Annotated in this window: 47 protein-coding genes, 5 tRNA genes and 1 pseudogene (1 of these 53 running past the window's edge); 35 read left to right on the forward strand and 18 right to left on the reverse strand. The window is 59.5% G+C overall.

Going from position 1 to position 57,671, the window contains the following annotated elements; all coding sequences use genetic code 11:
• On the forward strand, positions 1–1,454 hold the 3' portion of the coding sequence (locus tag DXD39_RS01405) for an aminoacyl-histidine dipeptidase (protein WP_117802915.1). It extends 4 nt beyond the left edge of the window; only the last 1,454 of its 1,458 coding nucleotides appear in the window; the start codon falls outside the window, past its left edge; the stop codon is at positions 1,452–1,454.
• A 127-nt stretch (positions 1,455–1,581) separates the two neighbouring features.
• Here DXD39_RS01405 and DXD39_RS01410 read toward each other — a convergent pair whose 3' ends face one another.
• The 3 genes from DXD39_RS01410 to DXD39_RS01420 all read right to left on the reverse strand — a co-directional run bounded on the left by DXD39_RS01410 (position 1,582) and on the right by DXD39_RS01420 (position 4,020).
• Positions 1,582–2,886, reverse strand: a complete 1,305-nt coding sequence (locus DXD39_RS01410; protein ID WP_117802916.1) for a type II toxin-antitoxin system HipA family toxin — start codon at positions 2,884–2,886, stop codon at positions 1,582–1,584.
• Positions 2,887–3,318: a helix-turn-helix transcriptional regulator gene (locus tag DXD39_RS01415; RefSeq protein WP_158565389.1), complete on the reverse strand. Its 432-nt coding sequence runs from the start codon at positions 3,316–3,318 to the stop codon at positions 2,887–2,889.
• 123 nt (positions 3,319–3,441) lie between these two features.
• The gene (locus tag DXD39_RS01420) at positions 3,442–4,020 is read right to left on the reverse strand and encodes a manganese efflux pump MntP family protein (protein WP_117802918.1); all 579 of its coding nucleotides are present in this window, start codon (positions 4,018–4,020) and stop codon (positions 3,442–3,444) included.
• Between the two features lie 220 nt (positions 4,021–4,240).
• Between DXD39_RS01420 and disA the strand changes: the two genes are divergently transcribed.
• From disA to DXD39_RS01455, 7 genes are all read left to right on the forward strand, one after another.
• The gene (gene disA, locus DXD39_RS01425) at positions 4,241–5,308 is read left to right on the forward strand and encodes a DNA integrity scanning diadenylate cyclase DisA (RefSeq protein WP_022093923.1); all 1,068 of its coding nucleotides are present in this window, start codon (positions 4,241–4,243) and stop codon (positions 5,306–5,308) included.
• Positions 5,308–6,036, forward strand: a complete 729-nt coding sequence (gene ispD / locus DXD39_RS01430; RefSeq protein WP_117802919.1) for a 2-C-methyl-D-erythritol 4-phosphate cytidylyltransferase — start codon at positions 5,308–5,310, stop codon at positions 6,034–6,036. Before disA ends, ispD begins: the two co-directional genes overlap by 1 nt.
• Positions 6,026–6,520 (forward strand): 2-C-methyl-D-erythritol 2,4-cyclodiphosphate synthase, encoded by a 495-nt coding sequence (gene ispF / locus DXD39_RS01435; protein ID WP_006234975.1) that lies wholly within the window; start codon positions 6,026–6,028, stop codon positions 6,518–6,520. The genes ispD and ispF overlap by 11 nt, the downstream gene beginning before the upstream one ends.
• A gap of 3 nt (positions 6,521–6,523) precedes the next feature.
• Positions 6,524–7,990 (forward strand): cysteine--tRNA ligase, encoded by a 1,467-nt coding sequence (cysS, locus tag DXD39_RS01440; RefSeq protein WP_117799684.1) that lies wholly within the window; start codon positions 6,524–6,526, stop codon positions 7,988–7,990.
• Between the two features lie 186 nt (positions 7,991–8,176).
• Positions 8,177–9,091, forward strand: a complete 915-nt coding sequence (gene rlmB, locus DXD39_RS01445) for a 23S rRNA (guanosine(2251)-2'-O)-methyltransferase RlmB (protein ID WP_117802920.1) — start codon at positions 8,177–8,179, stop codon at positions 9,089–9,091.
• Positions 9,092–9,094: 3 nt separating this feature from the next.
• A complete protein-coding gene (locus DXD39_RS01450) occupies positions 9,095–9,772 on the forward strand; it encodes an NYN domain-containing protein (RefSeq protein WP_055309418.1) in 678 nt (225 codons plus the stop codon).
• Between the two features lie 223 nt (positions 9,773–9,995).
• A tRNA-Thr gene (locus DXD39_RS01455) sits at positions 9,996–10,070 on the forward strand.
• Between the two features lie 533 nt (positions 10,071–10,603).
• On the opposite strand, the gene DXD39_RS01460 is transcribed toward DXD39_RS01455, so the two are convergent.
• Both DXD39_RS01460 and DXD39_RS01465 read right to left on the reverse strand, forming a co-directional pair.
• Positions 10,604–12,004, reverse strand: a complete 1,401-nt coding sequence (locus tag DXD39_RS01460; RefSeq protein ID WP_117646058.1) for a PTS transporter subunit EIIC — start codon at positions 12,002–12,004, stop codon at positions 10,604–10,606.
• Positions 12,005–12,013: 9 nt separating this feature from the next.
• Positions 12,014–13,432: a glycoside hydrolase family 1 protein gene (locus DXD39_RS01465; RefSeq protein WP_117646059.1), complete on the reverse strand. Its 1,419-nt coding sequence runs from the start codon at positions 13,430–13,432 to the stop codon at positions 12,014–12,016.
• A 151-nt stretch (positions 13,433–13,583) separates the two neighbouring features.
• On the opposite strand from DXD39_RS01465, the gene DXD39_RS01470 reads away from it, so the two are divergent.
• From DXD39_RS01470 to DXD39_RS01530, 13 genes and pseudogenes are all read left to right on the forward strand, one after another.
• A complete protein-coding gene (locus DXD39_RS01470; protein WP_158550121.1) occupies positions 13,584–14,417 on the forward strand; it encodes a MurR/RpiR family transcriptional regulator in 834 nt (277 codons plus the stop codon).
• Between the two features lie 431 nt (positions 14,418–14,848).
• Positions 14,849–14,930 (forward strand) — tRNA-Tyr (locus DXD39_RS01475).
• Positions 14,931–14,940: 10 nt separating this feature from the next.
• Positions 14,941–15,016: transfer RNA gene (locus DXD39_RS01480), tRNA-Thr, on the forward strand.
• 3 nt (positions 15,017–15,019) lie between these two features.
• Positions 15,020–15,096 (forward strand) — tRNA-Met (locus DXD39_RS01485).
• Positions 15,097–15,192: 96 nt separating this feature from the next.
• On the forward strand, positions 15,193–16,383 hold the full coding sequence (gene tuf, locus DXD39_RS01490; RefSeq protein ID WP_117563790.1) for an elongation factor Tu: 1,191 nt from the start codon (positions 15,193–15,195) through the stop codon (positions 16,381–16,383).
• Between the two features lie 278 nt (positions 16,384–16,661).
• Positions 16,662–16,811, forward strand: coding sequence for a 50S ribosomal protein L33 (gene rpmG / locus DXD39_RS01495; protein WP_022093895.1), 150 nt, complete (start codon positions 16,662–16,664; stop codon positions 16,809–16,811).
• Between the two features lie 13 nt (positions 16,812–16,824).
• A tRNA-Trp gene (locus DXD39_RS01500) sits at positions 16,825–16,900 on the forward strand.
• A gap of 76 nt (positions 16,901–16,976) precedes the next feature.
• Positions 16,977–17,315 (forward strand): preprotein translocase subunit SecE, encoded by a 339-nt coding sequence (secE, locus tag DXD39_RS01505; protein ID WP_117583102.1) that lies wholly within the window; start codon positions 16,977–16,979, stop codon positions 17,313–17,315.
• 3 nt (positions 17,316–17,318) lie between these two features.
• Positions 17,319–17,855: a transcription termination/antitermination protein NusG gene (gene nusG, locus DXD39_RS01510; protein WP_006234984.1), complete on the forward strand. Its 537-nt coding sequence runs from the start codon at positions 17,319–17,321 to the stop codon at positions 17,853–17,855.
• A gap of 120 nt (positions 17,856–17,975) precedes the next feature.
• A complete protein-coding gene (gene rplK / locus DXD39_RS01515; protein WP_022093893.1) occupies positions 17,976–18,404 on the forward strand; it encodes a 50S ribosomal protein L11 in 429 nt (142 codons plus the stop codon).
• 117 nt (positions 18,405–18,521) lie between these two features.
• Positions 18,522–19,229: a 50S ribosomal protein L1 gene (gene rplA / locus DXD39_RS01520; protein ID WP_022093892.1), complete on the forward strand. Its 708-nt coding sequence runs from the start codon at positions 18,522–18,524 to the stop codon at positions 19,227–19,229.
• Positions 19,230–19,694: 465 nt separating this feature from the next.
• Positions 19,695–20,261: pseudogene (locus tag DXD39_RS01525) on the forward strand (hypothetical protein).
• Positions 20,170–20,835: an isocitrate/isopropylmalate family dehydrogenase gene (locus DXD39_RS01530; protein ID WP_226790685.1), complete on the forward strand. Its 666-nt coding sequence runs from the start codon at positions 20,170–20,172 to the stop codon at positions 20,833–20,835. Before DXD39_RS01525 ends, DXD39_RS01530 begins: the two are co-directional and overlap by 92 nt.
• A gap of 351 nt (positions 20,836–21,186) precedes the next feature.
• On the opposite strand, the gene DXD39_RS01535 is transcribed toward DXD39_RS01530, so the two are convergent.
• From DXD39_RS01535 to DXD39_RS01590, 12 genes are all read right to left on the reverse strand, one after another.
• Positions 21,187–22,317 (reverse strand): DUF4179 domain-containing protein, encoded by a 1,131-nt coding sequence (locus DXD39_RS01535; protein ID WP_117635373.1) that lies wholly within the window; start codon positions 22,315–22,317, stop codon positions 21,187–21,189.
• Positions 22,298–22,858, reverse strand: a complete 561-nt coding sequence (locus DXD39_RS01540) for an RNA polymerase sigma factor (protein ID WP_117802921.1) — start codon at positions 22,856–22,858, stop codon at positions 22,298–22,300. The genes DXD39_RS01535 and DXD39_RS01540 overlap by 20 nt, the downstream gene beginning before the upstream one ends.
• 232 nt (positions 22,859–23,090) lie before the next feature.
• Positions 23,091–23,801 carry a metallophosphoesterase gene (locus DXD39_RS01545; RefSeq protein WP_117635372.1) on the reverse strand — a complete coding sequence of 237 codons (711 nt, stop codon included), beginning with the start codon at positions 23,799–23,801 and terminating at the stop codon, positions 23,091–23,093.
• Positions 23,798–25,714, reverse strand: coding sequence for a BMP family ABC transporter substrate-binding protein (locus DXD39_RS01550; RefSeq protein WP_117635371.1), 1,917 nt, complete (start codon positions 25,712–25,714; stop codon positions 23,798–23,800). Before DXD39_RS01550 ends, DXD39_RS01545 begins: the two co-directional genes overlap by 4 nt.
• Positions 25,715–25,807: 93 nt before the next feature.
• On the reverse strand, positions 25,808–26,575 hold the full coding sequence (locus tag DXD39_RS01555) for a mechanosensitive ion channel family protein (protein WP_117802922.1): 768 nt from the start codon (positions 26,573–26,575) through the stop codon (positions 25,808–25,810).
• Positions 26,576–26,703: 128 nt separating this feature from the next.
• Positions 26,704–28,731, reverse strand: a complete 2,028-nt coding sequence (locus DXD39_RS01560; RefSeq protein ID WP_117802923.1) for a bifunctional UDP-sugar hydrolase/5'-nucleotidase — start codon at positions 28,729–28,731, stop codon at positions 26,704–26,706.
• Positions 28,732–28,888: 157 nt separating this feature from the next.
• Positions 28,889–29,683 (reverse strand): ABC transporter ATP-binding protein, encoded by a 795-nt coding sequence (locus tag DXD39_RS01565; protein ID WP_117802924.1) that lies wholly within the window; start codon positions 29,681–29,683, stop codon positions 28,889–28,891.
• Entirely contained in the window at positions 29,676–30,599 is a 924-nt protein-coding gene (locus tag DXD39_RS01570) for an ABC transporter permease (protein ID WP_117802925.1), read from the reverse strand. The genes DXD39_RS01565 and DXD39_RS01570 overlap by 8 nt, the downstream gene beginning before the upstream one ends.
• Before the next feature lie 205 nt (positions 30,600–30,804).
• Positions 30,805–31,785 carry an ABC transporter substrate-binding protein gene (locus DXD39_RS01575; RefSeq protein ID WP_117802926.1) on the reverse strand — a complete coding sequence of 327 codons (981 nt, stop codon included), beginning with the start codon at positions 31,783–31,785 and terminating at the stop codon, positions 30,805–30,807.
• A gap of 160 nt (positions 31,786–31,945) precedes the next feature.
• On the reverse strand, positions 31,946–32,731 hold the full coding sequence (locus DXD39_RS01580) for a hypothetical protein (RefSeq protein ID WP_117802927.1): 786 nt from the start codon (positions 32,729–32,731) through the stop codon (positions 31,946–31,948).
• 258 nt (positions 32,732–32,989) lie between these two features.
• Positions 32,990–34,393 carry an asparagine--tRNA ligase gene (gene asnS, locus DXD39_RS01585; RefSeq protein WP_117802928.1) on the reverse strand — a complete coding sequence of 468 codons (1,404 nt, stop codon included), beginning with the start codon at positions 34,391–34,393 and terminating at the stop codon, positions 32,990–32,992.
• A gap of 180 nt (positions 34,394–34,573) precedes the next feature.
• On the reverse strand, positions 34,574–35,164 hold the full coding sequence (locus tag DXD39_RS01590) for a PTS glucose transporter subunit IIA (protein WP_117765219.1): 591 nt from the start codon (positions 35,162–35,164) through the stop codon (positions 34,574–34,576).
• 215 nt (positions 35,165–35,379) lie between these two features.
• On the opposite strand from DXD39_RS01590, the gene DXD39_RS01595 reads away from it, so the two are divergent.
• From DXD39_RS01595 to DXD39_RS01620, 6 genes are all read left to right on the forward strand, one after another.
• Positions 35,380–36,279: an alpha/beta hydrolase gene (locus tag DXD39_RS01595; RefSeq protein WP_117802929.1), complete on the forward strand. Its 900-nt coding sequence runs from the start codon at positions 35,380–35,382 to the stop codon at positions 36,277–36,279.
• Between the two features lie 47 nt (positions 36,280–36,326).
• Positions 36,327–36,647 (forward strand): hypothetical protein, encoded by a 321-nt coding sequence (locus tag DXD39_RS01600; RefSeq protein ID WP_117802930.1) that lies wholly within the window; start codon positions 36,327–36,329, stop codon positions 36,645–36,647.
• Between the two features lie 121 nt (positions 36,648–36,768).
• Positions 36,769–39,129, forward strand: a complete 2,361-nt coding sequence (gene feoB, locus DXD39_RS01605; RefSeq protein WP_117802931.1) for a ferrous iron transport protein B — start codon at positions 36,769–36,771, stop codon at positions 39,127–39,129.
• Between the two features lie 124 nt (positions 39,130–39,253).
• On the forward strand, positions 39,254–40,450 hold the full coding sequence (locus DXD39_RS01610) for an MFS transporter (protein ID WP_117802932.1): 1,197 nt from the start codon (positions 39,254–39,256) through the stop codon (positions 40,448–40,450).
• A gap of 153 nt (positions 40,451–40,603) precedes the next feature.
• Positions 40,604–41,980 (forward strand): alpha-amylase family glycosyl hydrolase, encoded by a 1,377-nt coding sequence (locus DXD39_RS01615; RefSeq protein ID WP_117802933.1) that lies wholly within the window; start codon positions 40,604–40,606, stop codon positions 41,978–41,980.
• A gap of 3 nt (positions 41,981–41,983) precedes the next feature.
• Positions 41,984–42,547, forward strand: coding sequence for a uracil-DNA glycosylase family protein (locus DXD39_RS01620; protein WP_117802934.1), 564 nt, complete (start codon positions 41,984–41,986; stop codon positions 42,545–42,547).
• A 1-nt stretch (position 42,548) separates the two neighbouring features.
• On the opposite strand, the gene DXD39_RS01625 is transcribed toward DXD39_RS01620, so the two are convergent.
• On the reverse strand, positions 42,549–43,211 hold the full coding sequence (locus DXD39_RS01625; protein WP_117802935.1) for a hypothetical protein: 663 nt from the start codon (positions 43,209–43,211) through the stop codon (positions 42,549–42,551).
• Between the two features lie 92 nt (positions 43,212–43,303).
• On the opposite strand from DXD39_RS01625, the gene DXD39_RS01630 reads away from it, so the two are divergent.
• The 8 genes from DXD39_RS01630 to DXD39_RS01665 all read left to right on the forward strand — a co-directional run bounded on the left by DXD39_RS01630 (position 43,304) and on the right by DXD39_RS01665 (position 57,365).
• A complete protein-coding gene (locus tag DXD39_RS01630; RefSeq protein WP_117802936.1) occupies positions 43,304–44,440 on the forward strand; it encodes a pyridoxal phosphate-dependent aminotransferase in 1,137 nt (378 codons plus the stop codon).
• A 505-nt stretch (positions 44,441–44,945) separates the two neighbouring features.
• Entirely contained in the window at positions 44,946–45,467 is a 522-nt protein-coding gene (gene rplJ, locus DXD39_RS01635) for a 50S ribosomal protein L10 (RefSeq protein ID WP_055250258.1), read from the forward strand.
• A gap of 102 nt (positions 45,468–45,569) precedes the next feature.
• Entirely contained in the window at positions 45,570–45,947 is a 378-nt protein-coding gene (gene rplL / locus DXD39_RS01640) for a 50S ribosomal protein L7/L12 (RefSeq protein ID WP_006235005.1), read from the forward strand.
• Positions 45,948–46,261: 314 nt separating this feature from the next.
• Positions 46,262–47,170 carry a UTP--glucose-1-phosphate uridylyltransferase gene (locus DXD39_RS01645; protein WP_117802937.1) on the forward strand — a complete coding sequence of 303 codons (909 nt, stop codon included), beginning with the start codon at positions 46,262–46,264 and terminating at the stop codon, positions 47,168–47,170.
• Between the two features lie 350 nt (positions 47,171–47,520).
• Complete coding sequence (locus tag DXD39_RS01650) at positions 47,521–50,949, forward strand: DNA-directed RNA polymerase subunit beta (RefSeq protein WP_229071722.1); 3,429 nt, start codon at positions 47,521–47,523, stop codon at positions 50,947–50,949.
• 6 nt (positions 50,950–50,955) lie between these two features.
• Entirely contained in the window at positions 50,956–55,434 is a 4,479-nt protein-coding gene (locus DXD39_RS01655; RefSeq protein WP_199411484.1) for a DNA-directed RNA polymerase subunit beta', read from the forward strand.
• Between the two features lie 385 nt (positions 55,435–55,819).
• Positions 55,820–56,338 carry an RNA polymerase sigma factor gene (locus tag DXD39_RS01660; RefSeq protein WP_233541074.1) on the forward strand — a complete coding sequence of 173 codons (519 nt, stop codon included), beginning with the start codon at positions 55,820–55,822 and terminating at the stop codon, positions 56,336–56,338.
• The gene (locus tag DXD39_RS01665; RefSeq protein WP_117802938.1) at positions 56,289–57,365 is read left to right on the forward strand and encodes a DUF4179 domain-containing protein; all 1,077 of its coding nucleotides are present in this window, start codon (positions 56,289–56,291) and stop codon (positions 57,363–57,365) included. Before DXD39_RS01660 ends, DXD39_RS01665 begins: the two co-directional genes overlap by 50 nt.
• The last annotated feature ends 306 nt before the right edge of the window (positions 57,366–57,671 follow it).

Here is a 57,671-nt window from a genome sequence, read left to right on the forward strand (position 1 = left end):
ATTACAAGATCACCGGCTACGAGCCCGCCCAGCTGTTCCATTTCTTTGAGGAGGTCAGCGCGATCCCCCGTGGGTCTGGCAACGAGAAGGGCATCAGCGATTTCCTGGTTGCGTTTGCCAAGGAGCGCGGCCTCGACGTGTATCAGGACGAGGTCTACAACGTCATCATTCGCAAGCCCGCATCTGCCGGTGCCGAGAATGCCCCGACCGTGATGCTGCAGGGCCACATCGATATGGTGTGCGACAAGTTGGGCTCCGTTGAGCACGACTTTACGACCGACGGTATCGACCTGGTCGTCAAGGACGGCGTCCTCACCGCTAACGGCACCACCCTGGGCGCCGACAACGGTATCGCCGTCGCGCTTATGCTTACCGTGCTCAACGATGATTCGATTGTCCATCCGGCCCTCGAGTGTGTGTTCACCACCGACGAGGAGACTGGCCTGGTCGGCGCCGAGACACTCGACAAGTCCCAGATTAGCGCCCGCACCATGATTAACCTTGACTCCGAGGAAGAGGGCGTTGCTACCGTCAGCTGCGCCGGCGGCGTCGTCGTTACCTACACCTGCCCGATCGCGCGCGAGCACAAGACCGGTAGCACCCTCACGCTCGACATCTCCGGCCTGCTGGGCGGTCACTCCGGCAGCGATATCAACCTGGAGCGCGGCAACGGCAACCTCATCATGGCCCGCATCATCGACCGCCTGATGGTCGCCGGCGAGCCCGCCATCGTCAGCTTTAACGGCGGCACTAAGGACAACGCTATCAACCGTGAGTGCAAGGCCGAGCTGGTTTACGCCGACCACGCTGCCGCCGAGGCCGCGGCCCAGATCGCAAAGGACATCATCGCCGACGTCACTGCCGAGCTCGAGGTCTTCGACCCCGGCTTTACCTGCACCGTCGAGATTGCCGACGGCGCCGAGGTCGAGGCCATGGATCAGAAGTCCGCGCTTGCCCTCATCCGCGCCCTGCGTCTTGCCCCTAATGGCGTGATTCGCCGCAACGTCGCCACCGACGGCTCCGTCGAGGTTTCCTCCAACATCGGCGTGGTCGCCACTTCCGACGACCAGGTCAAGATCATGCTGTCCCCGCGCTCCTCGATCACCTCGCTGCAGAACGAGTTCAAGGACCGCCTGCAGACGCTGGCCGATGTCTTGGGCTTCGACGCCAAGTTCGAGTTCGAGTATCCCGGCTGGAGCTATGCCGAGCATTCGCCGGTCCGCGACGTTTTTGTCGAGAGCTATCGCGAGCTCTTTGGCTCCGAGCTGCGCATCGAGTCCATTCACGCTGGCCTTGAGTGCGGCCTGTTTGCTGAGGCCCTGCACGGCCTGGACGCCATCGCCGTGGGCCCGACGCTCTCCGATGTCCACACCCCGGACGAGAGCATGGAGCTCGCTTCTGCCGAGCGTTTCTACGAGCTGCTCATCGACGTCCTCAAGCGCCTTGCCGCGTAAGGGTCGCGCTAGCAGCAGTTCGAGCCACGTGCTAGCGGATTGCAAATGACATTACGAGAGGGGGCACCCGAGCTTTTGCGACGGGTGCCCCCTCTCTTTTGTTTGATAATTGCGAAATTACGGCCACCTAGTCCATTTCTGCCCTGATGAGGTCGAGGGTGCGCTGGCAGTTTTCGCGGACAGGGCCGAGCATATGCTCGCGCAGGTCCGTCATGCCGGGCAGGTCGGCGTATTCGTCCATGACCTTTTCCATGCAAATGGGCACCTCGTAGGCGAGGTCCATCATGGTTGCAAAGCAAAACTTCTCGGATAGCCCGGCATCGGTGAGCGCCGCCTCCAGCGCGGGGTCGCCCATACCGTGGTATCGGCGGATAGCGCCTGGACCGATGCGCCCCACACGATTTTCGCCGCCAACGCTCATGGCAAGGCGCGCCCGGCGGCGCATGCGCTCGTATGCCAAGCCCGATGCGACATCGTACATGGGTGCGAGCGCTGCGTTTGTGCCTTTGCCTAGGATGAGCGAGTAGTTTTTAGCGTGTGCGTCAGGCGCTCCGATAATGGCGTTATAGAACAACATATAGGTAAAAAGCACAAGATTCATGTGGTGGGGGACTGTGTTAATCAGTCGTTCTTGGATGTCTCGTGTGGTTGGTCCTCCGTCGGCGGTGTATTTCTGGCTTGGCAATACACCGAGCGCCTGGTAAAAGTCCTCCTGATGCAGCCTTTCGATATTTCCGCTGCTATTGACCATTCTGTCGTACCGTTCAACGACGAGCGCGGCTTCGTCTTCAAATGTGCAATAGGAGACGTTGGCAGTTGGAATGCCAACACGCCGAGCCGTTTTCATGCAGACGAATTCGTTTAAGGCCTGATGTTTGAACCCAACGACACCATTTTTGAAGATATGGGTAGTGGGGGATGACCCTAGACATTCGCACCATTGGCCATCATGCCAAGCTAGTGCAAATTTGCCTTGGTTGCCGCCCAGGGACCAGCTTTCGTTGGGGCCCATCCATGTCTCTCTTTCGTCATCGCGAATTGCTTTGAGCTTGTGAGCGATTTGAGAATTGGTAAGCGGGCGGTATGCCGAGACCCTGCCGCGGGCGGCGCCTAATTGATCGGTTCGACAAAACTGAACGGCCCCTGCGCAGTCAAGACCGATATGGCACAAGAGGGCGACGGGGTTGTTGGATGCAACGTCATACTCGGCGGCAATAGCGCGACGCTGCTCTTGACTGTCGGGCAAAAGGCCAAATAGGAACGGGCGGACGATGTTATGGCCATACGTGCGATTGGAAAGCGGCATTGTTAGCGATAGCGGTGCCCCGCGATAGGTTGGGGCGTATACAAAGCTGCAGAGTCCATGCTCGTCTTGCCGGAGAGTGCCTGCGATTTCGCCACAAATGAGGGTCGCAAGCTCCATCTCTGCCATTTATTTCACAACCTTACAGCCAAAGGAGAGGTCTGAAGTGTCGGAAAGGCCTTGCTCGGCTGCGATTTGGGCCAGCAAGGCACCATAGGAAGATGGCGTTCCTTGTCGGGCGGGTCGTCTGCCTACACTTGGCTTGGGCAGGGCATTCGAGTTCGCGATAGGGAGGTCCGCTATCGTCGTCGGATGTTTAAAGGGTGATGCGATTGGGTCGTTATCGCTTTGCACAAAGAGACTTATGCCGAGTGCGTTAAAGACGGTCAGCAGCTTGTCGAGTCGAATGCCAGTGGCGTCTCCTAGCTCGAGCGATGCGAGCAGGCGCTCCGAAACACCGGCCTTTTTGGCGAGGGCGGCACGGGTGAGATCCTGAGTCTCGCGTGCCTGGCGCACGTAGATGCCAGCTTGGCGCGGTGTGGTGATGGGAAGGGTATCCACGGCGATCTCCTAACGTGCAGACTTTTGCATATCAGTATGACATGCAAAAGTCTGCACGAATAGGCATTATGCAAAACTCTGCATGAGACCCCTACATTGACGTTGGCTTATGAGAGGCGTTTTTTATATCGCGAGGATCCCCAGATGCTCAAGTAAGATCTTAAGCCCGATGAGGATGAGCACGACGCCACCCACGATGGTGGCGGGTTTTTCGTAGCGCGCGCCAAAGGTGTGGCCGATCGCCACGCCGGCGATGGAGAAGATAAAGGTCGTGATGCCGATGAGCGACACGGCGGGCACGATGTCGACCGAGAGCGCGGCAAATGAGATGCCCACGGCTAGGGCGTCGATTGAGGTGGCGATGGCGAGGATCAGGTACTCGCCTAGGTCAATCTTTTCGGCATCCTTGCCGTCGCCTTCATCCTCGTCCTCGGTAAAGGCCTCCCACAACATTTTGCCGCCGATAAAGGCCAATAGGATAAAGGCGATCCAATGGTCGATGGGTCCGATGATGCCCATGAATTGACTGCCGAGCGCCCATCCGATTACGGGCATGCCGGCCTGAAAGCCGCCAAAGAACAGACCGAGCACCACGGCGACTTTAAGGTTGATTTTCTTCATGCCAAGGCCCTTGCAGATGGAAACGGCAAAGGCGTCCATCGAAAGGCCAACGGCGAGCAACACGAGCTCTGCGAGTCCCATAGTCTGGCTCCCTCTCTGCGGGCGAACCCGATTACACGACTACTCCCTCATTTATATGAGACCCGATGCTACCACATGGGTGGTCAAAAGATCCCGTCCCAAATGAGCTACCTAAGCTGTGTTCGCTCATTCTGTAAGCATCGGATTTTGCGGGCGTCACAGGGGCAAACCGTGAGAAACTTATTGACGTTTATGGAGCGTATACGATGGGAGCGATGCCTTGGATAAGAACGAGCTGCAAAAGCGTATGGAACAGGCCATTCGCCTGACGGCACCTGGTCAGCCGATCCGCACCGCCCTCGACATGATCATTGCCGGTCACCTGGGTGCCCTTATCTGCGTCGGCGACACTGAAAACGTGCTCGCTGCCGGTAACGACGGCTTCCCGCTCAACATTTCGTTTACCTCGAACCGCCTGTTCGAGCTTTCCAAGATGGACGGCGCCATCGTTATCGATGGCGACCTCACCCAGATCCTGCGCGCCAACTTCCACCTCAATCCCGATCCCTCGCTCGCCACGAGTGAGACGGGCATGCGTCACCGTACTGCCGCTCGCATGTCGGTGCTCACCGATGCCATCGTGATCTCGGTCTCGGCCCGTCGTGCCGTCGTCAACGTGTACGTCCACGGCAAGAGCTACGAGATCCAGCCCGTCACCACCATCATGAGCTCGGTCAACCAGCTCGTCGCCACGCTCCAGACTACCCGTCAGTCGCTCGACCGCTCCTTGCTGCGCCTGACGGCCCTTGAGCTCGACGACTACGTCACGCTCGCCGACATCACCGGCATCTTTTCGAGTTTCGAGATCATGCAACAGGCAAAGACCGAACTTAAGGATTGCATCGTCAAGCTGGGCAATCAGGGCAAGCTCGTGCAGATGCAGCTCGAGCAGCTCGCGGGCTCCAGCATGGATACCGAATACGACTTGATGATCCGCGACTACGCAAGTGATTCCTCTGAGGCCAACGCCGAGAAGATCCGCGCCGAGCTGAGCCGCATGACGCCTAAGGACCTGTCCGACCCGCAGCACGTGGCGGCAGTTCTGGGTTACGACGACCTGGACGAGGACTCCGTCATGACGCCGCTGGGCCTGCGCACGCTTTCGCGCGTGTCTGTTGTGCGCGACGGCGTGGCCGAGAAGATCGTCGACGAGTACGGCTCGCTGCAGGAGCTCATGGATGACATCAGCGAGGATCCGGAGCGCCTGGGCGACTTTGGCGTCAACAACCCTGCCATTCTTGCGGACTCCCTGTACCGCATGAAGGGTACCAAACAGGGGAACGCATAATGGCGCCCGTATGCGCCGTGGTCGTTGCCGGCGGCAGCGGCCAGCGCTTTGGAAATCCCGGCGGCAAGCAGCTCGTTAACGTGGCGGGCCGTCCGCTCATGAGCTGGTCCATCCGCGCGTTCGATCGTAGCAACAAGGTCGGCCACATCGTGGTGGTGTGCCCTGCCGAGCGCCGTGCCGAGATGCGCCGCCTGGCCATCGACCCGTTTGACTATGACACGCCCATCAGTTTTGCCGATGCCGGCGACACCCGCCAGGACTCCACCCGTGCCGGCGTGCATGCGGTACCGGCGGGTTTCGAATATGTCGCCATCCACGACGGCGCCCGTCCGCTCATCACGACCGAGGCCATCGATCATGCGGTCGACGTGCTCGTGAGCGACCGTGCTCTCGACGGTATCGTGTGCGGTCAGCCCGCGATCGACACGCTCAAGATCGTCGATGGCGACAACATCGTCGGGACGCCGCCGCGTGAGCTCTATTGGGCCGCGCAGACGCCGCAGATCTTTAGCGTCGACGCCATGAAGCGCGCTCACGCCGCTGCTATCGCCGAGGGCTTTATCGGTACCGACGATTCATCGCTGGTCGAGCGCATGGGCGGGCGCGTCCGCTGTGTCCAGAGCCCGCGCGATAACCTTAAGGTGACGGTACCCGAGGACCTGCGTCCCGTAACCGCGATTCTGCTTGGCCGCATGGCCGAGGGAGAGGACCTTCCCCATGTTCAGTAACCTGCGCATTGGCCACGGCTACGACGTCCACCGTTTGGTGGAGGGGCGTCGATGTATCATCGGCGGGGTTGACATTCCCTACGAGCGCGGCCTGCTGGGCCACTCGGATGCCGATGTGCTCGCGCATGCCTTGGCCGACGCCATTCTGGGCGCCTGCCGCGGGGGAGACATCGGCAAGCTATTCCCCGACACCGATCCCGCCTACGAGGGTGCCGATTCGATGGTGCTGCTCGCTCGCGTGATGGACTATGCGCGCGAGCTGGGCTTTGAGTTTGTCGATGCCGATTGCACCATTGCCTGCCAGCAACCCAAGATCACCCCGCACCGCGATGCCATGCGCGCCAACCTTGCCCATGCCCTGGGCGTCGACGTCGAAAACGTGGGCGTCGCCGCCACTACGACCGAAAAGCTCGGTTGGGAAGGCCAGGGCGAGGGAATCGGCGCCTGGGCCGTCTGCCTGCTACAGAAAACCGTTAAGGAGTAACGAATGCGTATCTACAACAGCGCTACCCATAAAAAGGAAGAGTTCCAGCCCATCGAGTCCGGCAAGGTCCGCATGTACGTGTGCGGCCCCACGGTCTACGACAACATCCACATCGGCAATGCCCGCACGTTCATCAGCTTTGACGTGATTCGCCGCTGGCTCATCGCGAGCGGCTACGAGGTCACGTTCGCCCAGAACCTCACCGACGTCGACGACAAGATCATCAAGCGCGCCAACGAGCAGGGCCGCACGGCCGCCGAGGTCGCGACGGAGTTCTCCGACAAGTTCATCGGCGTCATGCGTGCCGCCAACGTGCTCGATCCCGATGTGCGCCCCCGCGCCACCAAAGAGATCGGCCCCATGATCGCCATGATCAAGACGCTCATCGAGCAGGGCCACGCCTACGCCGCCGATAACGGCGACGTGTACTTTGCCGTGCGCAGCGATTCCAACTATGGTCAGGTCTCGGGCCGCAACATCGACGACCTTATGGTTGGCGCGCGCATCGAGGAGAACGAGGACAAGAACGACCCGCTCGACTTTGCGCTGTGGAAGGCTGCCAAGCCCGGCGAGCCCAGCTGGCCGAGCCCCTGGGGCGAGGGCCGTCCCGGTTGGCACACCGAGTGCGCCGCCATGGTGCATCGCTACCTGGGCACCCCGATCGACATCCACGGCGGCGGCTCCGACCTTGCCTTCCCGCATCACGAGAACGAGTGCGCCCAGGCCACCTGCGCCTGGCACCAGGGCTTCTCCAACACCTGGATGCACACGGGCATGCTGCTGGTAGACGGCGAGAAAATGTCCAAGTCGCTCGGCAACTTCTTTACGCTGGCCGAGGTCCTCGAGCAGCATTCCGCTGCCGCCCTGCGCCTGCTGATGCTGCAGACGAGCTATCGCTCGCCGCTCGACTTTTCTTGGGAGCGCTTGGAGGGTGCCGAGAACTCGCTCACGCGTATCGCCGGTACGGTCGAGAACCTGCGCTGGGCCGCGAACCATGCGACGGCCGATGCCGATGAGGCAGCATCCGAGGCGTTTGCCGCCAAGGCCGCCGAGACCCGTGCCACCTTTAAGGAGTGCATGGACGACGACTTTAACACCGCCGGTGCCATGGGTGCCGTCTTTGGCTTTGTGACCGAGTGCAACCAGTACCTGGAGCAGGCGGGCGACGCTGCCGACAAGGCCGCCGCGCTTGCCGCCGCCGATACGCTGGTCGAGCTGCTCGATACGTTTGGCGTTGAGCTCCCCGAGCCCAAGGTCGAGCTGCCGCTGGGTCTGCTGGGTGTTGCCGCCGGCCTGGTCGCCTACACGGGCGACGACGTGGACGAGGCCGCTGCCAAGATTCTCGAGGCCCGCGCCGAGGCCCGCGCCGCTAAGAACTGGGATCTGGCCGACGCCATCCGCGACCAGCTCAAGGACCTGGGCCTCACCATTGAGGATACCGCCGCCGGCACCCGTATCAAATCTCTCTAATCCCCGCGGGTTTCCCAAGCACCCGACCTTGCCGTTCAAACCGTCGCTCGCGTACTCAAGTACGCGTCGCTCCTCTTTCACGGCAATCTCGGGCACTTGGAAAACCCGTACCGACCGCTTGAGCTATTCGTCTTAAGCGGTCGCTTCTTTTGTCCTGTTTGAAAATTTTTTAAAGGAGGCCGTTTTATGGCCGACAATCGCAAGCGTGCGCCTCGTGGCGGCAAGCAGACTGCTTCTGGCTCGCGTCCGATTCGCCGCAACGACCGCGCTGCCGCTCCCAAGGGCCAGCGCGATCGCGCCCAGGCCGCACGTCCGCAACGCGATCGTAACCGCGACGCTATCCAGGTTCCCAAGGGCGAGTTTATCGAAGGTCGTCGTGCTGCCGCCGAGGCGCTGCGCACCGGTTTTCCCGTCAAGTGCGCGCTCATTGCCGAGGGCGGGGAGCGCGATGCCGCCTTGTCGCGTCTGGTCGACGACCTCAACGCCGCGGGCGTCCGCATTAAGTATGTGCCGCGCGCGCAGCTTGATACGCTGTCGAGCCATGGCGCTCACCAGGGCATTGCGCTCGAGGTGGGCAACTTCCCTTACGCCGATGTCGCCGACATCCTCGACCGCGCAGGCGAGGGCCCGGCGCTTGTCGTGGTGCTCGACCATGTGACCGACGACGGTAACTTTGGCGCCATCGTGCGCTCTGCCGAGGTTGTGGGCGCAGCGGGCGTCATCATCGCCAACAAGCGTGCCGCCGGCGTGACCGTGGGCAGCTACAAGACCTCCGCCGGCGCCGTCATGCATCTGCCTATCGCGCAGGTGCCCAATATCGCCCGTGCGCTCGATGACCTCAAGGCCGCCGGCTTTTGGGTGGGTGGCGCTTCCGAGCATGCCGAGGGCAGCTGCTGGGATGCTCCCTTCGAGGGTCGCGTGGCGCTCGTCATGGGCTCCGAGGGCGACGGCATCTCGCGTCTGGTGCTCGAGAAATGTGACTTTTTGACCAAGCTCCCCCAGCGCGGCATGACCGAGAGTCTCAACGTGGCCCAGGCGACCACCGCGCTGTGCTTTGAGTGGCTGCGCCGCAATGCCGGCGAGCTCATGGGGGAGGAGTAGCGCATGTCCAAGAAGAACCGCGCCAAGTCCAAGGCCAAGCGCTTTGGCGAAGGCTCGGCCAAGCCGATTGTTTCGGCCGCGACTTATGGCGTGGGCGGCAATGCGTTTGCGCAGGCCATCGCCGACCCGGTCTCGACGGTGCACTCCAATAAGCCCGAGCTGCTGGTGGTCGACGGCTACAACGTGATCCACTGCACGCCGCGCTACGAAAAGCTCGTCTACGACCATTCCGATGATCCGTATTCCAGCGACGTTCACGATATGGCGCGCACGGCACTCATCAACGATGTTGCCGCGTTTGCCCAGGGCCGCTACGAGGCTGTAATCGTGTTCGACGGCGCGGGCAATATCTCCAACGAGCGCCCCAACCTGCCGGCCCGCGGCGTGCGCATCGAGTTTTCGCCGACGGGCGTATCGGCCGATACCGTGGTGCAGAAGCTCTGCATCGAGGCACGCGAGGAAGGCCGCGCGTGCTCCGTGGTGTCGAGCGACGGCACGATCCAGGCCGTCGTCATGGGCAAGGGTGTTACGCGCATCTCGAGCCGCATGCTGGTGGACGAGATCAAACAGATCGACAACGACGTGCACGAGGCCGAGGAAGCCCCGCAGATTAAGATGACTCTGGGCAGCCGCCTGAGCCCCGATGCCCTGGCCAAGCTCAAGGCCCTGCGCGGACGGTAGGTAGACCTTCTATGGGGGCTGCTTTCTCGATTGACCAACAACCGGTTTGTAATCAATGGGTTGCGGGTCGGCATCGCCAAAACGAATAGTTTTTGGTTCTGGCGAACAGATAAAACTATTCGTTCTGACGAATAGTTTTGAGATGTGGTAGGTCGAAGGGTCTGTTGCGCCCCGTCCGTAATTCCTTTATTCTTAACAGGCTTCGCGCGAAAGCGCCAAGTGTGCCAGTGTGGCGCAACGGTAGCGCAACTGATTTGTAATCAGTGGGTTGCGGGTTCGATTCCTGTCACTGGCTCCATGAGAGTTTCGGGCTCTGTCTCTATATGGGACAGAGCCCGTTTCTATTTAGGTGGTGCGCCATCGGGTTAGCGCCCATCCCGTTTTTGGTTTGTCTCGTCCTCCAGTTTGTCTAAATCTGTAACACCAAGACCGATATTCGGCATCTAACTGTTACAGATTGAGATGAAACTTAGGGTGTTTTAGGAATATCTTGATCTGTAACATGTAGAAGCGGAATAGGCCTCTTGCTGTTACAGATCGAGACAAGGGCGGGCGCGGATCTGGATGTCCTGCTCGAGCGTGGATTTCTGGATACGCGAGCGAAGAAAATCTCCCGACCGGAGAACGAGCGTGGATAATTAACTTGGATAGGGAGCTAAGGTAAACACCGATTGTCTATCGACGGCTTTAGAAACAACGACCCCAATTTCATTGTGGAATCGGGGTCGTTTGTGCCTCAGGAATCCGAATGGATTAATCGAGCTCCTAAGGAACTTCTTGGGTTCTTGCTAATGGTCTGCCGAGGATGTCCCCAATGCAAACAGCGGGCATCTACTCAATATAGCTGGGGTTCTTCTTGATGATCACGCGTGCAGCGATGAAGGAGACGACGATGGCGATGATGGCGACAACGCATGCCAGCACGAAGTTACCCATGGACCCATCGGGAGCGATAAAGATGAGTGCCGAAAGAAGGCCGGGGCATGCTCCCGCAACATACTCTTTCAGAACAAAGATGCCTGCAGGGAGTCCAGCGCAGAGCGCGCCGATTGCCGTGCCGACAAGCAGGCGGGGACGCTCGATGAGGCAACCGTAGAACGCGGGCTCGGTTACGCCACAGAGTGCGGTGACGGCAACCGTGGTGACCATACCCCTCTTCTCTTTGTTTCCCTTCATGGCAGTTGCCAGGGCGAGGCTCGTGCCGCCAATGCAGAGGTTCGAGATGAATCCAAAGATAATGGGTGCCCAACCGAGCTGCGCCAGGCTCGTAACTTCGATTGCGATGTAAGCCTTATCGAGACCGAGCATGACGAAATAGGGGTTAAGGGCTGCCAGGATCGGAGTAGCGATAAATGCCACGTTGTCCATAAGCCACGTGACGGCATCGCTCAGCGCGTAGCCCATCATGCTGCCGGCGGGGCCAAGGATAATAAGCTCGACGGGCACGACGATGATCATGGTGAGCAGCGGCTTCAAGAACAGTTTGGTAACGTCGGGAATGATCTTCTGAAGGCCGCGGTCGACAAAGTACATGAATACAACGCCCAGTACGATGGGCACTACCGTACTCGAATAGTCGTTCGTCGGGATGGGAATACCAAGAAAGTCGAGACCCTCGGCACCGCTAATGGACGAGCTGATCATGATCGCGCCCAGCAATGCGCCCATGATGGGCTGCATCTTCATGACGGCCGCGAGCTGATAACCAAGATAAACGGGTAAGAAGCTAAACGAAGCGCTAAAGATCGCCAACAGGACCTGGGCGGTTCCGCTATCGGTGCTCAATCCGCAATAATTGACCAGGAGATTCTTGATCGAAAGAATGAGTCCGCCAACGATGAGCGCCGGGACGATGGGCATGAATACCTGTGCAGAGACGTTCCCGAATTTCTCAATCAAGCCCATGGCGGTGTTACCGCTTTTAATGCCTTCTGCAAGGTCTTTGGCGGTTTGGGCATCGTCGGCAACCGTGCCACCGCCGACTTCGATTCCCGCGAAGTCGAGGAAGTCGTTGTAAGCCTCGGTGACGTTGGGGCCGATGATCACCTGAAGCTGGCCACCGCTGACTACTGCCCCGAGCGCCTGATCGGCCGATTTGGCGAGCTGGAGATCGATGATCGAGGTGTCTCGTGCGTCGATGCGAAGGCGCGTCGCACAATGAGTTACCGATGTAATGTTCTCTTTGCCGCCAACAGCCTTTAGGACTGTTTCGGACATTGCCTGATATTTCATCTCTTTCTCCTAACCTTCCTGCTCCTGATACTTCGAGATAAGGTCTCGGTACCAATACCAGCTCTTTTTGGGGGTGCGCTCCAGATTGTTCTCGAAGTCGATATGGACAAGTCCGTATCGTTTTTCGTAGCCGTTGATCCAGCTATACAGATCCATCGTCGACCAGAGGTAGTAGCCCTCAACGCGCGCGCCGTCGCGCTTAGCCCTCATCATGTGCTCGATGAACTGGCCCAGAAGCTCGATGCGGTCATCATCGTGGATCATTCCGTCTGCGTCTGGTTGCTCATAGGCGCCATGTCCGTTTTCCGTAATAAAGATGCGGGGCGCGTCATAGCGCTCGTGGACATCCATGATGGTTGAATACATGCAACCTGGGAGTATTTCGCGGCCCCATTTATTGCGGGGAACATTGCTGTCGCGGGCGCTTTCAAACAAGGGCGCAATGCATTTTCCTTCGACCTTTTTGCTCGAACCGCCCTTATTGTTCGCCGAAACGGCAAGCTCTCCACCGTGCCAGTCGGTTACATACTCTCGGCAATACACGTTGAGTCCAATAAAATCGACTTTACCGTCTCTGAATTCTTCTACGTCATTTGGGGATCGATAGAGCGAGACGCCAAGTTTTTCAAGGATTTCGTCCATTTCTGGCGGCAGTTGACCCTGAAGCGCTGGTGCCAGAATCATGCGATTGGCGAAAAAGTCTGCGTATCGAAATACGTCATCAGGGTGCTCGGTTGCCGGGTCGAGTTCGACAACGCCGCCATCGTGGACGGCGCCGATGATGCCGTCGTAGCCCATTTGACGATATGTTCGGACTGCGAGTGCGCTCGCGCGCATCAGGTTGTACTGAAACTGCATGTACGACTGAACGTCGAGCGATCGATTGGGGGGATAGTTGCCCAACATGTTTACGCAGTAGCTGTAGAAATGCGGCTCGTTAACGGTAGCCCAGATTTTGACGCGGTCTCCAAAGCGCTCAAAGCAAATCTTGGCGTATTTGCAGAACCACTCTGCCATGTCGTTGTTCAGCCATCCGCCTTTGCAAGCAAGCGTGAATGGTAGATCGTAATGGAACAGCGTAACGTTGGGCTCTATGCCATTTTCGAGGCAACAATCAATGACCCGATTATAAAAATCGATACCCTCTTCATTCACTTCGCCGATACCCGTGGGGATGATTCGACTCCATGAAAGAGAGAAGCGATAAGTGTTTTGTCCGCCTTCTTTCATCATGCGGATATCTTCTTCATAGCGATGGTAGAAGTCGCAAGATACATCACCGTCAACATGGTTGATGTTCTTATTGCTTGTGTGGCTAAAGAAATCCCACTCGCCAAGGCCTTTGCCGTCTTCGTTCCAGGCACCCTCGCACTGATAAGACGCCGTGGCGGAACCCCAGAGAAACGGCATGTTGTTCACGTTGTCCATGAATCCCCTTTCCATCATTCAACACGGTGGATACGTGTGGCGGAATTACGATTAAGATGACGTCAACTGATTTGAATCATAGGAGAACGACCAAAGCTGTTTGATTCAATAAATGAACCATGATTTCGAGGAGAGCGGAAAGAGGGATCACGTGAATATCAATGACTTCGATGTGCTCAATCGCATTAGCTCAATCATCAACAGCGAGTTTGGGTCAAACGATGCCGCCATCGCTCGATATCTCATCGCTCACATTAGGCGTTCGAGCGAAATCAATGTTGCCGCAATAACCCGCGATGCATTCGTGACCCGTTCCGCTGTTCGTCGTTTCTGCAATCGATTGGGCTACCAGTCTCTTAGCGATTTGAAAGAATCATTTACTCAATCAGTCTTTCCAAGCGACTTAAGCCATCGAGAGGAGGAATTTGGCTACGAGGAGTACAGGGCAGAGCTCGACGTTCGCATGATCGAGATGTTCGCTGAGGTTGAAAGCGGCGTGTCCGATATCGCTATTAAGCACCTTGCCGACGAAATTGATGGCCATAAAAACGTTGAAATCTGGTGCACCAATAATGTGAGCGCCAATCTCGTACGATTTCAGCAGGAAATGTTTTATGCGGGCAAGATAGTTCGCATAGTTGCTGGGGCTAACGTCGCGGAATTGAAAAACATGGGAGACGTTTCGCAGTCATTGATAATTCTCGTATCGGTCTCCGGGCTATTTGCGTCACAGGCACGTGAGTATCTTGATTGCCGTTCGGGCAGGAAGATTCTAATTACTGCGTTTAGCAACGATGACAAATCGAGGTCTTTTGACCGTGTATATCGTCTTGGTAATGCGGGAAACGGAATTGACCGACTAGGCGTTTATTCGAAATATGCCATGACTTATTTCTTCGACTTGCTATCGTCGTGTTACTTGAGTCGCTACCCCTGCACCAAGGGGGAGCCGCTCTATGGGTCTACTTTGGCCTGGCCCGAGTAGTTCGGCTCTATAGTTCTCCCGCCTAGAGAATGAGCGTGGATAATCTGCCACTTTGGCCTCAGAAACGCGCCAAAAGTGGGAGATTATCCACGCTCGATGTCAAACGGGAGAAAATCCACGCTCGATTGTGCCGGTGAAGGCCGATCACGACCTATGTAATAAGCGCAAGGGATCCGTTATCGAGGGTCGAGACTGCAGCCATACTCCATCACGCGAAAGTGTGCCCTTGGGAAATGACGCCGGCATTGCCAAATTCATCACTCCACATAATCAAACTCAATAAAACCGCAGGTCACGGCTATATAGATACGCCCGGCACCGTGTATCTAGAGGTTTTCGTTGACAGCCCCCAAGGTTGCATCGTATTATCTTTTTCGTTCGCGGGGGCGGCGGTCCAAAAGACCAAAGAACCTGCGGATACTTGAACGATTGGGAGTTTGCCCGAGTGGTTAATGGGGACGGGCTGTAAACCCGTTGGCTCTGCCTACATAGGTTCGAATCCTATAGCTCCCACCCGTCAAGTGCCTGTATAGCTCAGTCGGTAGAGCACTTCGTTGGTAACGAAGAGGTCACCAGTTCAAGTCTGGTTGCAGGCTCCATCCGGCGGTGTAGCTCAGTTGGTTAGAGCACACGGTTCATACCCGTGGCGTCACTGGTTCGAATCCAGTCACCGCTACCATAGGTAACACGGTGGCTTCTCAATAGTATGTTGAGAGGCCACTATGGTATAAAGGCAAAGTCCCGTCCGGGGACGACCTGTTTAGAGGAGGGCTTTATGGCCAAAGAGAAGTTTGAGCGCACTAAGCCGCATGTTAACATCGGCACCATTGGTCACGTCGACCACGGCAAGACCACGCTGACCGCCGCCATCACCAAGGTTCTCTCCGAGACCGAGGGCTGCAAGGCTGACTTCACTGCGTTCGAGAACATCGACAAGGCTCCCGAGGAGCGCGAGCGCGGCATTACGATCTCCGTCTCCCACGTCGAGTACGAGACTGCTGCCCGTCACTACGCTCACGTTGACTGCCCGGGCCACGCTGACTACGTCAAGAACATGATCTCCGGTGCTGCTCAGATGGACGGCGCTATCTTGGTCATCGCCGCTACCGACGGCCCCATGGCTCAGACCCGCGAGCACATCCTGCTCGCCCGTCAGGTTGGCGTTCCTTACATCGTCGTCTTCCTGAACAAGTGCGACATGGTTGACGATGACGAGCTCATCGACCTCGTCGAGATGGAGACCCGTGAGCTCCTCTCCGAGTACGATTTCCCCGGCGACGACATCCCCGTCATCCGTGGTTCCGCTCTGGGCGCTCTCGAGGGCGACGCCAAGTGGATGGACGCTATCCGCGAGCTCATGAACGCCGTCGACGAGTACATCCCGACGCCTGCTCGTAACAACGACCTCCCGTTCCTGATGGCCGTTGAGGACGTTATGACCATCTCCGGCCGTGGTACTGTTGCTACCGGCCGTGTCGAGCGCGGTGAGCTCAAGCTCAACGAGCCCGTCGAGATCGTCGGCATCAAGGATACCCAGAACACCGTCGTTACCGGTATCGAGATGTTCCGTAAGTCCATGGACTTCTGCGAGGCTGGCGACAACGTCGGTCTGCTGCTCCGCGGCATCAAGCGCGAGGACATCGAGCGCGGCCAGGTTCTCTGCAAGCCCGGTTCGGTTACCCCGCACACCAAGTTCACCGGCGAGATCTACGTTCTGACCAAGGAGGAGGGCGGCCGTCACACCCCGTTCTTCGATGGTTATCGTCCTCAGTTCTACTTCCGTACCACCGACGTTACCGGTACGGTCAAGCTCCCCGAGGGCACCGAGATGGCTATGCCTGGTGACCACATCACCATCGAGGGCGACCTCATCCACCCGATCGCCATGGAGGAGGGCCTGCGCTTCGCTATCCGCGAGGGTGGCCACACCGTCGGTTCGGGCATCGTCTCCACGATCATTGAGTAAATTAGCTCTTTGATATAGCTGACTTAGAGAACCCGGCACTTATATGGGTGCCGGGTTCTTTTCTGCAATGGATATTGAGCCGTTGCTGGTGTCGAGAGGATCGACAATGGTCCTGGCGCACCGTCGATTAGCTCTCGTTGGCTTCATTGATGTGTTCCAAATATGAATGGATCCACCGAGAACCAATTGATTCGAGGTTTTCATTGACAGCACTTACATAGAGCTGATAAAGTACCAACTCGTGCCCGTACGGGGCGGAAATGAAAGGTTCAGGATACATGCGTACTCTAGTTACTCTTGCGTGCACTGAGTGCAAGCGCCGCAACTATACGACCACCAAGAACAAGTCGACCATGCCTGATCGTATGGAGATCAAGAAGTATTGCCCCTGGTGCCGTCACCACACGCTGCACAAAGAGACTCGCTAGTCTCTAGTCACATACGCCAGTAGTTCAATTGGTAGAGCATCGGTCTCCAAAACCGAGTGTTGAGGGTTCGAGTCCTTCCTGGCGTGCCAGTCATTATTCCGTAAGCTTCCAATTGGGGGCTTACGGTTTACTCATGTATAAGCGCATTGCGCGGAGGTAACCCAAATGGCCAACAAGAAGAACAAGAAGAAGGCTCAGCAGCCGGCACCTGCCAACAACGCTGCCGCCAACTCCAAGGTTGAGGCCAAAAAGGCCGTTGCCAAGAAGAACGAGAAGGCTGCGAAGTCCAAGAAGAACGAGAAGCCTGGTTTCTTCGCCCGCACCAAGAAGTATTTCGCCTCGGTCAAGTCCGAGATGAAGCGTGTCACGTGGCCCGATAAGAAGGAGCTCGTGAACTACTCGGTCGTCGTTTGCGCTTCTCTGATCGTCGTCGGCGTCGTCATCGCTCTGCTCGATGCTGGCTTTGGCGAGGCTCTTGCTCTGTTCTCTGGATTGAGGGGCTAAACCATGTCTAAGCGTTGGTACGTCGTTCACACTTACTCTGGATACGAGAACCGCGTTAAGTCCGATCTCGAGCATCGCATCGAGACTATGGGCATGCAGGACCGTATCTTTGATATCGAGATTCCTATGGAGCGCGTCACCGAGATTAAAGAGGGTGGCAAGCGCGAGACCAAGGATTCCAAGATCTTCCCGGGTTATGTCCTGGTCCGCATGGAGATGGATGACGATGCTTGGACGTGCGTTCGTAACACGCCTGGCGTCACCGGTTTCTTGGGCGGCAACGGCAAGCCCGCTCCGCTTTCCCGCGACGAGTACAACAAGATGACTCGTCGTCCTGGTAAGGGCGATTCGCCCAAGCGCACCTCGGTTGATATTCAGGTCGGCACGTCCGTCCGCGTCACCGATGGTCCGCTTACCGACTTTGATGGCAAGGTCTCCGAGGTTAACACCGAGGCTGGCAAGCTCAAGGTCACGCTGATGATCTTTGGCCGCGAGACGCCGGTTGAGCTCGACTTTAACCAGGTCGCTGTCATCGCTTAAGTTTTCGTCCGTTCGCGCGAGCGTGCTTCTTCTGTGACTGCTCATCTCAGAAGTGCTTCTAACACGTGCGTGCTTACGATATAGCAAGTACTTCACACTCGTGATTCGAAAGGAATGACCATGGCTGAGAAGAAGGTTGCCAACGTCATTAAGCTCCAGATTCCTGCTGGTGCAGCTAACCCCGCTCCTCCCGTCGGCCCCGCCCTGGGCGCTGCTGGCGTGAACATCATGCAGTTCTGCCAGGCCTTTAACGCCGAGACGCAGGACAAGAAGGGTGACATCATCCCCGTTGAGATCTCTGTCTACGAGGATAAGTCCTTCTCCTTCATCACCAAGACCCCGCCGGCGGCTCACCTCATCAAGAAGGAGCTGAACCTCAAGTCTGGTTCTGCTAAGCCCCAGGCCGACAAGGTTGGTCAGCTCTCCCAGGAGCAGCTTACCAAGATCGCCGAGATCAAGATGCCGGACCTCAATGCCAACGACATTGACGCCGCCAAGAAGATCATCGCCGGTACCGCCCGTTCCATGGGCGTCACCATCGCTGAGTAGCGATTTCTTTAGGTAATGACGGGTGCCCCGACCGGGGCGCCCGTTATATGTGTGCAATAGGGCACACGATACGATGTGGGAGGGCATAAGCCCGTTTAACCACAGGAGGTAATGCACATGGCTAAGCATGGTAAGAGCTATAACGCCGCTGCCGAGAAGATCGACCGCGCCACGCTCTACACCCCCCTTCAGGCTGCCAAGCTCATCAAGGAGCTCGACACCGCCAAGTTCGACGAGACCGTCGAGGCCCACTTCCGTCTGGGCATCGATACTCGTAAGGCTGACCAGAACATCCGTGGTTCCATCTCCCTGCCCCACGGCACCGGCAAGACCGTTCGTGTTGCCGTCTTCGCCGAGGGCGAGAAGGCCCGCGAGGCCGAGGCTGCCGGCGCCGACATCATCGGTTCCGACGAGCTCGTCGCCCAGATCCAGAAGGGCGAGATCAACTTCGACGCTGCTATCGCTACGCCGAACATGATGGCCAAGGTTGGCCGCATCGGTAAGATCCTTGGTCCCCGTGGCCTCATGCCGAACCCCAAGCTCGGCACCGTGACCATGGACGTCGCCAAGATGGTCTCCGAGCTCAAGGCCGGCCGCGTTGAGTATCGCGCCGATCGTTACGGCATCTGCCACGTGCCCCTGGGCAAGAAGTCCTTCTCCGAGCAGCAGCTCGTCGAGAACTACGCTGCCCTGTACACCGAGATCCTGCGCGTCAAGCCCTCTTCTGCTAAGGGCAAGTACGTCAAGTCCATCTCCGTGTCTTCCACCATGGGCCCTGGCGTCAAGGTCGATCCCGCTGTCCAGCGTGACTTCCTGGCTGAGTAACTTTTAGTTACTGCCTGAGCAAAGCAAGCATTGCTAAAGAGACCCGGTTCTGTCTCGTGCAGGACCGGGTCTCTTGCTTTTGAGTCAACGAAACCACCACGAAGGGGACAGGCACCCTTGTGGTGGTTTTACTTGTGTTGTACTTTAGCGCGATGTAGTACTACCCGAGGCCGAAGGGAGCCCAACATGTTTAAGAACACGCAACAGCTCCTAGGCCTAGCGCTACTAGATTGGATAGCGCGCTAGGGTTGTAATCTCGCTATAACGATTTGTTGTACCCGGGTGCGCTATCGTCTGCCGCTTTCAGGCGTGATGAGCGACACGGGTATTTTTCTATCTCTAGGCCTTCTCTCTCTCCTGAAAGCCATCTGTCATAAAACGGTCAATCAGGAGGAACATATAAGCCGCAAAATCACAATCTTTGACGCCACCCTGTGCGACGGTGAGCAGTCGCCGGGCGCCAGCATGAATACCGAGGAAAAGCTCTTCATCGCCCGCCAGCTGGTGCGCATGAACGTGGACGTTATCGAGGCGGGCTTTCCCATCTCGAGTCCTGGTGACTTCCGCTCCGTACAGGAGATTGGCAAGATTGCGGGCGACCGATGCACGGTATGCGGCCTGACGCGCGCTGTCGACAGGGATATCGAAGTGGCTGCAGAGGCGCTCAAAACGGCCCAGAGGCCCCGTATCCATACAGGGCTGGGTGTGAGCACCAGTCACCTGCGCGACAAGCTCCATATGACTGAGGAAAGGGCAATTGAGTGAGCGATCCATGCCGTCAAACATGCTCGCAAGTTCGTTGACGATGTTGAGTTTTATGCCGAGGATGCCGGCCGCTCCGATCAGGAGTTTCTGGTGCGCATTATCGAGGCGGCCGTAAAGGCCGGTGCCACGGTCGTGAACATCCCCGATACGATGGGCTACAACATGCCGTGGGACTTTGGCGCCCGCATCCGTGACCTGCGCGGGCGCTGCGGGTGCGGCCGGTCAGCGTGCGGTCGACGTGATGGAGTATCGCGAGTACGAGATTGAGCGCATTGCGCGCCAGGCATTTGAGGCGGCGCGCAAACGTCGCGGCAAGGTGACGAGCGTTGATAAGCGCAACGTGCTGGAGACGAGCCGCATGTGGCGCGAGATCGTGCATCGCGTGCAAGACGAGGAGTACTCCGACGTGGAGCTTGAGGACCTGCTCGTCGACAACGCCGCCATGCAGCTCATCAGTCGACCGGCAGACTTTGACGTCGTGGTGACGGAGAACATGTTCGGCGACATCCTGTCCGATGAGGCGGCTCAGATTACCGGATCGCTCGGTATGCTTGCCTCTGCCTCGCTGGATGATGGCGTATCGCTGTTTGGGCCGAGCGCTGGCAGCGCTCCTGACATCGCGGGGCTCGGCGTGGCCAATCCGCTGGCTCAAATCTTGTCGGTGGCGATGCTGCTGACCTACGCGCTCGACATGGGCGAGCAAGCCGCGTGGATCGAGAGCGCCGTGGCGCGCGTGCTCGACGAGGGCTGGCGCACCCGTGACATCGCCGATGTCAACACCCCGGCAGATAAGATCCTCGGCACCACGACGATGGGCGACAAGGTCGTCGCCGCGCTGTAGGCGATGCCGATTCAAGCTGTCAAATATCTCAATCTGTAACATCTAAGGGGCAAAATCGTTCCTACCTGTTACAGATTGAGATTTTCGGCTGAGCATCCGTGGTCTGTCTCGATCTGTAACAGCTAACCGATTATTTGGGCCCTACCTGTTACAGATTGAGACAAACCGTTGGGACAGGTCGGACGAGTCAGCAAAACCACCACAAAGGTGCCGGTCCCCTTCGTGGTGGTTTTTAGCGCAACGAGGTGTTCCCAGCCGACCATACGGGCGGCCTTGCGCTCACGCTGCTCGATGACAGCGCATCTTTAGACGCGAAGTGCGGAACCGGGTGCATATACGAGCCGCGTAGCGTTACGAATTCATGGGAATGACCGTATCGCCAATTTGTACGCTTGCAATCTTGTCTGTGTCACAAACTTGCGAGAACGGCCAGGTCTTGTGGACATCAGTGGTGCCGTTATCCAGTTTATTTGCGAAATAGCCGCTGTGGCTGGTTGCGTCCTCAACATGACCGTCTTTGAACGTCACGATGAGGGGTATGTTGCCAACGGCATCCATAGACTCCTCCATGTTTTGAGACATCTTGCCGCTGTTGTTGTCGTGTTCGATGGAACGATCTATGTTGTAGCGGACTGAAACGCCAACGCAGGATACGGTGGCCTCTTGAATCGTCGCCTTGGTGCCGTTAAAGTTGACCGATTTGGGCGCGGGAATCGTAACGGATGTATCTTCGTAATTCAGCTGGAACTTAAGATCCCATGGGCCCGTAAGTATTTTCTTATACTCGGGAAGCTCTTTGCCAGCACGTGGCACAACGAGAGAGTTGATATGCGTGCGGACGGTCCTGCCCATAAGGCCGGGTGATTCAACGCTGAACTGTGCAAAGTATTGAATGCTGGAGTCATTGGGGTTCTTGTCAATGAGCCATGATTGGCCTTGGCCGCCATGCTCGCCATCAACGTATACGTTTCCATCGACACTTCCGGCGATAGTTCCGTTCTCGCCCGGCTCGGAAAGCTTTTTCAGGGCAGCGGGATCGTCGAACGTAAGCGTATAGGCGATGGTAACCATATCCTTGTCGCCCATGATGGCGTCGGCGGTCACGGTGACTCCGTTGTTGGAGCAGCTAGCACCGACGGGCCGGCCAATACGGTCGATGATCTCGGTTTGAGAAGCAGGTCCGTCAAAGATGTCGGAAAGCATGTCAGAAGGAAGCGGCAGGACGCCTGTTGCCATAGCCGTGCCAGCGCCTCCAATGACGATAGCGAGGACTGCCGTTACAGCGGCAATGCGAGCGACTGTTCTTACGGGATGGCGGGCGATGCGCGGCTTGCGTCGCGTGCCATTAAAGTTGCTTTGAGCGGTCGCCGCATCGCTCGAGGCGACGGACTGAGCAATCGAGTTTGCCATGTGCTGCTTCGCATTATCGGTAAACGAAATGTGCTCCAGGGCGTGGCGATAGTCATTCGAATTCGTAGTCATTGTGGTCTCCTTTCAAGGAAAGCCGAAGTGACGCACGTCCGCGGCTAAGGTGCTGGGCGGTTGCAGCTGGCGTCGCGTGAACGGCGTCTGCGATTTCCCTGATGCTCATGCCTGCGTAGTAGTGCAAAAAGATGGCGATGCGCTGTGCTTGAGGCAGGGCCGTGACAGCGGAAAGAATGGCGCAGTCGCGTTGCGCGAAATCTTGCTCGGTATGTGTTACGGGTGCGCAGAAATCGGGGAGCGAATCGAGGTCGACAACCGGGTGATTCGCGTGCGTACGGCCGATATCGCGACATGCGTTCAGTGCGACTCGGATCACCCAAGCACGTTCGTGTTCGAGCGAGTCGAACGGTTGAGTGCGTTGGAGAATCTTGATCAGCGTGTCCTGGCAGATGTCTTGAGCGTCGTCAGCGGATCCAAGGGCCGAATAGCACAATCGAAGGATGAGGTCGGAATACGTGTCGACCAAGCGCTTTGCTTCCCGCTCGATCTGATCGGCATCGCATCGGAGCGTGCTATTGCGGTTACGGCGTGCAGGCATAGTGTCACCTCCAATTGGTCGTGGTGGATATAGGGAAGGCGTCTCGCGAGGTCCCTCTACATACAACACGGTCGAGACTGCATAAGTTGACAAAAAAAGACGGCACGTGAGCGCCGTCCTTACAAAACAATGAGTGTTCTCGTTAATTACACAAGCACCGTGATGGACAGGTCGGACGAGTCAGCAAAACCACCATAAAGGTGCCTATCCCCTTCGTGGTGGTTGTTGGCAGTTACCAGGGGGTTCTGGCGGTTGAAGACTCGATTGCTTCGTGGCGTTTGAGCTCGCGGCGCATGGTTTGCGAGTTGAGCCAAGCGGCCTTCCAACCGCGCGTGGGGTAGCGCGCCTCGTCAATTTCGATCTTGGTATAGCCGCAGGCGTTGACAATCTTCGTTCCGCATGGGTGTTGGCGCTCGCGTTGAAAGTTGGGGCCGTAGCTTTGGTGCACATGCCCGTGAATCATATAGTCGGGACCCCAAGACTCAAGAGCCGCATTAAAGCACTCGAATCCTCGATGCGGCAGGTCGTCCAGGTCGCCCATGCCTGCGACGGGTGCATGGGTAAGTAGAATATCGCATCCGTCTACCAGTGCGATTTTTCGCGATAGCTTGCGCATGCGTTTTGCCATCTCGCGCTCGGTATACATGTTCGCGCCGTCGCGGTAGCGCATGGAACCGCCCAGACCCGCAATGCGAATACCTCGGTACACATATACGCTGTCCTCAACACAAATGCACCCGCCCGGTGCATGGCGCGCGTAGCGGTCGTCGTGGTTGCCACGAACGTACACAAGCGGTTTGTTGATGACAGTGACCAAAAACTCAAGATAGTCCGGATCCAGGTCGCCTGCGGATAGAATCAGGTCAACGTCCTCAAAGCGCTCCTTGCGAAAGCACTCCCACAGGCATCGCTCTTCGGTATCGGCTATGGCAAGGATTTTCATAGGGCGCGGACCTTCGGCTCATCGTCGAGTTGCGGAATGGTGCCCACCACGTTGTCGGCCAGCCAGTCCATCTCGACGATTTGCGTGCTCGGCAGTGGGGGAAAGCCCTCGATCTGCACCACGCCGTCTTGGCTATGGAGCTCGCCGCCAAATGGATTGATGGAGCCCTCGACGATGCCATTGCGCAGTAGCTGAACAAGCTTGCGCGTCTGATAGGGCAGGCCCGGAGCGTAGCGAATGTCGATAACGCCCGAGCTCATACCATACCAGTAGTTGACGGCGCGAACCTGGCTGTTGTCACTGGTCTCATCCCAGGTGCCATGCAGCAGGCTTCGCACGATAAGCTCGTAGTAACGGCCCCAGTTCCATACCGGCATGGCGATGCCGACGACCTTGCCATCGACCAGGCGGTGGAGTCCGTAGGCCGTGGGGTCCTCCAGCGACTTGGACATGTCGACACCGGTCATAACACTCACGCCTTCGCGGCACATGGCCTCGGCAAGACCGCCGGCGGGTACATCGCCCCAGGTGAGGATTACCTGCGCGCGAGGGTCGAGCAGCGAGGCGCCGATGGCAAAGGCGTTGATCTCGCTAAGCGCGCCCGACGCAAAGACCGACGCGTGGTAGCCAATGCGATGGTTGTCCGCCATGCTAGCCGCAAGGGCGCCCAGGAGGAACTTGGCCTCGTACATCTTGCCAAAGTACGAACGGACGCTTTGGTGGGGAAGGCCGATAGAACAGTTAAGGAACCGAACCTGGGGATACTCAACGGCTGCCCTGAGCGTGTATTCCATCAGGCGGTGCGAGGTCGAGAAGATGACGTTGTCTCCATGTTTGACAGCCGTTTCCACGGCGGCGTAGAACACGTCCGGATCGTGGCAGTCCTCGAACGCCTCGGTGCGCACGATACCGCCAAAGTGCTCGTCGAGATACTGACGCCCTTGGTCGTGTAGGCTGTCCCAGCTCGACGTTGCACAAGGGAATTCATGGATAAAGGCGATGCGCAGGGGATTGGCCGCCGAATAGACGGTCTTGCCCATAAAGAAGTTGAGCACACCGGAGGTGGACTTGGCGGGCGACTCTTCCTCATCGACACTCGGCGCTTCGACAAGATCGACCTTGTCCTCGTCATTTTTGCCGGCAATGACCAGCTCGCGCCAAATTTTGCACAGGCGGTTTACGACGATATCCGTCGGCGTATCCAGCAGGCGGTCCTGGTTGTACACATTGAGGTAGACGAGCATGGCGTCGGCGGGCGTAATGTCCAGGTGGTCGCCGCCCGCGCGCAGGTAGGCGCGCTTAAAGAGTAGGAAGGTGTGGCGCAGGTAGTCGACCTTTTTCTGCGGCCATTTTTCGATAAGGTTCTGACCGAGCATCTTGGCGAGTGTCTCGTAGCTGCCCTCACGCGAGAACTCGATCTCGTATAGGGGGCAGACGCGCCAAAACGCGCAGAACTCACCGTATAGGCGGCTTTCGACGGAATCCCATGTGCCGGGGTAGAGACGGGTAATCTTGGCCGAAACCGTCGGGGCGTCCAGGAATTTGAGGACGCTGACGCGCTTGTTGCCCTCTTGGACGTAAAACCGATGCATGAACTCGGTGACGATGATGGGGTCGCGATAGCCCTCGGTCACCTGGATGTCGTAGAGGTTGGACCACTTGCGGGCGAACTCGGTGCTAAATGGCAACAGGGGCATAAAGTTGCACGAAAAGGCAGACTGACGGCCCTTGGTAACCGTGCCGACGACCATTTCGAGCGGAATATCCCGCAGGCCGACGCTCTCTCGCTGACCTAAGGGGAGCTGGGCAACCAAGCTGTCGAGGTCCGTAAGGTACGGGTGCTCGCTTTGGCTGATGGCGCGACGGCGTCCCTGCTCGCCGCGCTTGCGTGCTTGACGATAGGCCTCTTCCATGGTGTCTACTCCCTTAGTCGTTTAAACAACGATATGAACCATGGTACCACGATGCGAAACTACCACAAAGGTGCCTGTCCCCTTTGTGGTAGTTTAGGCGATGATGGGGGCGATGGCACGAATGCAGGCGTCGGTTGCCGTGAAGGTGGTGCTATCGTCGCTGACGATAAAGATGATTTTGCCCTTGACGCCAAAGTCGCCGATCTCGCTAAAGAGCACGTACGGCTCCTTGTCAAAGCCAGAGATGGGAAGCACCGCGGCCTTGGTGGCGTCGGTAAGCTCATCTGCCAGCGCGTCCAGCGAGGCCCACTTAGACGTGTCCTTTACGGCAACGGGCACGGCCACGCGCCCAAAGGGCATCAGATGCACGAGCGTGTTCTTGGAGATGTTGGAGTTGGGCACAATGATGGTCTGCCCGCAGGCATCCTCGATGGTCGTGTGGCGCCAGGTGATGTCTTGGACCACGCCCGACACGCCGCCGACCTCGATATTGTCGCCGGGCTTGATGATGCCCATGAAGGTCACCTGCATACCGCCGATAAGGTTCGACAGCGTGTCCTGAAAGCCGAGCGAGATGGCGATGCCGCCGACGCCAAGAGCGGCGACGAGGGCGTTTGCATTAATGCCAAAACAGTTGTCGAGGATAAAGCTGCCGCCGATCATCCAGATGACGGCGCGTGTGATGTTGATGAAGATGCTCGATGCTGGGAGCGGGTTATCATCGCGGTTAAGCAGGTGGTGCAGGGTCTTGGACGCGATTTTGGCGGCAACGGCGGTGCCGATGGCCAAGATACCGGTCCAGATGATGTTGTGGACCCATCGTTGTGCAAAGAAATGAAGAATTGGCTCAAACAATTCCATGTAGGGAAACCTCCTCATGATCATCCAACCATGATACCCACCAAGAAGCCCGTCCGATCAAATTCGGACGGGCTTCTGTGCTCGATATAAGGTTTATGCGGCGGGGCTGCAAGGCCCGGCGGTGTAGCTTAGCGTCGACGCTTCCAGATAATGCCGAGAATGATGATGACGATGCCGCCGATGAGGCATGCGCCAATCACGGCTAGCGTGCGGTCTCCCGTTGCGGCGAGCTTGCCGGTCGTCTTCTTGGTGATGACCTTCGTGGTCGTCGTGTCCGTCTTAGGCGAGGGCTTAGGCGTCGGGGCCGGTGTGGGCGTGGGGTCCACGGCTGCGGAGCCGAAGCTGATGGTGCCGGCGAGTCCGGCCATCTTGCTCTCCCAGCCGTTTTGCCCAATCAGCGCCCTCAGCGCCGCCTCACACGTGCCCCACTCGGTGCGCTTGGTGGCGTGTGCGAAGGTGGGGAAGTCGGTCGTGTTGGTAATGATGTAGTTGTTGGTGGCGACGGTATAGGTCTTGGTGGGATCGAGCGTGCTGCCGTCCTTGGCGAGTGTGGCACTCACAATGCGCTTGCCTTCGGGCTGCGTCCAATCAATCGTCACGTTGATGCCGCCAAAGGAGAGAACGCTGCCAGAGTCATCGCGCCACTTGTACTTGTCTTGCGCTTCCTGCTCGGTATGGCCGGCTGCAACGTAGGCTTGCTGAAGCTCATAACTGTGATTGCACTCGTCGCTGATCTGCAGCGAATGCTCGAGCGCTGCGAGGAAGTCCGCACCGGTCATGGTCCAGGTCTCCACGGTGTTGCCGTAGGGCGAGATGGCGATGACGTTGCCTGCGGTCACATCGCCTGCAGCGATGCCGCCGCGGATGCCACCCGCGTTCTCGATGGCAAGGTCTGCGCCCGTCAGGTCAAGATAGGAGCCGCAGATCACATGGCCGATGGTCTGGGCCTTGGTGGTGTCGCCCTCCTTGCTGGGGCGGAAATCGGTGGTGCGCACCATTTCCCAACCATGCGTGCCTGCGGCGTCCTCGCCGTAGAAATAGTTGGTGGTGGATGTGCCGAGCACCTTGTTCGATTCGTTTTCAAAGGCCTCGTCGAGCGGCTTGATCTTGTTGCGGACGGCTTCAAGGCGGCTTTGGTAGTCGGAGCCCTTGTCGGGGTCTGCCAAAAGGTCGTTGACGTTCTTGGCGGTGTAGAGCTTCTCGTCACTGCCGTCTGCAGGGACCGTGACCGTGTCATCGTCGGTCGTCTCGGTGCCATTCGTGTCGTACTTGTACGGAATGGAAAGCAGCCCCACCTCGGCAAAGGCGCTGCCCGCCTCGACGACGCGGACCGACTTGCCGTCAGCCCCCGTCACGTTTTCGTCTAAGTTGATGTGCTCGTGGCCCGCGACCAGTGCATCGACCCCAACGAGCTTTGCAGCAAAGGTCTTGGCGTTGAGCGTGTGCGCGATACAGACGACAACGTTGCAGCCCTCCGTCTCGCGCAGTCGCTTGGCCTCGGCATTGATGGCGTTCGCGGCACTCGAGAACGACGTACCCGCGACCAGGTCCGCGCGCAGCGAGGATTCCAGCGACTCATCCATGGCACCCACGACGCCGACCTTGATTTTGTAGTCGAATGTGGAGTGATCTTCGCTATCCTCCCAGGTGCGATCGAGCGTCTTGGTGATACTCGAGCTCCATACGCCGCTCGTAGACTTCGCGTTCGCGCAGAGCATGGCGAAGGGCGTGCCGGTGGGGCTGTAGCCGGTCATGGTGCGGAGCTTGTCCGCGCCGTAGCTCCAGTCGTGGTTGCCCGGCGTGGTCGCGTCGTAGCCGTCTGCATAGAAGGTGTCCATGAGCTCGGCGATGCTCTTGCCCTCGCTCATGGTGGCAAAGGACTGCCCGTGGAAGGTATCGCCCGCATCGAGCAAAAGATCGGGGGCGCTGCTTTGGGCGCTATAGAGAACCGCCAGTCCGTCAAAGCCCACAGTGCCGGTGCCCTTGCTTGCGTTGTAGCTGTACTTGTAGCTGCCGTGGATATCGTTGGTGTGCATGACGGCCACGGAGCCGTCAATAGCGGCGGGCAGGTTCCCCGCGAAAGCGAGGCTTGGGATGCCTGCGAGCGAGCCGGCAAACAACGCGGCGGCTAACGCAAGGCGGGGGAGTCTTTTCATGGCAGTTTCCTTAGTCCTTAGCCAGAAAGTCTGGTTGAATATCGGATTATCGACATAATATGCGAAAACCGCCGCAAGGGCGTCTGTCCCTTTGCGGCGGTTTTGACGTTTGCGCAGATAAAACCTGCCAAAATAAACCTGTCCCTTTTTGGTAGGTTTAGCTCAGCAGCATGCGGTCGTTGGCGAGCTCGCCGCCCGAGACCTCCTCGAACTTCTGTAGCAGGTCGGCTACGGTGAGCGACTTCTTCTCGTCGCCGGCCACGTCGTAGATCACATGGCCCTCGTGCATCATGATCAGACGGTTGCCCAGACGGATAGCGTCATTCATGTTGTGCGTAACCATGAGCGTGGTCAGATGGTTTTCGTCGACAATCTCCTCGGTCAGATTGAGCACCTTAGAGGCCGTCTTGGGGTCGAGGGCCGCGGTGTGCTCGTCGAGCAGCAGCAGGCGCGGCTTGGTGAGCGTGGCCATGAGCAGGGTGAGTGCCTGGCGCTGCCCGCCCGAGAGCAGGCCGACCTTGGCGTTGAGGCGCGTGTCCAGACCAAGGTCCAGGCGCTTGAGCGACTCAACGTACTCGTCCTTCTCGGCCTTGGTGACGCCCCACGAAAGACCGCGACGTTGGCCACGGCGCTTGGCGAGGGCCAGGTTCTCGGCGATCTGCATGTCGGCTGCGGTGCCGCGCATGGGGTCCTGGAACACGCGGCCCAGGTACTTTGCGCGCTGCGACTCGCTCAGGCGCGAGATGTCGGTGCCGTCGAGCTCAATGACACCCGAATCGAGCGGATACACGCCGGCGATCATATTGAGCAGCGTGGACTTGCCGGCGCCGTTGCCGCCGATCACGGTTACAAAGTCGCCATCATTGAGGGTAAGGTCGACGCCGGTAAGCGCGCGCTTCTCGGTGACGGTGCCCTTGTTAAAGGTCTTCTTGACGTGCGAGAGCTTAAGCATCTGCCTCATCCCCCTTCGTGTAGGAGCTGCGGAGCTTATAACGCTCCCAAACCACGGGCACGCACAGGGCCACGGCGACGATCACTGCGGAGAGCAGCTTCATGTCGTTGGCGTCCATGCCCAACTGCAGCACGATGGCGCGGATGAGGAAGTACACCACGGAGCCAAAGACGGCGGAGGCAAGACGGACGCTAAACTGCGTGAGACCGCCGGGCAGCAGGCGGCCGAGCACCTCGCCGATAACAATAGCGGCAAGACCGATAACGATGGCGCCGGTACCCATGCCAATGTCGGCATACTTTTGGCTCTGGCAGATAAGCGCGCCAGAGAGGCCGATGAGGGCGTTGGAGAGCACGAGGGCGATCATCTTGGTGGAGTTGGTGTTGACGCCCAGGGCGCGGATCATGTACTCGTTGTTGCCGGTAGCGCGCAGTGCCGAGCCGATCTCGGTGCCAAAGAACCAATACAGGATGGCAACGATAGCCACGGCGAGCAAGATGCCCAAGATAATGGCAACGGTGGACTGCGGCAGGCCGGTCATGTTGCTGACGGACGAGAAGATGGTGCCCTTGGCGAGGATGGGCGTGTTGGACTTGCCCATGATGCGCAGGTTGATGGACCACAGACTGATCTGCGTAAGGATTCCGGCGAGGATTGCGGGAATCTCAAAGACGGTGGTCAAGATGCCCGTGACGGCGCCCGCGATGGCGCCGGCGCACATGCCGGCCAGCACGGCGAGTAAGGGGTCGACGTTATTGTTGACGATGAGCACGGCGCAGACACAGCCGCCGAGGGCAAAGCTGCCGTCGCAGGTCATATCGGGGATGTCGAGCAGGCGGAACGTGATAAACACGCCAAGCACCATAATGCCCCAGAGGACGCCCTGCGAAACGGCGCCCTGCAATGCAATGAGCATGCTTCATACCTCCTAGGATAGGGTGGACACGTGATTTTCCATAATAGCGGTACCAATGCATAAAAGAGCGGCGGACAGACGTTTTGTTTTACCTGAAACAAGCAGGGCGAACGCCGGCCTTTAGCGTTCGCCCCAATGGCTCAGATATTGAATAACGCAGCTATGGCGCAAGCACGGGCCCTAACCGCGTTGCCGCACATGGGCGCTACTCGTCCAGAGCGGAAAGGTCGATGCCCAGTGCCTCGGCCATCTCGTCATTCTTGACGACGACCAGGTCCTTGCTCGAGAGGTGCTTGATCGGCATATCCTCGGCCTTGGCCTCGCCCTTCAGGATCTTGACGGCCATCTCGCCCGCGGCGTAGCCCAGATCCTCGTAGTTGATGGAGAGGGTGAACAGGCCACCGGCCATGCACATGCCCTCCTCGCCAGTCACGTAGGGAAGCTTGTTTTCCTTGCAGATCTGGCCCACCTGCGAAGCGCCCGCGGCGATGGTGTTGTCGGTGGGGGAGTAGAGCGCGTCGACCTTGCCCACGGCGGACTCGACGACGGACTGGATCTCGTTGGAGCTCGAGACGGTGAAGTCGGTGTACTCCAGGCCCAGCTTGCCGAGTTCCTTCTTGGCGGCCTTGATTTGGACGTCGGAGTTGGACTCGGCGGTGCAGTAGAGCAGACCGACCTTCTTTACGTCGGGCAGGACCTTCTGCATCATCTCGAGCTGCTCGGCGACCGGGGTGAGGTCGGAGGCACCGGTGACGTTGGTGCCGGGCTTGTCGTTGTCCTGGACCAGGCCGGAGGCGGCGTAGTCGGTGATGGCGCAGCCCACGATGGGGATATCGGCCGTGGCGCCGGCGGCGGCCTGCGCGGCAGGCGTGGCGATGGCGTAGATCAGGTCGACGTTGTCGCCCACAAACTTGTCGGCGATGGACTTACACGTGGACTGGTCGTTCTGGGCGTTCTTCTGATCGATCTTGACCTTAAGGCCGCTCTTCTTGATGGCCTTGACAAAGCCGTCATTGGCGGCGTCGAGTGCGGAGTGCTCGGTGAGCTGTAGAACGCCGATGGTGTAGTCGGAACCGGCGGCTGCGGAGCCGGAACCAGAGTTGCCGCCGCATCCGGCAAGCGGGGCCAGTGCGAGCAGACCGGCGGAGACCAGAAGGCTCCTGCGGCTGATGGTGATGTCCTTCATATCGTTACCCCCAGTATAGAAATGGCTGGAAACACTGCACTCAAACAAAGTACAAGTGGAACTATAGTAGCGCGGATGTCCATTTTTACAATAACCTGGCGGGTTTTTTAATACAGAATCGGATGGGCGGTACGGGTAGTCGAATGGGCGGCGAAGGGTCCTATGCGGCTGACGAGGTGTCGTCCTCGTCCAGGGCGGCGAAGAGCTTCTTGCCGTCGAGGAGACGCGTGGTGACGTTTCTCATGCGGCCAATCTCTACGGTACGCAGCGTGTCATCGGCGCCTCGGGTGTCATAGACCGTTCCCAGCAAATACGAGATGCCGTCTCGTTGCTTGATGGCAAAGGGCCGGAGTGTCATCCGTGCCACTTCGACCTCTCCGCGTGCCGTGACGCTCGAAATATCAAAACTCACCGTGGTTCCGTGGTCGATGGCCTGCTCGATGAGCTCGCAGGTGTCGATGCGCTTGACGGGCGTGCGCGGGGCCTTGGTGGATTTGCTGCCCGCGCTTGGAGCGGGCTCGGGTGCATCGAGGTAGCCGCGAACGTCGGCACTCGCCATGGCGACTAAGTGCTGCGCCATGCTTTTTCGGATGGCGATGGGCGTAGAACGGTTGCGCATGACCATGCCGTGGAGCCGGATGATCTCTTCGTCGGTGAGCGGACGGGTCAAGAGCCGATACCCCACGCCGCGTTTGTATTCAATTTCATATCCGGCATGGCGAAGTGCGGAGATGGCGGTGTAGATGCTGCGCCGCGCCGCCGAGATGGGCATGCAGGCGGGGTCGTCGGGATGGGCGAGGCGCCGGATCAACTCATCGGAAAGCATGGCCTTGTCCTCGCCAGTGTTTTCGCTTAATAGTTGCAAGATACGAACGGCGCGATAGGCTGCCATCGAGGCGGCGCCCCTCGTCGTGGTCTCGTAGGTTTCAACAGCGGCTTCGGTCATGGTGCCCACGTCCTTTCCGTTTTGGGTGGCGACGGTATGGAGCCTAGGACGCGGGGTTTTCCCAGGGGCGCAGGGCGCTCTGGGCGGTCGGTAGTCGTCGGCAAACGGCGGGTCGAGTTTTCAACAACCCTGCCTAACTGACCAAAACCTTGCCAAAAGCTTGACGGATACCGTTGAAAAAAGCGTCTCTCGACCGATGTCGAGAGACGCTTGTGCGATGAGCGTTGGCGTGTGGCGACGCGAGCTAGCGTCCGACGATTAGAAGTCGGCGTTGCCCACGGTGCGCGGGTGCGGCAGGACGTCGCGGATGTTGCCCACGCCGGTCAGGTACATGACCAGGCGCTCGAAGCCCAAGCCGTAGCCGGCGTGCTTGCAGGAACCATAGCGGCGCAGGTCCAGATAGTACTTGTACTGCTCGGGATTCATGCCCAGGTCCTTGATGCGGGCCTCGAGCAGGTCCAGGCGCTCCTCGCGCTGGGAGCCACCGATGATCTCGCCGATGCCCGGCACCAAGCAGTCGGCGGCGGCGACGGTCTTGCCGTCGTCGTTCATGCGCATATAGAAGGCCTTGATCTCGGCCGGGTAGTCGGTTACGAAGGTCGGGCGCTTAAAGTGCTCCTCGGTCAGGAAGCGCTCATGCTCGGTCTGCAGGTCGATGCCCCAGCTCACGGGATAGTCAAACTTGTGACCGGCGGCGACGGCCTGCTCCAGGATCTCGACGGCCTCGGTGTAGGTAACGCGGGCAAAGTCTGAGTTTGCCACGTGGTCCAGGCGCTCGAGCAGGCCCTTGTCCACAAACTTGTTGAGCATGTTGAGCTCGTCGGGGCAGGTGGCCATAACGTCCTTGAGGACGTACTTGAGCATGGCCTCGGCGTTATCCATGTAGTCGTTCAGATCGGCAAAGGCCATCTCGGGCTCGATCATCCAAAACTCGGCGGCGTGGCGCGTGGTGTTGGAGTTTTCGGCGCGGAAGGTGGGGCCAAAGGTATACACGTCGCCAAAGGCCATGGCAAAGTTCTCGGCATTGAGCTGGCCGGACACGGTGAGGCTCGCATGCTTGCCAAAGAAGTCCTGGCTCCAGTCGACCTCGCCGGACTCGGTGAGGGGCGGGTTTTTGGGGTCGAGCGTGGTCACGCGGAACATCTCGCCGGCGCCCTCGCAGTCACTCGTGGTGATGATGGGGGTGTTGACGTAGACAAAGCCCTGCTCCTGGAAGAAGCGGTGGATGGCTGCAGCCGCGACAGAGCGGATGCGGAACACGGCGCGGAACAGGTTGGTGCGCGGGCGCAGGTGCTGCTGGGTGCGCAGGAACTCGACGGTCGCGCGCTTCTTCTGCAGCGGGTAATCCGGGGCGCTGACGCCCTCGACCTCGATGGAAGTGGCAGAAAGCTCGAAAGGCTGGGGCGCATCGGGCGTCAGCTTGACGGTGCCGGTGCAAATGAGTGCGGCCGAGACGTTCTGATGGGCGATCTCGTCGTAGTTGTCGAGCGCCTCGCGGTTCATGACGACCTGCAGGTCGCGGAAGCAACTGCCGTCGTTGAGCGTAACAAAGCCAAAGTTTTTCATGTCGCGGACGGACTTGACCCAGCCGGCGACGGTGACGGTCTGGCCACCGAGCGACTCGGCGTGCGTATAGAGCTGCGCGATTTTGGTGCGGTTCACGTATCCTCCCATAACGGTTGAATGATAGTTATCCATACAGTTCGATATTCTAGCAGCTCGGCTCATTTGGGCTATACAGACAAGGCATTGACGGGATGGTTTTCAAACGAAAAGCGCCCACGGCCAAATGGTCGCGGGCGCTTTTCGTGGTGTCTTTTGGCTGTGTAGCGCGGGACCTGGCTACTTGGTCTTGGCCACCAGCAGCGGGTCGCCCAGCTTGACAAGCGGGTTGCCGCCGATAAGCGTTCCGGACTCGCCGACATGGTCGATGCTCTTAAGGCGATCGAGCTCGGAGACGATGACGGTCACGATATCCTCGTGACCAGCGGCCTTAATGGCGTCGCGGTCGAAGCTGATGAGCGGCTGGCCCGCCTTGACCACATCGCCCATCTCGACAAAGCGGGCAAAACCCTTGCCATTCATTTCCACGGTGCCCAGGCCGACATGGATGAACACGCGAAGACCGTCCTCGGTGATCATGCCGATGGAGTGGTTGGTGACGGTGGTGGCGCCGATGCGGCCGTTGGCGGGCGCATAGATGGTGCCGGTAATGGGCTCGATGCCATAGCCCTGGCCAAGCATGCCCGAGGCGATTGTCTCGTCGGGAACTTCGTCCAGGTTGACGAGCACGCCGTTGACGGGGGCGTAGATGACGCCTTCGCGGGTGGCGAAGCTTGCTGCGGGCGGAATGGACGCCTCGCCGGTCGAGGTGAAGGTGGACTTAAGCGAATCGAGCAGACCCATAGTTGCCTCCAACTTAAATAGGCGCATATCGCGCGTTTGGTTTGCCGGAAACGTTTCATATGTGTTTCGCGGCTTGGTCAACGCCCCTATTCTACGCTGCTCAACGATGGTCCTGAGCTGGGATTATGTGATATATCAGTTGATGGGAATCTTATTGCGGGAGCGTTTCTGCACCGTGGGTCCAACTGGGGTACGCTTGAAGGCGAAAATGAGTGCGCACGAATCGCGCGAAGGGAGCACATATGATTGTCGAGAACCATGCGCTGTGGGGCGAGGAGCCGACCGAGGAATATCCGGCGACGTTTACGTATTTGGGTGCCGAGCCGCTGCCCGATAAACCGAATGGCCGCCGTCCTGCCGTGATTATCTGCGGCGGAGGTGCGTTTACGCATATCGCTCCGCATGAGCGGGATCCCGTGGCGTTTGCGTTTTTGGATCACGGCTACCAGGCCTTTGTGCTCAACTATGTCACGAGTTCTACGGGTGACGTGAGCTTTCCGCACCCCCAGGCAGATCTTGCCAAGATGGTCGCCACGGTGCGTGCGAATGCCGACGAGTGGCATGTCGATCCCAAGCGCGTGTGCGTCGTGGGCTTTTCTGCGGGCGGCATGATCTGTGCCTCGCTGGCAACGCAGTGGAAGACCGGCCCCTTCGCGGCACTTGCCGGGGCGCGTCCGGACGACATCCGTCCCGATGCCGTGGTGCTGGGCTATCCGCTGCTCGACTTTGCCTATGTGCGCGACATGCAGACGCGCGATCCGCGCATTGACTTGCGTGTGCCCAAGACGGGCGGTAAGACGGGGCGCGATTTGCTCAACGACTATCTGTCGATGGTGACGGGCGGCGAGGCGACCGACGAGCACTTGGCCGATATCTGCCCTACCACGCATGTTTCGCGTCAGATGCCGCCGACCTTTGTGTGGGGCGTGTCCGACGACAAGACGGCGCCGATCGCGCAGGTCTATCCCTTTGCGCAGCGCATGGCCGAGGAGGGCGTCGCTTGCGAGATGCACGTCTTTGACCAGGGCGGTCACGGCCTTTCACTCGGCAACGCCAACACCGCGGTCGACAACGAGGACAAGCAGGTTTCCGTCCGTCCCTGGATCCGCCTGGCCTTCCGCTTCCTGGAGCGTCATATGTAAAAGTAGACTATTTACCCATTTCAAAAAGCCTGCTCAGAGGAGGAACCATGCTTGAGGGTACGTATGCGGTTTCGGCCCAGACGCCGGTGGGGAGTAAACGCGGCGAGGTGACGTTTTCACACGGGGCGAACGGCGCGCTCAGGGCAGTACTAAACGTCAGGGGTCTCAATATCGCTCTCTCGAGCGCCCGCGCTGAGGGCGATTTTTTTGAGCTCTCGGGTACTATCTCCCACGTCTTGATGGGCAAAGTGCCCTTTACATGCACGGGGTCGGTCGAGGGTGATCGACTCATCGCTACCGCGCGGTCGGGTTCCGTTTCGATCTCGCTGAGCGGTATGCGCAAAGAGCTTTCGGGGCGCACGGCATAAAGTTTGCGCAGGTAAACATCGGTATTTGACTTTATAAAATAGTTCAGAGCGCTATCATTTGTCGTTACGAGTTGGTTAGCCCCGGTAAACGGTTAGCCGCGTCTAACGAAAGGATGAGCGCGTGAAGCTCGATACGCTCGAGATTGGAAAGGACGCCGTTGTCGCATCGGTGACATCTGACGATCAGGCACTCCGACAGCATATTTTGGACATGGGCCTAACGCCGGGCACCGAAGTCACCATGATGAAGTACGCCCCCATGGGCGACCCGCTCGAGATTCGCCTGCGTGGCTACGAGTTGACGCTGCGCAAGGACGATGCCGCTCGCATCGAGCTCGTGGGTGTTCACGACACCGATACGGGTCCGCGCGCTAACGCCGCAATCGGCACGACGGAGCACCCGGCACTTGGCGAGGGGACGTATTCGCCCCGTGCGGCAAAAACGGCCGTGCCCGAGGGTGCGCCGCTGCATTTCGCCCTTGCCGGCAACCAAAACTGCGGCAAGACTACGTTGTTCAACCAGCTGACGGGCTCCAACCAGCACGTCGGTAACTTTCCCGGCGTGACGGTCGACCGCAAGGACGGTACTATCCGTAACCATCCCGAGGCGGGCGTTACCGACCTGCCCGGCATCTATTCGCTGTCGCCGTACACGGGCGAAGAGATCGTCAGCCGCCAATTCATCTTGGATGAAAACCCCGACGCCATCATCGATATCATCGACGCCACCAACATCGAGCGTAACCTGTACCTGACGCTGCAGCTTATGGAGCTCGACCGCCCCATGGTCATCGCGCTCAACATGATGGACGAGGTGACGGCCAACGGCGGCGCCGTGGACGTCAACCTGCTCGAGAGCCTGTTGGGCGTGCCTGTTGTCCCCATTAGCGCTGCCCGCAACGAGGGCATCGGCGAGTTGGTGGATCATGCCTTGCACGTGGCGCGGTTCCGCGAGTGCCCCGGTCGCCTGGACTTCTGCGCGCCCGATGGTCCAGACGGCGGCGCGCTGCATCGCTGCATTCACGGCATCGCCAACCTTATCGAGGACCATGCCGCGACGGCGCACATTCCCGTGCGTTTTGCGGCGACCAAGCTGGTTGAGGGCGACGAGCTGGTGACCGAGGCACTTCATCTGGATCGCAACGAGCTTGACGCCATCGAGCACATCATTACCCAGATGGAGGGCGAGGCCGGCACCGACCGTCTATCTGCGCTGGCCGACATGCGCTTCGGCTTTATCGGCGACGTGTGCGGGCGCTGCGTCGTAAAGCCGCACGAGAGCCGCGAGCACGTGCGCTCCGTCAAGATTGACCGCATCCTGACAGGTCGTTACACAGCCATTCCGGCGTTCCTGGTGATCATGGGCCTCGTCTTTTGGCTGACGTTTGGCGTGATCGGCGCGGCGTTGCAGGGACTTATGGAGGACGGCATCGCTGCCATCATCGCCTCGGCCGATGCGGGTCTCAAGGCGTTCGGCACCAACGACGTGGTGCGCTCGCTGGCCGTCGACGGTGTTCTCACGGGCGTGGGCAGCGTGCTGACCTTCCTGCCGATCATCGTCGTGCTCTTCTTGTTCCTCTCCATTCTGGAAGACTCGGGCTACATGGCGCGCGTGGCCTTTGTCATGGATAAGGTATTGCGTCGCTTTGGCCTGTCGGGCCGCAGCTTTGTGCCCATGCTCGTCGGTTTTGGCTGCACCGTGCCGGCTATCATGTCGACCCGTACGCTCCCATCCGAGCACGACCGCAAGATGACGGTCATGCTCACGCCGTTCATGAGCTGTTCGGCCAAGTTGCCGGTCTACGGTCTGCTGTGCGGGGCGTTTTTCCCGCAGGCGACAGTTCCCGCCATGGTCTCGCTCTATCTGATTGGCATTGCGGTCGGATGCATAGCGGCTTTGGTGCTCAACCGCACGGCATTTAAGGGCGACCCGGTGCCGTTTATCATGGAGCTCCCCAATTACCGCCTGCCGAGCGTTAAGACGACGGTGATGCTGGCATGGGATAAGGCCAAGGACTTCATCACCAAGGCCTTCACCATTATCTTTGCCGCTACGGTGGTCATTTGGTTCCTTCAGACGTTCGACATCCGCTTTAATGTGGTCGCCGATCAGTCGCAAAGCCTGCTTGCGGGTCTCGGCAGCATCATCGCGCCGGCGCTGGCGCCGCTTGGGTTTGGCGATTGGCGAGCATCCACGGCGCTCGTCACCGGCCTTATCGCCAAGGAGAGTGTCATCTCGACCCTCACGGTGCTTTTGGGCGCGACCTCGCCCGCGGCACTGTCAGCCATGTTTTCGCCGTTTACCGCTTACGTGTTCCTGGTCTTTACGCTGCTGTACCCGCCCTGCGTGGCGGCCATCGGTGCCGTCAAGAGCGAGCTGGGTGCGCGCTATGCCGTTGCCGTGTTGGCGTTTCAGGTGACGGTCGCCTGGATCGTGGCGTTTGTCGTGCATTCGGCGGGCATATTGTTGGGGTTGGCTTAGCTATTTATTGACGGCGCAACCCCTGTGTATTGAGTTGATTACGGCCCCGCATCTGTTGCTGACGGATGCGGGGCCGTTGCTATATAATCGCCCATCGCTCAAGACAATCGGAGAGGGTTCCTACATGACTCAGGCAAGACAAGATGGCATCTCGCTCAAGCAGTGGCTCCCGCTTATCGGGCTCGCCTGCTGTGCGTTCGTGTTCAACACGTCGGAGTTCATGCCCATCGGCCTTCTGACTGATATCGCCGCGTCGTTCTCGCTCACCGAGGCCCAGGCAGGCATCATGATCTCGGTCTATGCTTGGGGCGTCATGCTGCTGTCGCTGCCACTCATGGTGTTTGCCTCGCGCTTTGAGTTCAAGCGTATGCTGCTCGGCGTGCTCGCCGTGTTTTCTCTGGGTCAGTTCCTGTCCGCTGTGGCACCGACATATCCCATCCTGGTCTGTGCGCGCCTGGTGGTCGCTTGCGCACATGCCGTGTTCTGGTCGGTCGCCTCGATTATGGCCTCGCGCCTGGTCGACAGTCGCCACGGGGCGCTCGCCATTAGCATGATCGCCACGGGCTCGTCCATCGCGCAGATCTTTGGCCTGCCGATCGGCCGCGCCATCGGACTGGCCGTGGGCTGGCGCATGACATTCGCCGTGGTCGGGGCCCTCTCGGCTGTCGCGGTTGTCTACCAGGCCGCGGTGTTCCCGGCCATGCCGGCGGGCGAGCGCTTTACCGTCAAACAGCTGCCCGAGCTGCTCAAGAACCCGTTCCTGATTGCGCTCTACGCGGTCACGGTCTTTATGGCGACCGGCTATTATGCGGGTTACAGCTATATCGAGCCGTTCCTGGCGCAGGTCGCGCACGTCGACGCAAGCGCTATTACCATGACGCTGACGGCGTTTGGCTGCTCTGGTCTGCTCGGAAGCTGGCTGTTTGGCCGCCTGTTCGATGGGCATCGCTTCCCGTTCTTGGCTATCACGCTCTCCGGCGTGCCGGTGGCTCTGCTGCTCGTGGGTCCGGTCGCATCGTCGCTCGTAGCAGTGCTTGCCGTCTGCGCGCTATGGGGCTGCTGCTCCACGGCCTTTAACGTTGCGTTCCAGGCCGAGCTCATCAAGTACACGCCGGCGGATTCGTCGGCCGTCGCCATGTCGATCTTCTCGGGCCTGTTTAACCTCGGTATCGGCACGGGCACCGCAATCGGCGGCGCCGTGGTTTCGGGTCCCGGTATCGCTTGGATTGGCTTTGCGGGCGGGGCGATTACCGTCGTGGGCGTCATCCTTGCCATCACCGTACTGTTCCCAGCCATACGCCGCGCAAAGCCCGTCGCCTAATCACGTCCCCTCATCAGCTGCGGTGGAATAGCTCCTGTTTAAGGCCTCTGAAGGCCCAAGCAGGAATTATTTCACCGCAACTTATTTTGGGGGAGAGGATACAAGCCGGGCATACAATGGATATCGTTGTGTTGAGCTTACCGGGAGGTTGCTATGTGGGCATACGAGACGACGTTCTATCAGATCTATCCGCTGGGCTTTTGCGGAGCTCCGCGCGAAAACGCCGCTCCCGTTGCCGAGGATGAACTCGCCCAGGCTGCCAACGCTGCGCCCGACCCCGATGCACCCATCATGAAGATCGCCCAATGGGCTGACTACCTGCAAGAACTCGGCGTTGGCGCTGTGCTCATCAACCCGCCGCTCGAATCCGACAGCCACGGCTATGATACGCGCAGCCTGCGCCATGTCGACCGCCGCCTGGGCGGGGATGCCGATTTTGCCGCCGTATGCGAGACGCTGCACGCCCATGGCATCCGTGTGGTGCTCGATGCGGTCTTCAACCACGTCGGCCGCGGCTTCTGGGCCTTCCGTGATGTGCAGGAGCGTAAGTGGGACTCGCCGTACAAGGACTGGTTCCACATTAGCTTTGACGGCGACTCCTGCTATGGCGACGGCTTTTGGTACGAGGGTTGGGAAGGCCATTTTGAACTTGTGAAGCTCAACCTGCAAAATCCCGCTGTGGTCGATTACCTGCTCGAGTCCGTGCGCCGTTGGGCTGACGTGTTTGGCGTCGACGGCCTGCGCCTGGACGTTGCCTATATGCTCGACCGCGACTTCATGCGTCGTCTGCATACCTTTACCCGCGAGCTCAAGCCCGATTTTGTGCTGATCGGCGAGACGCTCCACGGCGACTACAACCAGATCGTCAACGACGAGATGCTTGACTCCTGCACCAACTACGAGTGCTACAAGGGCCTGTACTCCAGCTTTAACTCGGTCAACATGTTCGAGATTGCCCATTCGCTGCATCGCCAGTTTGGCGGCGATCCGTGGTGCATCTACCGCGGCAAACACCTGCTGTCGTTTGTCGACAACCACGACGTGCCGCGCCTGGCGAGCATCCTCACCGACAAGTCGTGCCTGCGTCCCGCCTATGGCATGCTCTTTGGCATGCCGGGCATTCCGTGTGTCTACTATGGCAGCGAGTGGGGAATTGCCGGCGAAAAGGGCGGCCCCGATGGCGACTGGGCGCTGCGACCTGCGCTCGATGAGCCTGCGCCCAACGAGCTGACGGCGTTCATCACGCAGCTTGCGCACCTTCGCTCGGCCGACGACGCGGCGGCCCGTGCTCTCAACTACGGTGCCTATCGCAACGTGGTGATCCAGAACAAGCAGCTGCTGTTCGAGCGCGCCTGTGACGGCGCGACGGTGCTCGTGGCGGTGAACGCCGTGGGCGAGCCTTACACCTTTGGCGCCGGCGAGCTCAACGGGTCCTTTGTCGACCTGCTTGCCGATGGCGTGCCCACGGTCGAGCTGGCTGGCTCCCTTGAGCTTGCGCCCTACGAGGTGCGCTATCTGTTGAGGGCCTAGGCCATGGCTGCGTCCGACGAGGGCTATCAACATATTGAGCATGGGTTTGAACCCGTGTTTGACGAGCGCTCGCGCGTTTTGATGCTGGGGTCGTTTCCCTCGGTGCTCTCGCGTGCCAATGCCTTCTACTATGGCAATCCGCAGAACCGCTTTTGGCGGGTCACGGCGGCGTGTCTCGGTGTGCCTGTGCCGCCCAACGAGGGTGATCCTTTGGCAAGCGGTGAGCCCGCGACGCTCGATGCCTCCATTGCCGCCAAGCGGGCCATGCTGCTGAACGGCGGCGTGGCCCTGTGGGATGCAATCGAGGGCTGCGACATTAAGGGCTCGAGCGACGCGAGCATTCGCAACGTTGTGCCGGCACATATCGAGCGCATTACCGATGCAGCTCCCATTGAGCAGGTGATATGCAACGGTGGTACGGCTGGCCGGCTCTACAAGCGCTATCTACAAGAACGCACCGGGCTGCCCGCCATCGTCCTGCCCTCGACAAGTCCTGCCAATGCGGCTTGGCGTCTTGAGCGCCTTGTCGAGCGCTGGCGCGAGGCAGTTGACTGGGCTGCTCTCTAATTTAGATATTTGATTGAGCATGGGCGCCGAGGCGTTTGATGATGGCGTGCCAGATCGGCGCGGGCAGCGCGGGCTCGACACGCACCATGCCGTCGGCGTTGACGCTACCGGCATCGCCGCCGCCGAGCAGCTGGGCGTGCTCAACTGAGCAGCCCATGCGCACGGCACCCACAAGCTTATCCATCGCTTCCGAAAACGGTCGCCGCAAGAGTCCCATGCGCGGGGAGCGACGAAGCGCCGCAATGCCGCTGCCGGCGCAGATGGCAACGCCGCCACACCACAATTGGTCATGGCGCTCACATGCCTTGTGCAGGCGAACGGCGGCCCCACGCGCCTGCTCAGTGCCCTCTTGTGCGGCTCGAATCGCGGCATAGACGCGCGTTCCCGTACCGCCAAAGCGCTCAAGCGTCTGCTCGATAGCTGTCAACGTCTCATCGTCAGCCACATCTTCAATGGCCAGCACGATGCCATCGGCAACGCTGCCGGCGTCATTTGCCTTCAAGTCGACCGGGCGGGGGAGTGCGGTGCCGGAAAGTTGAGCATAGGCGGCGATGGCATCCTGCAGGTCCCAGAGCAAAAAATCAAGATCGGCGCTCTTGGGAATACTGATATACGCAATGGTGTGCAGTGTTTTTGGTACATCGCCGCGCGCGGTCGTCTCCATGCCATCTCCTTTCCGGCTCGTTTCCGTTTAGGTTACACCGTCTGGTGGCGCTGGGCGCGCTATCCTAGTGCAACCCTTACGAAAGGAACGCCATGCGTCTGCCCATGAATACCTCGCTTGCCACGCTCAAGCCCTCCGGCATCCGTCGGATTAACGCACTCGCCGCTCAGCACCCGGGATGCATCGCGCTTGCGCTTGGCGAGCCCGATTTTCCCACGCCCGATGTGATTAGTGCCGAGGTGACCGCCGCACTGGACCGCGGTGACACGCACTATCCGCCCAATAACGGTCGCCCCGCCCTGCGCGAGGCGTTATCTGCCTACATGGGGGACGCGGGCCTTATGTTTTCGGCCGACGAGGTCATCCTGACCGACGGCGCGACCGAGGCCCTGTCGGCAACATTCATGGCTATGCTCAACCCCGGCGACGAGGTCATTATTCCCGCGCCGGCCTTTGGCCTGTACGAGAGCATCGTCGTAGCCAATCACGCCAAAGCGGTCTTTTTGGATACGGAGCCTGCGCAATTTCAGATTGACGAGGATGCGCTTCGCGCCTGTGTGACCCCGGCGACCAAGGCCATCGTTATCTGCTCGCCCAACAATCCTACGGGCTGCATCCTCAACACGGCGTCGCTCGACGCCGTGGCGCGCGTGGCAGAGCAGGCGGGCATCTACGTAGTCTGCGACGACGTATACAACCGTCTGGTCTATGTGGATGGCTACGAGCGCTTTGCCCAGCGCCATCCGGAGCTGCGCGACCAGACGGTGGTCATCGAGAGCTTCTCCAAGCCCTGGGCCATGACCGGCTGGCGCTTGGGTTGGCTCGCAGCCGCAGCCCCCGTCATCGCCGAGATCGCAAAGGCTCACCAATACTTAGTATCGAGTGCTGTCTCCTTCGAAATGGACGCCGCAGCCCGAGCCCTGACCGTCGACCCAACCCCCATGCTCAAAGTCTACCGAGCCCGCCGCGAACGCGTACTCGCAGCCTTAAACGCCATGGGCCTCGACGTAGTAGAGCCCGCAGGAGCCTTCTACACTTTCCCGAGCATCAAAAAGTTCGGCCTAACCAGCGAAGACTTCTGCATCAAAGCCATCGAAGAGGCAAACGTAGCCCTAGTCCCGGGCGACTGCTTCGGCACCGAAGGCCACGTCCGCCTCAGCTATTGCGTTTCCGATAAGGACCTGGACGAAGGCCTCCGCCGCCTGTCCACCTTCCTTTCAACCTTGTAGCCATCAGGGACGCAACATATCAGCCCACCGACTTAAGGCTTATGAGTGGGGGCGCCGGCCAACGGGAAACCGGGCTGCCCCAAAGTCACCGCAGGCCGCGCCGCCGAAGGCCAGGCGCAAGGTTTTCGTAGATTCCGCACGAGCCGAAGAGCACTTAATGTGCTCTTCGTGCGAGCCCAGGACCTGACCGAGCGAAAACCTTGCGCCTGGCCTTCGGCGGCGCGGCCGGATGGTGGAATTGTGTGCAGCCCGGTTTCCCGTTGACCGACGCCGGGGTCCCCGCCATAATACTTTCGGTTCACGCACGAATCCGCTGCCAGAGACAGCCGGTGCAAACGGGCATCGCCCGCGAGCTTAATGGGATATCCCGCCAGCCGAGGTGGTCGAGTAGATATGTCTTCTCGCCCCCGTCGCTCATGCAGCGCGGGGGCTTTCTTTTTGGACATGCCCCCGTCACGTCCTTGTGGCGGACCGTGCCCGGAAAGAATTTGAGGAGGTGTAATTCATGCCCCAGCAGTACAAAATCGACAAGGTTGCAGAGATCGAGTCCCGTATCGCCGAGAACGCCGGTCTGTTCGTCGTCAACTACAACGGTCTGACGGTTAAGCAGGCTCAGGAGCTGCGTCATCAGCTTCGCGAGTGCGGCGCCGAGATGAAGGTCTACAAGAACAACCTGGTCAAGATCGCTCTCAAGAACCAGGAGCAGCCCGAGATCGACGAGATCCTCGCCGGCCCCGTCGCTTATGTGTTCTACGAGACCGAGCCGGTCGAGGCCGCTAAGGCCCTTAAGGACTTCTCCGCTAAGTCCAAGGGCGTCCTTGAGATCAAGGGCGGTATCTCCGACGGCAAGGCCGTTTCCGCCGATGATGTTAAGGCTATCGCCGAGCTGCCCACCAAGGATCAGCTTCTCGGCCAGATCGCCGGTCTCATCTCCGGTTTCGCTCGCGACATCGCTGTCTGCGTCAACGGCGTTTCCTCTGGTCTCGCTCGTTCGATCCAGCAGGTCTCCGAGCAGAAGGCAGCCTAGTTGCTGTTTTCACCCGCGGCGGCAACGCCGCACCCCTGGCGCATTCGCGCCGTGTTTTAACTGATCTCCGTGCATCCGCACGGAAACCGAAAGGACTTAGAAATGGCTAAGCTTACCACCGATGAGATCATCGATGCTCTTAAGGAAATGACCCTTCTCGAGGCTTCCGAGCTCGTCAAGGCTATCGAGGACACCTTCGGCGTTTCCGCCGCTGCTCCTGCTGCTGTTGTCGCCGCTCCCGCTGCTGGCGCTGCTGAGGCCGAGGAGAAGACCGAGTTTGACGTCGTGCTCGAGGGCTTCGGCGACAACAAGATCCAGGTCATCAAGGCCGTCCGTGAGCTCACCAACCTTGGCCTGAAGGAGGCCAAGGAGGTCGTCGAGGGCGCTCCCAAGGCTGTTCTCGAGGGTGCCAAGAAGGAGGACGCCGAGGCTGCCAAGGAGAAGCTCGAGGCTGCTGGCGCTGCTGTCACCCTCAAGTAATCAGGCTTTCTCGCCAGATTCCTTTGCAGACGGGGTTCGCATTGCGAGCCCCGTCTTTTTTGTTTTTCGGTCCCTCGGCATCGGTTGCTCAAACTGCCATGTTCTGTGATTTGCGTCGTATCGGGTGCCCTGCCGTTGGGCAATAAAATTGCACCATTCGAGCAATAATTTGCGTTGACCTGCTGTAGAATTGTCTCTGCCTTGTAGCGACATATAGTTCCAGCGGTAAGATGCTTGGGTATCGCAATTTGGTCTGCGGCTGTGTGCCGCACGCACGGGGCGCTTTTGCGCCTGCGAAAGGATCTTTGAATAACATGAAGGCAATCATCCCCGCCGCCGGTCTTGGCACGCGTTTTCTGCCTGGCACCAAGTGCACGCCCAAAGAGATGCTGCCGGTGCTCGACAAGCCCGTCATTCAGTACGTCGTCGAGGAGGCGCTCGAGCCCGAGGAGGTCGACGATGCCATCATCGTTACTTCTCCCGGTAAGCCCGAGCTACTGAACTACTTCCAGCCTGATCGCTCGCTCGAGAACCTGCTGCGCGAGCGCGGCAAGAACGCCTATGCCGATGCTGTCGCCCACGCTGGCGGTATGCCGGTCGACTTCCGTTATCAGTACGAGCCCAAGGGCCTCGGCCATGCTATTCGCTCTGCTGCCGACGCCGTGGCAGGGGAGAACTTCCTGGTTCTTCTGGGCGACTACGTTGTGCCTAACCGCGATATCTGCGACAAGATGCTCGCCGTTTCCAAGGAGCACGGTGGCGCTTCGGTTATCGCCGTCGCCGCTTGCTCGCCCGAGGAAGTCAGCCGCTACGGCGTTATCGCCGGCGAGCGCGTCGGTTCGCTCGAGGGCGCCGAGAACGTTGCCGATGCCGAGCCGGGCGCTGTCTGGCGCATCGGCGGTCTGGTCGAGAAGCCCGCTCCCGAGGCGGCTCCGTCCAACCTGTACATCGTCGGTCGCTACCTGCTGAGCCCGCTGGTCATGGACTTGCTGGCAGATCAGCAGGCCGGCAAGGGCGGCGAGATCCAGCTCACCGACGCCATGGCCCGTTCGCTCGACCGCGAGGCCATGTACGCCGTCGTCATCGACCCGCTGTCGGGCTACGACACCGGCACTCCCTCTGGTTGGATGGCCACTAACGCCCTCATGGCTGCAAACGACCCCCGCTTTGCCGATGCCTTCTGGGACGCCATCGACGAGCGCGGCGGATTGATGCGCAAGTAAGCCATCGGGCACCGACATTTACGGGCGTGGACCTCGGTTCGCGCCCGTTTTTTATAAGAGCTGCGATTGCTGGCTCTCTGTTCACAGAAAATATATGAACAGATGTTCGATACACATACATCTACCTGCGTGTTTTCTGTCGAAAAACTTTGCTACTCCAAAAACTCAATCGCGTCAAGGCTTTTCTTGCCCAACGGTCGGTACCTGATAAACTATTAGGTTGCGATAACTGGCGAAGCTATGCCTCGCCAACCCACCGAGCATTTCCGTGAAGGAGGAAAAACCTGGTGACCTACGCATACACTGCCACTGAGCGCAAGCGCGTCAGCTTCGGGAAAATCCCGGAGGCCATGGAGCTCCCCAACCTTATCTCTGTTCAAAGGGAATCCTTTGAGCGTTTTAAGGACGAGGGCCTTCGTGAGGCGTTCAAGGAATCCAGCCCCATCCAGAGCCAGAACCATGTTCTCGAGGTTACCTTCGGCGAGCATCAGTTCGGCGACCCCGCGCACACCGTCGAGGAGTGCCGCGAGAAGGATATGACCTATCAGGCTCCGCTTCTGACCGACGTCCGTCTCACCAACAAGGAGACCGGCGAGATCAAGGAGCAGCTCGTCTTTATGGGCGACTTCCCCATGATGACCGATCAGGGCACCTTCATCATCAACGGTACCGAGCGTATCGTCGTCTCGCAGCTCGTCCGCTCCCCGGGCGTGTACTACAGCTCCGAGATGGATTCGGGCAAGCAGATCTACAAGGCCCAGATCATCCCGTCCCGCGGTGCCTGGCTTGAGTTTGAGGTCGACAAGCGCGACCAGCTCATGGTCTCCATCGACCGTAAGCGCAAGCAGAGCGCCACGATGTTCCTGCGCGCCCTTGGCATCGCCGTCACCAACGACGACATCATCGAGCTGCTCGGCAACTCCGATGTGATCAAGCGCACCCTGGAGCGCGACACCGCCCTCACCCGCGAGGACGCCCTCATCGAGATCTACCGTCGCCTGCGCCCAGGCGAGCCTCCCACCGTGGACGCTTCCCGCAGCCTGCTCGAGGGCCTGCTCTTTAACCCGCAGCGCTACGATCTGGCCCGCGTCGGTCGTTACAAGGTCAACAAGAAGCTCAACCTCACCACCGAGGAAGAGGTCACGGTGCTCACCGACGAGGATATCGTCGCGACGCTGCGCTACCTGCTGTCCCTCGCTGCCGGCGAGCAGGGCTTCAAGGTCGACGACATCGACCACTTTGGCAACCGCCGTATCCGCACCGTTGGCGAGCTCGTCGCCAACCAATTCCGTATCGGCATGAGCCGTATGGAGCGCGTCGTCCGTGAGCGCATGAGCTCCCAGGACATCGACGAGATAACCCCACAGTCGCTCATCAACATCCGCCCGATCGTGGCCTCCATCAAGGAGTTCTTCGGTTCCTCGCAGCTCTCGCAGTTCATGGACCAGGCGAACCCCCTGACCGGTCTGACCCACAAGCGCCGTCTGTCCGCACTCGGCCCTGGTGGTCTTGCCGGTCACAAGTCCGGCTCCAGCCGCCGCACCAACGTGCCGACGGCCGTCCGCGACGTTCACAACTCGCACTACAGCCGCATGTGCCCGATCGAGACCCCCGAAGGCCCCAACATCGGCCTGATCGGCTCGCTCGCCCTCTACGCCCGCGTCAACGAGTATGGCTTCATCGAGGCCCCGTTCCGTCGCGTCGAGAACGGCGTTGCCACCGACCAGATCGACTGGATGACCGCTGACGAGGAAGAGAAGCACGTTATCGCGCCGGCCAACACGCCGCTCGATCCCAAGACCAACGAGTTCATCACGACCGATGCCGAGGGCAAGCTTGTCCGCCCGCACACCGTGATCGCCCGTACCCGCGACTTCGACGGTTCCTTCGGCGCTCCCGCCGACGTGCCCGTCGAGGACGTCGACTACATGGACGTCTCGCCGCGTCAGATGCTCTCCGTCGCAGCCACGCTGATCCCGTTCCTTGAGCACGACGACGCCAAGCGTACGCTGATGGGCGCTAACATGCAGCGTCAGGCCGTGCCGCTGGTTCACCCCGCCGCTCCCTATGTCGGTACCGGCATGGAGCGTCGCGCCGCTCTGGACTCCGGCGAGGTCACCCTGGCCAAGAACGCCGGCGAGGTTATCTTTGCCGACGCCGCCAAGATTATCGTCAAGCATGCCGGCGGCATGGACGAGTATCATCTGGCCAAGTACCAGCGCTCCAACCAGTCCACCTGCATCAACCACCGTCCGCTCGTGCGCGTCGGTGACACCGTTGAACAGGGCGAGCCTCTGGCCGACGGTCCTTCGACCGATCACGGCGAGCTCGCACTGGGCCAGAACCTCACCGTGGCCTACATGCCGTGGGAAGGCTTTAACTACGAGGACGGTATCGTCGTGTCCGAGCGCCTGGTGGCCGAGGACCTGCTGACGACCATCAACATCACCCGTCACGAGATCGACGCCCGCGACACCAAGCTCGGCCCCGAGGAGATCACCCGCGAGATCCCGAACCTCTCCGAGGACATGCTTGCCAACCTCGACGAGGACGGCATCATCCGCATCGGCGCCGAGGTCGGCCCTGGCGACATCCTGGTCGGCAAGGTCACGCCTAAGGGCGAGAGCGCTCTGACCGCCGAGGAGCGCCTGCTGCGCGCCATCTTCGGTGCCAAGGCCCACGATGTCCGCGACACCTCCCTTAAGATGCCTCACGGCGCTTACGGCCGCGTCATCGACGTCGTCCGCTTTAGCCGCGAGAACGGCGACGACCTGGCCCCCGGCGTCAACGAGCAGGTGCGCGTCTACGTCGCCCAGCGTCGTAAGATCCAGCAGGGCGATAAGATCGCCGGCCGCCACGGCAACAAGGGTGTTATCTGTAACGTTCTGCCGGTCGAGGACATGCCCTACATGGCTGACGGTACCCCGATCGACGTTATCCTTAACCCGCTGGGCGTTCCTTCGCGTATGAACGTCGGCCAGCTGCTCGAGTGCCACCTTGGCTGGGCTGCTGCGTGTGGTTGGGATACCGAGCAGGCCGACTCCGACAAGTACGTCCCCGGTCCGTTCTTCACCGCCACGCCCGTCTTCGACGGCGCCAAGGAGGACGAGATCGCCGAGGTCATCCGTCGTGCCAACAAGAACATGCTCAACAAGGCCACCGCTGCCTTTGGCGATCACATGCGCCCCGAGTTTGTCACCCAGCTTGACGAGCGCGGCAAGACCCGTCTGTTCGACGGCCGCACCGGCGAGGAGTTCCGCGAGCCCATTACCGTGGGTACGTCCTACATCCTCAAGCTCGGCCACATGGTCGACGACAAGATCCACGCCCGTTCGACCGGCCCTTACAGCCTGGTTACCCAGCAGCCTCTGGGCGGCAAGGCCCAGTTCGGCGGCCAGCGCTTCGGCGAGATGGAAGTTTGGGCACTGTACGCATACGGTGCTTCCAACGTCCTGCAGGAGATCCTGACCGTCAAGTCCGACGATACCGTGGGCCGCGTCAAGACCTACGAGTCCATCGTCAAGGGCGAGAATGTTCCGGTCCCGGGAATCCCCGAGTCCTTCAAGGTTCTCGTCAAGGAGATCCGCTCCCTCGCACTGGACATCGAGCCCATGCACGATGCCGACGAGGACGCCTCCGCCCCTGTGACCGCCGAGGAGACCTCTGCTCTCGACGACCTGGCTGCGCTCGCCGGCGTTGACGCCGACGTCGAGGCCGAGGATGCCGAGACCGCCGAGGCGCCCGAGGCTGTCGCCGCCACGACCACTGATAAGGAGTAGTTGACTGTGGCAGATTTCGAAGCTACTGATTTTGACTCGGTAAAGATCTCCCTTGCCTCCGCCGACCAGATCCGTTCCTGGTCGCACGGCGAGGTCAAGAAGCCGGAGACCATCAATTACCGTACCCTCAAGCCCGAGAAGGACGGCCTGTTCTGCGAGAAGATCTTCGGTCCCGCCAAGGACTGGGAGTGCTCCTGCGGCAAGTACAAGGGCATCCGCTTTAAGGGCATCGTCTGCGAGCGCTGCGGCGTCGAGGTCACCTCGGCCAAGGTGCGTCGCGACCGCATGGGCCACATCGAGCTCGCCGCTCCCGTGTCCCACATCTGGTACTTCAAGAGCCCCACGAGCTTCCCGATGAGCCGTATGCTCGACATCAAGTCCAAGGACCTCGAGAAGGTTCTGTACTTTGCCAGCTACATTATCACCGAGGTCGACTACGAGGCTCGCGAGGCCGACGCCGACGACCTGCGCGAGGAGCTCGCCGCCGATCTGGAAGAGATCGATGCCGAGTGCGCCCGCCAGATCGAGTCCCTCAAGGAGCAGGGCGACCCCGAGAACTTTGACGAGTTCTCCGACGAGGAGCCGCTGACCCCCGAGGAGATCGCCTCTGGCATCGTCGACATTGAGGAAGAGTGCAAGGACGAGAAGCAGCTCCGCACGGACGCCTTCAACGCCTTCATGAAGCTCACCGAGCGCGACCTCATCTCCGATGAGCCGCTGTTCCGCGAGATGACCCGTTACTACTCCATGTACTTCAAGGGTGGCATGGGTGCCGAGGCCGTCCGCGACCTGCTCGCTGCCATCGACCTCCCCTCCGAGGCCGAGAAGCTCAAGGCCATCATCGCCGACGAGGACTCCCAGAAGCAGAAGCGCGAGAAGGCCGTCAAGCGCCTCGAGGTCGTTGACGCCTTCCTGAAGGGCGGCAACAGCCCCGCGAACATGATCCTGGACGTCATCCCGGTCATTCCGCCCGATCTGCGCCCGATGGTCCAGCTCGACGGCGGCCGCTTCGCCGCGTCCGACCTCAACGACCTGTATCGTCGCGTGATCAACCGTAACAACCGACTCAAGCGCCTGCTCGACCTGGACGCCCCTGCGATCATCGTGAACAACGAGAAGCGCATGCTCCAGGAGTCCGTGGACGCCCTGTTCGACAACGGCCGTCGTGGTCGCCCGGTCTCTGGCCGTGGCGGTCGCCCGCTCAAGTCGCTCGCCGAGGCCCTCAAGGGCAAGCAGGGTCGTTTCCGTCAGAACCTGCTGGGCAAGCGTGTCGACTACTCCGGCCGTTCGGTAATCGTTACCGACCCCAAGCTGCTGCTGCACCAGTGCGGTCTGCCCAAGACCATGGCGCTGGAGCTCTTCAAGCCCTTCGTCATGAAGCGCCTGGTCGAGCTTGGCAAGGTCGAGAACATCAAGGGCGCCAAGCGCGCTATCGACCGTGGTGCCACCTTTGTGTGGGACATTCTCGAAGAGGTCATCGACGGCCGCGTCGTGCTGCTCAACCGTGCACCGACCCTGCACCGTCTGTCCATCCAGGCCTTTGAGCCGGTGCTGGTCGAGGGCAAGGCTATCCACCTGCACCCGCTGGTCTGCTCGCCCTTCAACGCCGACTTCGACGGCGACCAGATGTCTGTCCACGTGCCGCTGTCCAGCCAGGCTCAGGCCGAGGCTCGCGTGCTCATGCTCTCTGCGAACAACCTGCGCTCGCCGGCATCCGGCAAGCCGGTCAACATCCCTTCGCAGGACATGATCATCGGCGTGTACTACCTGACCCAGGTCCGCGACGGTCTGCCGGGCGAGAACCACGTGTTCTCGAGCTTCGACGACGCGCTGCACGCCTATGACTGCCGCTCCGAGGTCGACATGCAGGCCAAGATCCAGGTCCGCGTGTCCGCCGAGAACGCCAACGTCATCAACGAGGACGGCACCCGTATCTTCCGCGTCAAGAACGGCAAGAACGAGTTCGTCGACTACGACGTCACCGGCAACAAGACCGCGCGCTTCGAGACCTCTATCGGCCGCATCATCTTCAACCGCCAGTGCCTGCCCGAAGACTATGAGTTCATGAACTACAAGATGGTCAAGGGCGACGTGGCTAAGCTGGTTGCGGACTGCTGCGATCGTTACCCCGAGGCCAAGGTCGGCCCGATCCTCGACGCCATCAAGTACTCCGGCTTCCACTACGCTACCCGCGCCGGCCTCACCATCTCGGTGTGGGACGCTCTCATCCCTGCCGAGAAGCAGGGGCTGCTCGACCGCGCCCAGGCCAACGTCGACCAGATCAACGAGTACTTCGAGGAGGGCTTCATCAACGAGACGGAGCGCCACATCGAAGTCGTTAACGAGTGGACCGCTTGTACCGATAAGGTCGCTGCGCTCATGCTTGACATGTTCGACGAGGAGAACCCGCTGTACATGATGGCCGACTCCGGCGCCCGTGGTTCTAAGACCCAGCTGCGTCAGCTCGGCGGCATGCGTGGCCTGATGGCAGACATGTCCGGCGAGACGATCGACCTTCCCATTAAGGCGAACTTCCGCGAGGGCCTGCTGCCGCTCGAGTACTTCATTTCGACCTACGGCGCCCGTAAGGGCCTGGTCGATACCGCATCCCACACCTCGGACTCTGGTTACCTGACCCGTCGTCTGGTCGACGTGGCCCAGGACGTCATCGTCCGCGAGGAGGACTGCGGTACGCACGAGGGCGTCACCTACAACCTCATCATCCCCGGCACCACCGACCTCAACACCGACCTCGTCGGCCGTTGCTTCATTGAGGACGTCGTGGCTCCCGATGGCACCGTGCTCTTTGAGCAGGACGGTTACATCGAGAAGGTCGCCGACATCCAGAAGATGGTCGATGCGGGCCTCAAGAAGGTCAAGCTCCGCGCGCTGCTCACCTGCCGCTCCAAGTACGGCGTGTGCCAGAAGTGCTACGGCTGGGATCTTTCCACCCGTCGTCCGGTCGCCATCGGTACCGCGGTCGGCATTATTGCCGCCCAGTCCATCGGCGAGCCCGGTACGCAGCTTACGATGCGTACCATTCACTCCGGCGGCGTCGCTGGCGTCGACGATATTACGCAGGGTCTGCCTACGGTCAGCCGTATGTTCGATATCGTCGGCAACGTCAACGAGAAGATTCTGGGTCGCGAGGCCGAGCTGGCTCCGTACTCCGGTCACCTCTCGATTAAGCCCGAGAAGTCCGAGTACGTGCTGACGCTCACCGATTCCGAGGATCACACCCGTGTCCTCGACGAGCGTCGCGTCCCCGCATCGGTGCGCTTCATGCCCGAGATCGAGGACGGCTGCGAGGTTCGCGCCGGCGACCAGATCACCAAGGGCTTCGTCAACTTCCGCAACCTGCGCAAGCTGACCGACATCGAGTCGACGATGCACACCTTCGTCGAGAGCGTTAAGGACGTCTACACCAGCCAGGGCGTCGACCTGAATGACAAGCACATCGAGGTGCTCGCACGTCAGATGCTGCGTCGCGTTCAGATCACCAACCCCGGCGACTCCAAGTACCTGCTTGGTCAGTACGTCGACCGCTATGAGTTCGCCGACGAGGTTGAGCGCGTTGCCCGTCTGGGCGGTCAGGCTCCCGTGGCCGAGCCCGTCATCCTGGGTACGCTCAAGGTCGCGTCCAACATCGACTCCTGGCTGTCGAGCGCTTCGTTCATCCGTACCGCCGGCGTCCTTACCGAGGCTGCCATCGAGGGCAAGGTCGACCACCTGCTCGACCTCAAGTCCAACGTCATCGTCGGTAAGAAGATTCCGGCTGGTACCGGCCTCAAGCCGTACGCCAACGCCAAGCTGACGTATCGTACGGCCGACGGCTACGTGGACATCGACGGCCCGGCTTCGCCCAACGCCAAGTCGCTGCCCGAGTGGGCTCCGGTTGAGCTCAAGGACCTGGACGAGCAGCTCCCGCAGCAGCTCGACTGGGCCGGCTACGACGAGTTCGGTGGTGCTGACGGTTCGTTCACCCGCAACGGCCACACCATCTCCGCCGAGAAGGCTCGCCTGTACCTGTTCGACGACCTGGGCGTGTCGCAGCGCTGGACCAACAAGTTCAGCGAGGTCGGCATCGAGACGGTCGGCGACCTGGTTGGCAAGTCCGAGGAGGATCTGCTGCGCATCGATGGTATCGGTGCCAAGGCGATCGAGGAGCTCCGTGACGGTCTGGAGGCCCACGACCTGCTCTACATCCTCGAGAACAACGACGACGTTGCCGACGAGGAAGACCTCTCGCAGCTGCTGCAGATGGTCTTTAGCCCCGACGGTCCGGACGACATCCTGCTGGGCACCTCCGCCACGCCGACGCATCACGCCGACGCCGACGAGGAGCTCCTGGGCGCCCCGATTGACGACAAGAAGGCTCCCGCCAACGGTGCCATCAACGAGGACATGGCTTCCCTCGACGAGCTACTCAACCAGCTCGTAGACACCGACGACGCCGAAGAGGCCAAGGACAACGACGAGGAATAATTTCCTAGTACGTTAACCGCCCTTCCAAAGACCCGCTTCCCAACAGGGGAGCGGGTCTTTTTTGATGAGGAACGTTGCCCCGACGAGTACGTCGGATTCCCGGAACGGGCCGCCCGCTGTTTAAGTTTGTCGCGAGTTCCGCACGCAAAGGAAAGCACTTAATGTGCTTTCCGTCTTGCGCAGGACTGTAGAGCAGCAAACTTAAACAGCGGGCGGCCCGTTCCGGGAATCTGCCCCCGCGCACAGAAGGGGATTCCTTTTGCCAAAAAGGGACAGGTTTATTTTGGTAGGTTTTTCCTGCTTGGATTTGAAACATTTCGTTCGGCCAAAGCGTATCTATGGTGAGGACCTCATCAAGAACCATCAGCGTCACCGGGAGGTGATTATGGAAGAACAAGCATTTAGACAGGCGGTCGAAGACCACCGGGATGTCGTGTTTCGGATCGCGTTGACGTACCTGCGTGATCGCGCCGACGCCGACGATGTCGCTCAAGACGTCTTTCTGAAGTTACTCAAAAGCGATGCGCAATTTGAAAGCTGGGAACATCTTCGTCGATGGCTTATCCGGGTCACGATCAATGAATGCAAATCGCTCTTTCGAAAGCCATGGAGGCGCGTGGAGGATATTGAGAACCTGGCCGATTCGCTTTCGACGGCGCAGGAGGAGACCAAGGCGGTCCTGTCAGACGTTATGCGACTTCCGGAGCGATTCCGTATTCCTATCGTGCTCTATTACTATCTGGGCTTCTCGACTTCAGAAATTGCCGAGTTACTGCATGTGCCAGCCGCGACCGTTCGAACGCGTTTAGCTCGCGGCAGATCGAAGCTCAAGTTCATCCTAGAGGAGGGCGACCGTGAAATCCAACCAGATCAAGCAGGCCTTCGAGTCCGTCCAAGCCGATAGCGATCTTGCTGACCGTGTTCTTTATGCCGCTGCTGGCGAGCCGCTTCGCCGAAAGGGTCACGCGAAGCCTCTGTATGTTGCCGTAATCGGATGCCTTGCCGGAGTGCTGGCGACCGGAGGGGTCGCCTACGCTGTTGTCAATTCCAGTTATTTTGCCTCTGCCTGGGGAAACCATGGCAACGGAGAGTCCGTTACCTGGACAAATGGCGGCTCGTCGGGGACGAAATATACCTACACCAGAGAGTTTGGTGATGGTATCGCGCCCCAAAGCCTGGAGGGTGCAGTCCAGAAGGTCAATCTGTCCGTCGAGGGCAACGGCTATACGCTCGACATTCATGAGATGGCAATCGACGAGAACGGTTGCGGTGCTGTGACGTTTACATTGTCCAATCCGAATGGCGTTAACTACTACAAGCCGGCGGCAGAGCTTGGCGAACTTGTTCTCTATGGTGAAGAAGAAGGGGGCGTCAGTACACCCAGCATGAACTTCGGCGAGGAATGGGCTGATACACGCTGCACCATTGATAAAGACACATCAAGCGACACGGTCATTAACGGCACGATGTACTTTGCATCTTGGAATCGCGATCGAGATTTACGACATGCGGTCACCTGGAATATCAGTTGGACGGAGGGCAAAGGTGGGGATGCGAAGGTGATCGAGGTATCGACGCAAGAGTTTAACGTCGGAGCGCACGTCGATACAAAAGAACTCCGCTCCGATGACTCGCCTCTCGAGATCAGTCCGTTTTCCATCCAGACGCACATCGATGATCTGGGCTATGAAGCAGTTGATCATAAACTGACCGTCACCTACAAGGATGGGTCAGAGCAGATTATCGAAGATGACGACGCAGGGGCGTACAATTTCTATGTTTCGATGGGACGCAATAGCGGAGAGAACATTTGGGTGCCAACGAAGTTGATTGATGTCGACCAAGTGGTTTCAGTAACGCTCGAAGGCACACGCTGCACTTCAACAGGGGGCGCCGAAACGTCGGAACCCTTTACCATCGTCTATTCGTAAGATTTGGGGCCGCTTTCTACTAGGGGAAGCGGCCTTCTTTGCGGTAAATGGGCGGTTAGACCGCACGATATTCGCCTGCATTCCTGAAGTATGCGGCAAAATCTTGATGGGTCGACCACACCGTATATGCTCAAGCGCTCTACCTGCGGGTTTATTATCGCAAAACCCCGGTGCGCTCGGCGGGTCCAGAATTTGCCGCATACTTCCGAAAGCGCCGCCGATTTCCATGCGACAGGTGAGAGCGGATCACCGTTGGAGCGCGACGTTTCCTCAGATAAAACCGACCAAAATAAACCTGTCCCTTTT

The sequence above is a fragment of the Collinsella sp. TM04-29 genome, from assembly GCF_003466565.1.
GTDB lineage: Bacteria > Actinomycetota > Coriobacteriia > Coriobacteriales > Coriobacteriaceae > Collinsella.

Bases quoted from the DNA above. Each gene is read 5' to 3' on its own strand.
- DXD39_RS01410 (WP_117802916.1), bottom strand. From the start codon at position 2,886: ATGGCAGAGATGGAGCTTGCGACCCTCATTTGTGGCGAAATCGCAGGC.
- DXD39_RS01420 (WP_117802918.1), bottom strand. From the start codon at position 4,020: ATGGGACTCGCAGAGCTCGTGTTGCTCGCCGTTGGCCTTTCGATGGAC.
- ispD (WP_117802919.1), top strand. From the start codon at position 5,308: ATGGCGCCCGTATGCGCCGTGGTCGTTGCCGGCGGCAGCGGCCAGCGC.
- ispF (WP_006234975.1), top strand. From the start codon at position 6,026: ATGTTCAGTAACCTGCGCATTGGCCACGGCTACGACGTCCACCGTTTG.
- cysS (WP_117799684.1), top strand. From the start codon at position 6,524: ATGCGTATCTACAACAGCGCTACCCATAAAAAGGAAGAGTTCCAGCCC.
- rlmB (WP_117802920.1), top strand. From the start codon at position 8,177: ATGGCCGACAATCGCAAGCGTGCGCCTCGTGGCGGCAAGCAGACTGCT.
- DXD39_RS01450 (WP_055309418.1), top strand. From the start codon at position 9,095: ATGTCCAAGAAGAACCGCGCCAAGTCCAAGGCCAAGCGCTTTGGCGAA.
- DXD39_RS01460 (WP_117646058.1), bottom strand. From the start codon at position 12,004: ATGAAATATCAGGCAATGTCCGAAACAGTCCTAAAGGCTGTTGGCGGC.
- DXD39_RS01465 (WP_117646059.1), bottom strand. From the start codon at position 13,432: ATGGACAACGTGAACAACATGCCGTTTCTCTGGGGTTCCGCCACGGCG.
- tuf (WP_117563790.1), top strand. From the start codon at position 15,193: ATGGCCAAAGAGAAGTTTGAGCGCACTAAGCCGCATGTTAACATCGGC.
- rpmG (WP_022093895.1), top strand. From the start codon at position 16,662: ATGCGTACTCTAGTTACTCTTGCGTGCACTGAGTGCAAGCGCCGCAAC.
- secE (WP_117583102.1), top strand. From the start codon at position 16,977: ATGGCCAACAAGAAGAACAAGAAGAAGGCTCAGCAGCCGGCACCTGCC.
- nusG (WP_006234984.1), top strand. From the start codon at position 17,319: ATGTCTAAGCGTTGGTACGTCGTTCACACTTACTCTGGATACGAGAAC.
- rplK (WP_022093893.1), top strand. From the start codon at position 17,976: ATGGCTGAGAAGAAGGTTGCCAACGTCATTAAGCTCCAGATTCCTGCT.
- rplA (WP_022093892.1), top strand. From the start codon at position 18,522: ATGGCTAAGCATGGTAAGAGCTATAACGCCGCTGCCGAGAAGATCGAC.
- DXD39_RS01535 (WP_117635373.1), bottom strand. From the start codon at position 22,317: ATGACTACGAATTCGAATGACTATCGCCACGCCCTGGAGCACATTTCG.
- DXD39_RS01540 (WP_117802921.1), bottom strand. From the start codon at position 22,858: ATGCCTGCACGCCGTAACCGCAATAGCACGCTCCGATGCGATGCCGAT.
- DXD39_RS01545 (WP_117635372.1), bottom strand. From the start codon at position 23,801: ATGAAAATCCTTGCCATAGCCGATACCGAAGAGCGATGCCTGTGGGAG.
- DXD39_RS01550 (WP_117635371.1), bottom strand. From the start codon at position 25,714: ATGGAAGAGGCCTATCGTCAAGCACGCAAGCGCGGCGAGCAGGGACGC.
- DXD39_RS01555 (WP_117802922.1), bottom strand. From the start codon at position 26,575: ATGGAATTGTTTGAGCCAATTCTTCATTTCTTTGCACAACGATGGGTC.
- DXD39_RS01560 (WP_117802923.1), bottom strand. From the start codon at position 28,731: ATGAAAAGACTCCCCCGCCTTGCGTTAGCCGCCGCGTTGTTTGCCGGC.
- DXD39_RS01565 (WP_117802924.1), bottom strand. From the start codon at position 29,683: ATGCTTAAGCTCTCGCACGTCAAGAAGACCTTTAACAAGGGCACCGTC.
- DXD39_RS01570 (WP_117802925.1), bottom strand. From the start codon at position 30,599: ATGCTCATTGCATTGCAGGGCGCCGTTTCGCAGGGCGTCCTCTGGGGC.
- DXD39_RS01575 (WP_117802926.1), bottom strand. From the start codon at position 31,785: ATGAAGGACATCACCATCAGCCGCAGGAGCCTTCTGGTCTCCGCCGGT.
- DXD39_RS01580 (WP_117802927.1), bottom strand. From the start codon at position 32,731: ATGACCGAAGCCGCTGTTGAAACCTACGAGACCACGACGAGGGGCGCC.
- DXD39_RS01590 (WP_117765219.1), bottom strand. From the start codon at position 35,164: ATGCGCCTATTTAAGTTGGAGGCAACTATGGGTCTGCTCGATTCGCTT.
- DXD39_RS01595 (WP_117802929.1), top strand. From the start codon at position 35,380: ATGATTGTCGAGAACCATGCGCTGTGGGGCGAGGAGCCGACCGAGGAA.
- DXD39_RS01600 (WP_117802930.1), top strand. From the start codon at position 36,327: ATGCTTGAGGGTACGTATGCGGTTTCGGCCCAGACGCCGGTGGGGAGT.
- DXD39_RS01610 (WP_117802932.1), top strand. From the start codon at position 39,254: ATGACTCAGGCAAGACAAGATGGCATCTCGCTCAAGCAGTGGCTCCCG.
- DXD39_RS01615 (WP_117802933.1), top strand. From the start codon at position 40,604: ATGTGGGCATACGAGACGACGTTCTATCAGATCTATCCGCTGGGCTTT.
- DXD39_RS01620 (WP_117802934.1), top strand. From the start codon at position 41,984: ATGGCTGCGTCCGACGAGGGCTATCAACATATTGAGCATGGGTTTGAA.
- DXD39_RS01625 (WP_117802935.1), bottom strand. From the start codon at position 43,211: ATGGAGACGACCGCGCGCGGCGATGTACCAAAAACACTGCACACCATT.
- DXD39_RS01630 (WP_117802936.1), top strand. From the start codon at position 43,304: ATGCGTCTGCCCATGAATACCTCGCTTGCCACGCTCAAGCCCTCCGGC.
- rplJ (WP_055250258.1), top strand. From the start codon at position 44,946: ATGCCCCAGCAGTACAAAATCGACAAGGTTGCAGAGATCGAGTCCCGT.
- rplL (WP_006235005.1), top strand. From the start codon at position 45,570: ATGGCTAAGCTTACCACCGATGAGATCATCGATGCTCTTAAGGAAATG.
- DXD39_RS01645 (WP_117802937.1), top strand. From the start codon at position 46,262: ATGAAGGCAATCATCCCCGCCGCCGGTCTTGGCACGCGTTTTCTGCCT.
- DXD39_RS01650 (WP_229071722.1), top strand. From the start codon at position 47,521: ATGGAGCTCCCCAACCTTATCTCTGTTCAAAGGGAATCCTTTGAGCGT.
- DXD39_RS01660 (WP_233541074.1), top strand. From the start codon at position 55,820: ATGGAAGAACAAGCATTTAGACAGGCGGTCGAAGACCACCGGGATGTC.